Annotated in this window: 44 protein-coding genes, 5 pseudogenes and 1 riboswitch (2 of these 50 only partly in view); of the genes and pseudogenes, 21 read left to right on the top strand and 28 right to left on the bottom strand. The window is 58.2% G+C overall.

Annotation, left to right across the window (positions count from 1 at the left end):
* The 5 genes from BRAD3257_RS31990 to nodD1 form a co-directional block, all read right to left on the bottom strand.
* A protein-coding gene (locus BRAD3257_RS31990) for a branched-chain amino acid ABC transporter substrate-binding protein (protein ID WP_122405194.1) crosses the window boundary here: on the bottom strand, window positions 1-730 show its 5' portion. 383 nt of this gene lie to the left of the window's left edge; 730 of the gene's 1,113 nt are visible here — the first part of the coding sequence; it begins with the start codon at window positions 728-730; its stop codon lies beyond the left edge, outside the window.
* A 334-nt stretch (window positions 731-1,064) separates the two neighbouring features.
* On the bottom strand, window positions 1,065-1,778 hold the full coding sequence (locus BRAD3257_RS31985; protein WP_174221601.1) for a MerR family transcriptional regulator: 714 nt from the start codon (window positions 1,776-1,778) through the stop codon (window positions 1,065-1,067).
* Window positions 1,779-1,899: 121 nt separating this feature from the next.
* Window positions 1,900-2,109 carry a lipocalin/fatty acid-binding family protein gene (locus tag BRAD3257_RS31980; RefSeq protein ID WP_162500426.1) on the bottom strand — a complete coding sequence of 70 codons (210 nt, stop codon included), beginning with the start codon at window positions 2,107-2,109 and terminating at the stop codon, window positions 1,900-1,902.
* A 586-nt stretch (window positions 2,110-2,695) separates the two neighbouring features.
* Window positions 2,696-3,667, bottom strand: a complete 972-nt coding sequence (gene nodD2 / locus BRAD3257_RS31975) for a transcriptional regulator NodD2 (protein WP_122405192.1) — start codon at window positions 3,665-3,667, stop codon at window positions 2,696-2,698.
* Between the two features lie 633 nt (window positions 3,668-4,300).
* Complete coding sequence (gene nodD1 / locus BRAD3257_RS31970) at window positions 4,301-5,245, bottom strand: transcriptional regulator NodD1 (protein WP_122405191.1); 945 nt, start codon at window positions 5,243-5,245, stop codon at window positions 4,301-4,303.
* 836 nt (window positions 5,246-6,081) lie between these two features.
* Here nodD1 and BRAD3257_RS31965 point away from each other — a divergent pair.
* The 15 genes from BRAD3257_RS31965 to BRAD3257_RS31900 all read left to right on the top strand — a co-directional run bounded on the left by BRAD3257_RS31965 (window position 6,082) and on the right by BRAD3257_RS31900 (window position 21,860).
* Window positions 6,082-6,711, top strand: coding sequence for a NodA family N-acyltransferase (locus tag BRAD3257_RS31965; protein WP_122405190.1), 630 nt, complete (start codon window positions 6,082-6,084; stop codon window positions 6,709-6,711).
* Window positions 6,708-7,367 (top strand): chitooligosaccharide deacetylase NodB, encoded by a 660-nt coding sequence (gene nodB, locus BRAD3257_RS31960; RefSeq protein WP_122405189.1) that lies wholly within the window; start codon window positions 6,708-6,710, stop codon window positions 7,365-7,367. The genes BRAD3257_RS31965 and nodB overlap by 4 nt, the downstream gene beginning before the upstream one ends.
* A gap of 16 nt (window positions 7,368-7,383) precedes the next feature.
* The gene (nodC, locus tag BRAD3257_RS31955; protein WP_122405188.1) at window positions 7,384-8,760 is read left to right on the top strand and encodes a chitooligosaccharide synthase NodC; all 1,377 of its coding nucleotides are present in this window, start codon (window positions 7,384-7,386) and stop codon (window positions 8,758-8,760) included.
* A gap of 11 nt (window positions 8,761-8,771) precedes the next feature.
* The gene (gene nodS / locus BRAD3257_RS31950; protein ID WP_122405187.1) at window positions 8,772-9,401 is read left to right on the top strand and encodes a nodulation methyltransferase NodS; all 630 of its coding nucleotides are present in this window, start codon (window positions 8,772-8,774) and stop codon (window positions 9,399-9,401) included.
* Between the two features lie 13 nt (window positions 9,402-9,414).
* Window positions 9,415-11,124, top strand: a complete 1,710-nt coding sequence (gene nodU, locus BRAD3257_RS31945; protein WP_122405186.1) for a nodulation protein NodU — start codon at window positions 9,415-9,417, stop codon at window positions 11,122-11,124.
* A gap of 1 nt (window position 11,125) precedes the next feature.
* Window positions 11,126-12,046, top strand: coding sequence for a nodulation factor ABC transporter ATP-binding protein NodI (nodI, locus tag BRAD3257_RS31940; protein WP_122405185.1), 921 nt, complete (start codon window positions 11,126-11,128; stop codon window positions 12,044-12,046).
* Window positions 12,047-12,049: 3 nt separating this feature from the next.
* Window positions 12,050-12,838, top strand: coding sequence for an ABC transporter permease (locus tag BRAD3257_RS31935; RefSeq protein WP_122405184.1), 789 nt, complete (start codon window positions 12,050-12,052; stop codon window positions 12,836-12,838).
* Window positions 12,839-13,107: 269 nt separating this feature from the next.
* The gene (locus BRAD3257_RS31930; RefSeq protein ID WP_122405183.1) at window positions 13,108-14,217 is read left to right on the top strand and encodes a nodulation protein NodZ; all 1,110 of its coding nucleotides are present in this window, start codon (window positions 13,108-13,110) and stop codon (window positions 14,215-14,217) included.
* The gene (locus BRAD3257_RS31925; protein ID WP_122405182.1) at window positions 14,214-14,414 is read left to right on the top strand and encodes a hypothetical protein; all 201 of its coding nucleotides are present in this window, start codon (window positions 14,214-14,216) and stop codon (window positions 14,412-14,414) included. The genes BRAD3257_RS31930 and BRAD3257_RS31925 overlap by 4 nt, the downstream gene beginning before the upstream one ends.
* Before the next feature lie 621 nt (window positions 14,415-15,035).
* Window positions 15,036-15,872: an SDR family NAD(P)-dependent oxidoreductase gene (locus BRAD3257_RS31920; protein ID WP_122406867.1), complete on the top strand. Its 837-nt coding sequence runs from the start codon at window positions 15,036-15,038 to the stop codon at window positions 15,870-15,872.
* A 185-nt stretch (window positions 15,873-16,057) separates the two neighbouring features.
* Entirely contained in the window at window positions 16,058-17,890 is a 1,833-nt protein-coding gene (nifA, locus tag BRAD3257_RS31915; protein WP_122405181.1) for a nif-specific transcriptional activator NifA, read from the top strand.
* Between the two features lie 574 nt (window positions 17,891-18,464).
* A complete protein-coding gene (locus BRAD3257_RS31910; RefSeq protein WP_122405180.1) occupies window positions 18,465-19,307 on the top strand; it encodes an electron transfer flavoprotein subunit beta/FixA family protein in 843 nt (280 codons plus the stop codon).
* 322 nt (window positions 19,308-19,629) lie between these two features.
* A complete protein-coding gene (locus tag BRAD3257_RS39450) occupies window positions 19,630-19,974 on the top strand; it encodes a hypothetical protein (protein WP_145987061.1) in 345 nt (114 codons plus the stop codon).
* A 56-nt stretch (window positions 19,975-20,030) separates the two neighbouring features.
* Window positions 20,031-21,176 (top strand): GFA family protein, encoded by a 1,146-nt coding sequence (locus BRAD3257_RS40635; RefSeq protein WP_244607776.1) that lies wholly within the window; start codon window positions 20,031-20,033, stop codon window positions 21,174-21,176.
* Between the two features lie 6 nt (window positions 21,177-21,182).
* Window positions 21,183-21,860, top strand: coding sequence for a 2OG-Fe(II) oxygenase (locus tag BRAD3257_RS31900; RefSeq protein ID WP_122405178.1), 678 nt, complete (start codon window positions 21,183-21,185; stop codon window positions 21,858-21,860).
* 728 nt (window positions 21,861-22,588) lie between these two features.
* Here the strand turns inward: BRAD3257_RS31900 and BRAD3257_RS31895 are convergent.
* The 5 genes and pseudogenes from BRAD3257_RS31895 to trpD form a co-directional block, all read right to left on the bottom strand.
* A complete protein-coding gene (locus tag BRAD3257_RS31895) occupies window positions 22,589-23,905 on the bottom strand; it encodes a preATP grasp domain-containing protein (protein ID WP_122405177.1) in 1,317 nt (438 codons plus the stop codon).
* 486 nt (window positions 23,906-24,391) lie between these two features.
* The gene (locus BRAD3257_RS39445) at window positions 24,392-24,655 is read right to left on the bottom strand and encodes a hypothetical protein (protein ID WP_145987060.1); all 264 of its coding nucleotides are present in this window, start codon (window positions 24,653-24,655) and stop codon (window positions 24,392-24,394) included.
* A gap of 224 nt (window positions 24,656-24,879) precedes the next feature.
* Window positions 24,880-25,162, bottom strand: a pseudogene (locus BRAD3257_RS41410) (M20 family peptidase); the annotation flags it as partial.
* 563 nt (window positions 25,163-25,725) lie between these two features.
* Entirely contained in the window at window positions 25,726-25,911 is a 186-nt protein-coding gene (locus BRAD3257_RS31885; RefSeq protein ID WP_122405176.1) for a hypothetical protein, read from the bottom strand.
* Window positions 25,912-26,163: 252 nt separating this feature from the next.
* The gene (gene trpD, locus BRAD3257_RS31880; protein ID WP_122405175.1) at window positions 26,164-27,177 is read right to left on the bottom strand and encodes an anthranilate phosphoribosyltransferase; all 1,014 of its coding nucleotides are present in this window, start codon (window positions 27,175-27,177) and stop codon (window positions 26,164-26,166) included.
* 1,560 nt (window positions 27,178-28,737) lie between these two features.
* Here trpD and BRAD3257_RS31870 point away from each other — a divergent pair.
* Window positions 28,738-28,944: a hypothetical protein gene (locus BRAD3257_RS31870; protein ID WP_174221600.1), complete on the top strand. Its 207-nt coding sequence runs from the start codon at window positions 28,738-28,740 to the stop codon at window positions 28,942-28,944.
* Between the two features lie 565 nt (window positions 28,945-29,509).
* Here BRAD3257_RS31870 and BRAD3257_RS31865 read toward each other — a convergent pair.
* Window positions 29,510-29,758 (bottom strand): hypothetical protein, encoded by a 249-nt coding sequence (locus BRAD3257_RS31865; protein WP_122405173.1) that lies wholly within the window; start codon window positions 29,756-29,758, stop codon window positions 29,510-29,512.
* 1,204 nt (window positions 29,759-30,962) lie between these two features.
* On the opposite strand from BRAD3257_RS31865, the gene BRAD3257_RS42360 reads away from it, so the two are divergent.
* Together BRAD3257_RS42360 and BRAD3257_RS41405 are read left to right on the top strand one after the other, a co-directional pair.
* Entirely contained in the window at window positions 30,963-31,370 is a 408-nt protein-coding gene (locus tag BRAD3257_RS42360) for a DUF7694 domain-containing protein (protein ID WP_430648804.1), read from the top strand.
* A gap of 671 nt (window positions 31,371-32,041) precedes the next feature.
* The gene (locus tag BRAD3257_RS41405; protein ID WP_122405170.1) at window positions 32,042-32,875 is read left to right on the top strand and encodes a YopT-type cysteine protease domain-containing protein; all 834 of its coding nucleotides are present in this window, start codon (window positions 32,042-32,044) and stop codon (window positions 32,873-32,875) included.
* Window positions 32,876-33,944: 1,069 nt separating this feature from the next.
* On the opposite strand, the pseudogene BRAD3257_RS31845 reads toward BRAD3257_RS41405, so the two are convergent.
* The 6 genes and pseudogenes from BRAD3257_RS31845 to BRAD3257_RS41395 all read right to left on the bottom strand — a co-directional run.
* Window positions 33,945-34,326 (bottom strand): annotated as a pseudogene (locus BRAD3257_RS31845) (IS66 family transposase); the annotation flags it as partial.
* Window positions 34,325-34,447: pseudogene (locus BRAD3257_RS41400) on the bottom strand (IS256 family transposase); the annotation flags it as partial. The pseudogenes BRAD3257_RS41400 and BRAD3257_RS31845, both read right to left, overlap by 2 nt.
* Before the next feature lie 271 nt (window positions 34,448-34,718).
* The gene (locus BRAD3257_RS31840; RefSeq protein ID WP_160118888.1) at window positions 34,719-36,263 is read right to left on the bottom strand and encodes an acyl-CoA dehydrogenase family protein; all 1,545 of its coding nucleotides are present in this window, start codon (window positions 36,261-36,263) and stop codon (window positions 34,719-34,721) included.
* A 604-nt stretch (window positions 36,264-36,867) separates the two neighbouring features.
* The gene (groL, locus tag BRAD3257_RS31835; RefSeq protein WP_122405168.1) at window positions 36,868-38,508 is read right to left on the bottom strand and encodes a chaperonin GroEL; all 1,641 of its coding nucleotides are present in this window, start codon (window positions 38,506-38,508) and stop codon (window positions 36,868-36,870) included.
* An 83-nt stretch (window positions 38,509-38,591) separates the two neighbouring features.
* The gene (locus BRAD3257_RS31830; RefSeq protein ID WP_122405167.1) at window positions 38,592-38,906 is read right to left on the bottom strand and encodes a co-chaperone GroES; all 315 of its coding nucleotides are present in this window, start codon (window positions 38,904-38,906) and stop codon (window positions 38,592-38,594) included.
* A gap of 98 nt (window positions 38,907-39,004) precedes the next feature.
* Window positions 39,005-39,109: pseudogene (locus tag BRAD3257_RS41395) on the bottom strand (co-chaperone GroES); the annotation flags it as partial.
* Between the two features lie 879 nt (window positions 39,110-39,988).
* Here BRAD3257_RS41395 and BRAD3257_RS31820 point away from each other — a divergent pair.
* Complete coding sequence (locus BRAD3257_RS31820; protein ID WP_122406865.1) at window positions 39,989-40,636, top strand: FkbM family methyltransferase; 648 nt, start codon at window positions 39,989-39,991, stop codon at window positions 40,634-40,636.
* 737 nt (window positions 40,637-41,373) lie between these two features.
* Here BRAD3257_RS31820 and BRAD3257_RS31815 read toward each other — a convergent pair.
* The 5 genes and pseudogenes from BRAD3257_RS31815 to BRAD3257_RS31795 form a co-directional block, all read right to left on the bottom strand.
* Window positions 41,374-41,767 (bottom strand): annotated as a pseudogene (locus BRAD3257_RS31815) (hypothetical protein).
* A gap of 609 nt (window positions 41,768-42,376) precedes the next feature.
* On the bottom strand, window positions 42,377-42,664 hold the full coding sequence (locus BRAD3257_RS39440) for a hypothetical protein (protein ID WP_145987059.1): 288 nt from the start codon (window positions 42,662-42,664) through the stop codon (window positions 42,377-42,379).
* A 1,398-nt stretch (window positions 42,665-44,062) separates the two neighbouring features.
* Entirely contained in the window at window positions 44,063-45,229 is a 1,167-nt protein-coding gene (locus tag BRAD3257_RS31810) for an acyl-CoA dehydrogenase family protein (protein ID WP_122405165.1), read from the bottom strand.
* A gap of 1,847 nt (window positions 45,230-47,076) precedes the next feature.
* The gene (locus tag BRAD3257_RS31800) at window positions 47,077-47,820 is read right to left on the bottom strand and encodes a carbonic anhydrase (RefSeq protein ID WP_122406864.1); all 744 of its coding nucleotides are present in this window, start codon (window positions 47,818-47,820) and stop codon (window positions 47,077-47,079) included.
* A 10-nt stretch (window positions 47,821-47,830) separates the two neighbouring features.
* Window positions 47,831-48,571 (bottom strand): thermonuclease family protein, encoded by a 741-nt coding sequence (locus tag BRAD3257_RS31795; RefSeq protein ID WP_244608042.1) that lies wholly within the window; start codon window positions 48,569-48,571, stop codon window positions 47,831-47,833.
* Window positions 48,572-49,225: 654 nt separating this feature from the next.
* On the opposite strand from BRAD3257_RS31795, the gene BRAD3257_RS31790 reads away from it, so the two are divergent.
* Entirely contained in the window at window positions 49,226-49,408 is a 183-nt protein-coding gene (locus tag BRAD3257_RS31790; protein ID WP_122405163.1) for a hypothetical protein, read from the top strand.
* A 568-nt stretch (window positions 49,409-49,976) separates the two neighbouring features.
* Here BRAD3257_RS31790 and BRAD3257_RS31785 read toward each other — a convergent pair.
* The gene (locus BRAD3257_RS31785) at window positions 49,977-50,699 is read right to left on the bottom strand and encodes a nodulate formation efficiency C protein (protein WP_244607773.1); all 723 of its coding nucleotides are present in this window, start codon (window positions 50,697-50,699) and stop codon (window positions 49,977-49,979) included.
* A gap of 200 nt (window positions 50,700-50,899) precedes the next feature.
* Entirely contained in the window at window positions 50,900-51,463 is a 564-nt protein-coding gene (locus BRAD3257_RS39435) for a hypothetical protein (protein WP_145987058.1), read from the bottom strand.
* 297 nt (window positions 51,464-51,760) lie between these two features.
* A riboswitch (cobalamin riboswitch) is annotated at window positions 51,761-51,962 on the top strand.
* Between the two features lie 103 nt (window positions 51,963-52,065).
* Here BRAD3257_RS39435 and metE point away from each other — a divergent pair.
* Window positions 52,066-54,411: a 5-methyltetrahydropteroyltriglutamate--homocysteine S-methyltransferase gene (gene metE / locus BRAD3257_RS31775; RefSeq protein WP_122405160.1), complete on the top strand. Its 2,346-nt coding sequence runs from the start codon at window positions 52,066-52,068 to the stop codon at window positions 54,409-54,411.
* A gap of 630 nt (window positions 54,412-55,041) precedes the next feature.
* Here metE and BRAD3257_RS31770 read toward each other — a convergent pair.
* The 4 genes from BRAD3257_RS31770 to BRAD3257_RS41385 all read right to left on the bottom strand — a co-directional run.
* Window positions 55,042-55,641 carry a hemerythrin domain-containing protein gene (locus BRAD3257_RS31770; protein WP_122405159.1) on the bottom strand — a complete coding sequence of 200 codons (600 nt, stop codon included), beginning with the start codon at window positions 55,639-55,641 and terminating at the stop codon, window positions 55,042-55,044.
* A gap of 884 nt (window positions 55,642-56,525) precedes the next feature.
* A complete protein-coding gene (fixJ, locus tag BRAD3257_RS31760) occupies window positions 56,526-57,131 on the bottom strand; it encodes a response regulator FixJ (RefSeq protein WP_122405158.1) in 606 nt (201 codons plus the stop codon).
* Window positions 57,132-57,205: 74 nt separating this feature from the next.
* Window positions 57,206-57,472, bottom strand: a complete 267-nt coding sequence (locus BRAD3257_RS41390) for a hypothetical protein (RefSeq protein WP_244607772.1) — start codon at window positions 57,470-57,472, stop codon at window positions 57,206-57,208.
* A 48-nt stretch (window positions 57,473-57,520) separates the two neighbouring features.
* Window positions 57,521-57,671, bottom strand: partial view of a PAS domain S-box protein gene (locus BRAD3257_RS41385; RefSeq protein ID WP_244608041.1) — the 3' end only. It continues 497 nt past the right edge of the window; only the last 151 of its 648 coding nucleotides appear in the window; the start codon falls outside the window, past its right edge — the gene reads right to left on this strand; the stop codon is at window positions 57,521-57,523.

Here is a 57,671-nt window from a genome sequence, read left to right as displayed (position 1 = left end):
GCGCCGCTCTTGCTTCTGACGCCTGGCGTACAAACAATCCGATTTCGGTATGATAGCCGCCGATATAGGCGACGCGCACCCGATCCTTCTTCATTCTTGAGACCAGCGCCCTGTAATCTTTTTCACCGGCTACATAGCTCTGCCGAATGACCTGTTCGCCGAATTTTCGAAGCTGTGCTTCGACCACGTCGGCGATACCTTTACCTGCGGTGCTTTTGTCGTCGAGCACTGCTATCTTGTCGTTAGGGTAGTTCCGGTGAATGTACTCGGCGGCAATGATGCCCTGTTGGTCGTCGCGGCCGCAGATCCGAAAGACACTTGCAAGGCCGCGTTCTGTCAGCTGAGGATTTGTCGAGCCGGGTGACACCTGGATGATGCCTGATTCGGCGTAAATCTCGGAGGCCGGGATCGACGAAGAAGAACAAAAATGACCAACGACCAACCTGACCCGCTCTGTTGCGAGTTTATTCGCGACTGCGACAGCTTGCTTCGGGTCGCAAGCGTCGTCGGCAACACTCAATATCACCTTGGTATCGAGAAGTAGGCCCGAAGCGTTCAACGCCTCCACCGCCGCAGCTGCACCATCGCGCATTTGCGCGCCGATCGCAGCGCTGCTTCCGCTCATTGGGCCAGCCACGGCAATGTTGACCTCTGCGCCGAGCGCAACCGAGGCGAGAGCGCAGAAGAGAAGCGCTGCACTCGCAGCAGAAGCACAACGTCTATTCAACATTGCAGAGTTCCCAGTGCTTACCTGAAGTGAACTGCCGGCAGCTGCGATCAGGCTTGCCTGCACGTTAAGGCTGTTTGCCAAAGCGAAGCTTGCGTTCGGTCGGCCAGATGCGGCCACGATAGAACCTACAATTTGACGTTACGTGCGGTTCAAGGCCGTTTTTGAAGGGAGCCTCGATCAGTGCGTCAGGGAGCACCGATCGAAGAGGTCATGACGATTGTCCGCTTGAGCCCATAAAATTGTCGGCCCGCATCAGAGCCGCCGACCTACCAAGTGTCATCGCGTTTTCAGATTGCCAGGGCCGATCGCCAAGGCCGTGCGGAGCCGGCCATTATTAGTACGGCTGATCCTCCAACCCGCCAAGGGCGAGATCGAGATATTGCATGAGGCAGGGATCCCAACCAGCCAGGCTACGGGGGGCGCTTAATCGTGCAAGTACCTTCAGGATCATCGAAACGCGTGAATCGGCGCCAGCGATTTCGCCGATCAGCAAGCGTGCTGCAACTGCCACGGCCTTCGCCCGCTCCCCGCAAGGATGCTCGCCCCGATCCATACAGTCACGCAGGTCGTCGCGGATCCGCCGCCACCGCTCCTCGCGATCTGCAGCTAACTTGCAGGTGCATCGGGACGTCTGACTGGGCGTCTCGACCCGCGACATGGCATTGAGGGTGGCAGGCAGCTCATCCACACTTACCTGGATTTCACTGTCGATGGTCATGTTGCGCAAGCGATCTCGCAACATAGTTGCTCGAGCGACTTGGAGTTCTATCCGCTGTAGATGCTTGCGCAGAAGGTCGGGGAGTGAGGTCGTGCCCTCCATAGCTTTACGGATCTCAATAAGCGAGAAGCCAAGCTCACGTAACGCCCGAATCTGGTGAACCCGTTGCATGCTTTCGCGGTCGTACATCCGGTGGCCGCCGTCAGTACGCTCTGAAGCTGCTAGGAGCCCAGTGTGTTCATAATGATGCAGCGTGCGTACCGTTACTCCGGTCGCCTGTGCAAGTTCGCCAATGCGCCATCGACGCCTTCGTGGTGTAGCTTTGCTCATGTTGCTCAATTTCAAAGCCTACAACCTGACGTCACGTGTGATTCAAGTAATTTCAAAGCTCTAGCTGGATCGTCTTTCATTCCAGCGCGAGAGTGGTGACTATCCTCAGAATGGCGAGGGATCAACCCTGGGGGGAAATGGTGATCAACAAGTTCGTCAGGCATGCCAGTTGAGCCTGGCCAGCCGCTGTACGCTCCAGGATGAGCTTGGCGATTGCTGTGCGATTTTCCGGACTTTGCATGGATGGGGGTAGCGCGGTGACCGCACTATCATAAAGGCTTCCCAGGATGGAAAGCTCTTCCGGATCGAACACGCCGCTGCATTGCTCCAATGTTCAGCTCCTTTGCTTGTCATTGTCGTGGCAGCGCACGTCGTCAAGACGTTTGGCTGCGATAGGGCCAAAAGAAGTCAGACCCGCGGCGCGGAGCGACGAAGATGCGATGTGCTCACAGGTGATGCGACAGGGCAACACGCGAGCGCGATTCCTGCTTCGACAGCACGAGAGATCGCGGCCATGTGCATGATCGATGATCGGCACGCTCACAGTGCGTGATGGTACGACTGCGAGGAAGCCGAAGCGTCTCCGCTCATCGGAGCCCCTACCGATTCGGAGAGTTGACGAGAACAGCCCATCGCCCTTTCTGCTGTATCGAGGCGGGTGCGGCGGGCGGCCCGGTGCCACGTACGTCCTCGTCTCTAAGCAAGCCAACAGTCTGAACCGCCGCTCGTGCCTCGGGCCGATTGCCAACGTGCGAAAGACCTACACAACTCATCATGCTAGCCGTCCGCTGTGACGATCTTTATGGAGCGATCATGAATTCGAGCGAGGCGAGCCTAAATTGTCTGCTCTGAGACATTCGTTGGGATATGAAGTTCGCAGACCTTGCGAACGTCCTTACGAAAAACGGCGAGGCAGATCATGCGAAATCTCCGGCAGCATCTGCCCGTTCCGAAGCGCAGATGATGGAGGGCTCGTCTCCAGTCGCCATGCGGGTAGCCTCCTGCAACAATATCTCTCGCATCCACAGGCTTTCGGGGTCGCTATTGTGAAGCACGGGCCATTGGACCGCCTCAGCGAAGGCGGGGAATGGCTGCGGGAGCTCCGCAATGCAAAGGGGCATCGTTCTTTGGAAATGCTTTACGAGCCCTAACGGCATCGTCCCTATGCGGTTTGTGCCTACCAGCAGGGGCGGGATCATGCTGAAGCTCTGCACAAGAATGTCGATGCGCCGATTGAGGCCGAGATCGAGTAAAAAGGATTCGTCGACCGGCGTCTTGCGCGCACCTTCGATCTTAACCGCCACGTGGCGCATGGACATATACCGGTCGAATGTAAGAGGCCGCAGCAGTTTACTATTCGTGCTGCAACCTACGCAGACGAGCCTCTCCTCGAATAGGGCCGCCCTGGGGTGCGCGCTGGACATGAATAATTCCGGCAAGATAACAAAATCGACTTCGCCACGGCGGAGAAGCTCATCGCGCTCATCGGTGAGCGCCACCAGTTCGAAGCTGACGGCGGGTGCTTCTCGCGCGACGCGCTCCACGACATTTCGAAAGAATACGACTGTTATAAAGTCAGAAAGGCCGATCCTGAACCGCCGGTTCAGCCGAGCTGGGTCGAACACGTCCCGCGCGATAATTGAGAGTTCAATGTGCGTTAGAGCTTCGCGCACAGGGGCTGCGAGTCCTTCCGCGCGTGACGTCGGGACAAGTTCACGGCCCCTCATTCCGAACAGGTCATCACGGAAGTAGGAACGCAGCCGGGCAACGGCTGCGCTCATGGCAGGCTGACTAAGGTTAATCTTGCGTGCCGCTGCGCTGAGGTTGCGCTCGGTCATTAGAGCATCCAGCGCGACGAGCAGATTTAGATCCAGACCTTTGAAGCGCATGTCTTGTTATCCGGCGTGAACGTAATTGCGACGCCACCGCGAGCAATGACGGCCGCGTCTGGAGAGGTCCTATTGGCTCGCCCGAATGGACATCGTTCCAACTCACGATCGCAAAAAGACGCTCGTGAAATGACCGCAACGATGGAGAGCTCGGCAGTAGGCGAACCAGCGGCCGCCGCAAACCGTCAGGAGTCCCGAAGTTGGTCGGTCTCGCCGCTTCCGGCGAGCCACACAATAGGACCCGGTCAGTTGGTTAATGGCAGATCAACCTAGTGTCCGGCCAGTGCGGTGAGTTCGCCAAAGTGCCCAGTCGACGGCCGCGTAGCGCAGCGTTAGCCACGGCAGCGAACCTACAACCTGACGCAGTGTGCGATTCAAGCCATTTTATCGGCCAAGCTAAACATTAGTGTACTGGAGGAGGGCGTGTTCTGCCGATAGTGCCGGCGTCGCCTGTTTGCAGTGCAAGCGCATCAAACCTCGGCTGCGAGGCCAGGAGCTCACCACGGGCCAAGTCTTCGCAGCAGATCGCCGTCTCTGGCAGCTTCGCGCCAGAGACGTTGAAGTGACGAAATCGTCCGAGCACGATCGAAGGATCGTTAGCGTATTTGGAAGGTGGAGCGGCCTATGTCGAGCCTAGCAGCGCCTGCGAGTTGGAGGCTCCTGATGCATAGATGCCATGTTGGATGCTTCCTCCAGCAATATCCGCCGCATCCAAATGCTCGCCGGGTCGGTATTGTGGAACGCAGGCCACTGCACAGCCTCGGTGAATGCGGGCAGGGGGAGCGGTGGTTCGACGATCCGCAGTGGCATCCGCTTTTCGAAGTGTTTGGCCAGTCGTAAGGGCATTGTGCCGATACGGCCCGTGTCCAACAATATGGGCGGAATCAGGCTAAACCCCTGCACAACGATCTCAATGCGTCTCTTGACGCCGTGCTCAAGCAAAAACCATTCTTCGAGGTTTGGTCTGAGCGCGCGTCCGAACTTCGCCGCAACGTGCCCCATCGAAATGTATTTCTCGAACGTAAGCTGCCGGGAGAGCTGCTTGTTCGCGCGGCATCCCACGCATACGAGGGTCTCGTCGAACAGCGTCGCCTTAGGATGCGCGCTCGACATGAACAGTTCCGGCAGAATCAGAAAGTCGACCTCGCCCCGGCGGAGCAGCTCATCGGGTTCATCGGAAAATGGCAGCAATTCGAAGCGCACCGCGGGAGCTTCCTGTGCAATGCGGTCCACAATTTTGCGGAAAAAGACGATGGTCATGAAATCGGAGAGAATGAACCTGAAGCGTCGGCTCGACTGAGTAGGGTCGAACGCGTCCCGCGATATGATCGAGAGTTGGATGTGCAGCAGGGCCTCGCGAACCGGACCTGCAAGCGCCTCCGCGCCAGGCGTGGGGACGAGCTCGCGACCTCTCATGGTAAATAGTTCATCGCGGAAATAGCTGCGCAGCCGCGCGATCGCAGCGCTCATAGCGGGCTGGCTCAGGTGAATTTTGCGCGCCGCCGCTGTGAGGTTTCGCTCCGTCATCAGAGCATCGAGCGCAACGAGAAGGTTTAGATCAAGTCCCTTGAACCGCATGTTCTGAGTCTATCCATCGTGTGGATGTGTTCCATCGGAACAATCGATTTTACCAAACTGGGGGATGTTGAATAGCAAACATCAGTTTGGAAAAGTAATCGGTCGTACCACGATGGCTGCTGCTCATTCACGCCGGCTCGGAGAAAAAGTACTCGACGTGCGAGCAGCGGGCGCATTCGTCTCGAGGATGGCGATGGTCGGTCCGTGCGAGCCGCGTCGCTTCTTCTCCGTGCGAAGCGCGCTCGCTGGAGATGCCAGGCCGATCTCCGTAAACCTTGGTATGCGCGTTCCATCCGTTTCCATATTGGAGGTTTACCCGCGTACACTTGAGAGCGCGTTTAGCCGCATTCTAGTGTCCCGAAAGAGCGGCAGACGCAGATTGCGGATGCCAAGTAATTCAGGCGGCTCCCAAATAGCTCGCCTGTCCACCGCATTTCAGGGCGTGTCGAAGATGCATGAGAACCAGCTTGATTTGATGCCACTCGGATGCGCCCTCGATGAGGCTCCGCGGATCGAAGGCCTGCCCTTAGACGTCAAAACGTCGACAGCGATGCGAGCCGAGGCGGAAAAGCTCCGTGGGGCGAACAGAGTGTGGCTAGTCCAATCGCCTCGTCGGCATCTTCCGGGATATCTCGCGCGGGGCATTGGCCGAATGACGAGTCCGAACGATGAGATCGCTTCGTCGCGAGCGAAGCCGCACGGCGCGGTGGAGTCGAGAAGTGCCGCGCTCTGGGCGGGTCGTGGCAGCGCATTTGAGTGTTGATCAGTGGTTCGGCGATTAGGGAGTTCACGTGACCATCTCCGCTCATAATTCCACTGGCGCAAGGAAACCCGGCATGAACATTGCCGTATCACGGACGGAAGCTCCTTCTGCACGCTCTCAAGTGCAGTGGAGCCGTCGGTGGGAAAGCGAATTGCAACTCACCGATCATGCCGAACTCGCCGAGTTCTTCCGCAACAGTTACGGGCCGACCGGTGCGTTCAATGCGCAGCCATTTGAAGGCAACCGCAGTTGGGCCGGGGCGAGGCCTGAGGTCCGCATCATCGGTTATGACGCGCGCGGGGTAGCTGCTCATGTCGGGCTACTACGCCGTTTCATCAAGATTGGTGGGGTCGATCTACTCGTTGCCGAGCTCGGCTTGTATGCGGTGCGCCCGGACCTCGAAGGACTGGGAATCAGCCACGCAATGCGCGTGACGTATCCGATACTGCATGAGCTTGGGGTTCCATTCGGTTTTGGTACGGTTCGGCCTGCGCTTGCGAAACATATGACCCGACTGGTCGCAAGGCAGGGGCTCGCCACCCTGATGTCTGGCATTCGCGTCCGCTCCACGCATCCGGACGTCTACCCCAATCTGTCGCCGATCCGCATCGAAGACGTGATCGTGGTGGTTTTCCCGGTTGGACGCGCGATAAGCGAGTGGCCCGCCGGGACGATAATCGATCGGAACGGGCCTGAGTTGTGAAAGAGTGTTTCCCCCTATCCGCTGTCCGTTGCGACTATGCTGACGTGACCGGAAGTCGCCCCGTCTATTTAACCTTTGATGATGGGCCCAATCCATTTTGCACGCCAGAGGTGCTCGATGTCCTGGCGAAACATCAAGCTCCGGCGACGTTCTTCGTGATTGGCACATATGCGGCCGAACAACCTGAACTCATTCGGCGAATGATCGCGGAAGGGCACGAGGTTGCGAACCACACGATGACGCATCCGGATCTATCCAGATGCGGACCAGCGGAGGTGCGCGACGAAGTGCTGACGGCGAGCGAGGCGATCCGTTCGGCGTGCCCGCAGGCTTCGCCCAGACACATGCGGGCACCTTACGGCATGTGGACACAAGAGGTGCTCTCTGCGTCAGCGAGCGCTGGTCTCACAGCTGTGCACTGGTCGGTCGATCCCAGAGATTGGTCACGCCCCGGGGTTGATCGAATTGTGAATTCAGTACTGGCGACCGTTCGCCCGGGAGCAATTGTGCTCCTGCACGATGGATATCCGCCTGATGAGGAGCGACTTTGCACTGCTGCCACGCTGCGTGATCAGACCACGATGGCGCTGTCACATCTGATCCCAGCACTACAACGGCGCGGGTTTGTAATCCGTCCACTCCCTCAACTTCACTGAACAGAACCAACATCCTATGGACCTGCTCGCTACAACCAGTGCTGCCGCTGTTTCGTCTTATGCGCTGCTCTCGACGATATACAAGAGCGCGCAAGCGCTATATGCCCAACCGGCGACGAACCCATCGCTGCAGGACAACCTGGGACGATCGGAGGCGGTCCTTCCCAGTGTAGACGTCATCGTACCATGCTTCAACGAGGATCCAGTCACGCTCGCCCAATGTCTGGAGTCGCTTGCGAGTCAAGACTACACGGGAAAGCTACAGGTCTATGTGGTCGACGACGGATCTGCAAATCGCGACCTTGTCGCGCCTATACACAAAATCTATGCGAACGATTCGAGGTTCAGCATCATCTTGTTGGCAAAGAACGTCGGAAAGCGCAAGGCCCAGATCGCCGCAATACGCAGCTCATCCGGTGACCTGGTCCTCAACGTCGACTCGGATACGATACTTGCCGCTGACGTCGTTACCAAGCTCGTATTGAAGATGCATGACCCGCAAATCGGTGCGGCCATGGGTCAGTTGATAGCGAGCAATCGCAGCCAAACCTGGCTGACCAGGCTGATCGATATGGAATATTGGCTGGCATGCAACGAAGAGCGCGCGGCGCAGGCGCGTTTCGGTGCCGTCATGTGCTGCTGCGGCCCATGTGCCATGTATCGTCGCTCCGCGCTCGCCTTGCTTCTTGATCAATACGAGGCGCAATTCTTTCGCGGCAAGCCGAGCGATTTCGGCGAGGATCGCCATCTAACGATCCTCATGCTCAAGGCGGGATTTCGAACCGAATACGTCTCGGACGCGATCGCAGCAACAGTCGTCCCGGACCGCCTAGGGCCATATCTACGTCAGCAACTCCGCTGGGCGCGCAGTACCTTCCGGGATACGTTCCTTGCACTGCGCCTGCTGCCGGAGCTCGATGGCTATCTGACGCTAGACGTTATCGGCCAAAATCTCGGCCCGTTGCTTCTCGCCCTGTCATCACTGGCAGCGCTTGCACAGCTCCTGATCGTCGGTTCTGTGCCCTGGTGGACGGGATTGACGATTGCAGCAATGACAATGGTCCGGTGCAGTGTGGCGGCCCTTCGTGCGCGCGAATTGCGCTTTCTCGGCTTCTCGCTCCACACACCGATCAATATCTTTCTCTTACTTCCATTGAAGGCCTATGCGCTTTGTACATTGAGCAACAGCGATTGGCTATCGCGCAAGGTCACCAATGTGCCGGCCGAAGGGGAAAAGCAGTCTGTCATCCTGCACCCGACCGCTGGACGAAGTGCTGCGAGCAAATGGGGAATGTCTGGAACAATTCGCAAGGCGGGGTTGTCGTCCAGTGAATCGACCCTGACGGCAACGAAGAGTGCTTGCGCTCACGATCGTTCGACGGCCTGCAAGTAGGTGATTGGCTCATGATTCCGGACGCAAGTCACCAGCTATTAGAGCGAGAGTTGGCTGTCGACGACCCATGGCGCCTCGACAGTAGTTCTTTCGAGCAGGAGCGATACGCACAAATGCTTCGGATGTCGCGTTGCAATGTAAATGTTGCGCGTGCCCTCGAAGTTGGATGTGCAGCCGGCGCATTCACCGACATGCTGGCGCCGCTATGCGAGCGACTCACCGTGGTCGACGTCATGCCGCAGGCCATCGAGCGAGCGCGACGACGGACGTCGAAGCGGTCAAATATCACGTGGGTGGTCTGCGACATTCAGCGGTTCTCAACCACTGAGCAGTTCGATTTGATCGTCGTGGCCGAGGTTCTTTACTACCTCAAGGACGTTGTCGAGATGCATGCGGCTATCCGCAACCTGGTGAGTATGCTCGCTCCAAATGGAGCTCTGATTTTCGGGTCCGCACGTGATGCCACATGTCAACGGTGGGGTCATGCGGCTGGTGCCGAAACGGTGATCGCGCTCTTCACCGAGAGCCTATCGGAGGTCGAGCGACTGCACTGCCGCACCGAATCGGTCAACGAAGACTGCTTGATCGTTCGGTTCCGAAAGCCGGGTCACTCGTCAGAACAATCAAACGTCGGTCACTAGACCAGGGGATCGTATGCGCATCTGCGGTATCAAGTTAACACATGACGGGGCAATTGCCGTCGTCGAGGACGGGCGGCTTGTCTTTTGCATCGAGCAAGAAAAGTGCGGCAACGGTCCACGCTACCAATCCGTCGAGAATCTCGATGCAGTCGTGCTCGCCTTGGCGGAGCATGGACTGGATCCGCGGGATATCGATCAGTTCGTCATCGACGGCTGGGATGGCGAGATTGAGTCGCAGTTCCAGGTCCTAAGTGGCGCTGTGCCGATCGCGCTGAAAGGGGCGCCATATGTCGAGCGCCATGCTGAGGGCCTTCTTGAGTCCGTCGACGGCTTTGGCCTGATCCTTGGAGGCAAGGTCTTTTCATATAAGAGCTACCCGCACGTCACGGGCCACGTCGCGTCAGCGTATAGCACCAGTCCCTTTGCCAGCGCGGGAAAACCCGCACTCTGTCTGGTATGGGATGGCTGCATCTTTCCACGTCTTTACTATGTCGAACCTCGGGGGGCGCGGCTCATTGCATCCCTATTTCCGATGATCGGCCATGCCTACGCCGCCGCGGGCCTTCACTTCGGCCCTTACAGGCAACCGAATCGCTCGAGTTGGGATTTGGGCATAGCCGGCAAGCTGATGGCTTACATCGCGCTTGGCTCTGTCGACGAAAGCATCGTGGCGGTGTTTGAGGAGCTCTATGAAAAGCGCTTCGCCGCTGACACCGAGCAGGCCCGTCGCTACCGCGCTGACATCAACAATGCGGAATCCTCTCTCGCGGCACTGCACGACTTCTTCGAGGCAAGCGCGCTGCGCCTGACGGACAAGCGAGCGGAGGACGTCCTTGCGTCCTTTCATGTGTTCGTGGAGCGTCTTCTTGTCAAGGAAATGGCGATGGTTCTGCTGCGACACTCGTCGCTTCCGGGAGCGCGAAATCTATGTATCGCCGGGGGTTGCGGCCTCAATATCAAGTGGAACAGCGCGCTTCGTGCGACGGGATTGTTCGATGATGTTTGGGTGCCGCCGTTCCCGAATGACAGCGGATCGGCGATCGGCGCCGCTTGCGGGGCGATGGCGGCGCAAAATGGCTTCGGGCCATTGGAATGGTCAGTCTACAGTGGCCCGGACCTGCAGGACAGCGAGCTTCCGCCGGATTGGGAGGCGGCGCCATGCAGTCTGCGTGAACTTGCGGCGATTCTCGCCGACAACAAGCCGGTCGTCTTCCTTTCCGGGCGCGCCGAGCTTGGGCCGCGGGCGTTGGGCGGCAGAAGCATTCTTGCAGCGCCGACGTCGCCGGCGATGAAGGATCATCTCAACGACATCAAGCGTCGAGAGCACTTCCGGCCGGTGGCGCCCATCTGTCTGGAGGACCGAGCGCCAGAAATGTTCAGCCCAGGTACGCCAGATCCTTACATGCTGTTCGATCACCAGACCCGGGCGGAGTGGCGCGACAAGGTCCCCGCTGTGGTCCATCTTGACGGCTCGGCGCGGCTGCAGACAATCTCCCGAAACTCTCCGCACAAGGTCGCCGCGCTTCTCGTCGAATTTGAGCAACTCACGGGACTTCCGCTACTCTGCAACACGAGCGCCAACCTCCACGGACGAGGATTCTTCCCGGATGCTGCCGCCGCCTGCCAATGGGGGCGTGTTGAGCATGTGTGGTGCGACGGCCAGCTCTGGACCAAAACGGTTGTTGAGAAACCGTCGCCTGCTGAACGACTTCTTTCGGCCTAGCATGAGCATGTCCACGGTAGCGATCGACCTTGCCGATGTGAAAAAGTCATTTGGCGACAAGGTCATCGTTAATGAACTGTCGTTTTCGGTTGCGCGCGGGGAATGCTTCGGCCTGCTTGGGCCAAATGGAGCTGGTAAGAGCACGATTGCGCGTATGCTCCTCGGCATGATTGCGCCCGACGCAGGCAAGATTACGGTCCTCAATGAGCCTGTGCCGTCCCGCGCTCGTGTGGCGCGGGTGCGCATCGGCGTGGTGCCGCAGTTCGATAACCTTGAACTCGAGTTCACCGTGCGGGAGAATCTGCTTGTGTTTGGTCGCTACTTCGGCATGAGCGCTCAGGAGATCGAGGCGGTCGCGCCCTCGCTGCTCGAGTTTGCGCGCCTTGAAAACAAGGCGGACGTGCGCGTCTCCGACTTGTCCGGTGGCATGAAGCGGCGGCTGACCCTGGCTCGTGCCCTGATTAATGATCCACATCTACTCGTCATGGACGAGCCGACGACTGGTCTGGATCCGCATGCACGTCACCTGATTTGGGAACGCCTGCGAGTTCTGCTTGCGCGTGGCAAGACGATCCTCTTGACCACTCACTTCATGGAAGAGGCCGAGCGCCTGTGCGATCGGCTGTGCGTGCTTGAAAGTGGATCTAAGATCGCCGAAGGCAAGCCGGACGCGTTGATCCATGAGCATATCGGCTGCAACGTGATCGAAATCTATGGCGGTGATCCACGTCAGCTTCGTGAGATGATCAGACCCTATGCGCGGCACATCGAAGTGAGCGGAGAAACCCTTTTTTGTTATGCCCCATATCCGGAGCGGATACGCGTGCACCTGCGCGGGCGAGCGGACCTTCGCGTTCTGCAGCGACCGCCCAATCTCGAGGACGTGTTTTTGCGGTTGACCGGGCGCGAGATGGAGAAATAAGCGATGGGTGAAGGTTATGCCGCGGTAATGCCAGCTAACGCGTACAATTGGATCGCGGTATGGCGTCGAAATTTCCTGGCCTGGAGGAAAGTCGCGCTTGCATCGCTTCTCGGTAACCTGGCTGATCCCATAACCAATCTGTTTGGCCTTGGCTTTGGCCTCGGGCTCATCGTAGGCCGGGTTGAGGGGACTTCGTACATCGCTTTTCTGGCAGCCGGTATGGTCGCGATCAGCGCCATGACATCTGCGACCTTTGAAACCCTATATGCGGCCTTTGCTCGCATGGACGCCAAACGCACCTGGGAGGCAATCCTGTTCACGCAGCTCACGCTTGGCGATATCGTCCTAGGTGAATTGGTGTGGGCGGCCAGTAAGTCCGTTCTGGCCGGGACAGCAATTGGGATTGTGGCTGCCATGCTGGGTTATGCATCCTGGACGTCCATTTTCTGTGCGATACCAACAGTCGCCCTTACTGGCCTTGTCTTTGCTAGCCTCGCAATGGTCGTCATAGCTCTTGCGCCAACTTACGACTACTTCGTGTTTTACCAGTCGCTCATTCTTACGCCCATGGTGTTTCTTTGTGGCGCGGTCTTCCCGATAAGCCAACTGCCCAGCTCATTTCAGCACTTCGCCGGCTTGTTGCCGCTCGCGCATTCGGTCGACCTCATTCGTCCGGTGATGCTTGAGCGCGGCGTCGGCGACGCTGCGCTGCATGTCGGTGCGCTTTGCCTGTACGCGGTATTGCCCTTCTTCGTGTCGACAGTACTTTTTCGGCGGCGCCTGCTGCGTTGACATGAAATTCCGCAAAAACGCCGAAAAGTGAATTGATGCCATCTCGCGATGCTCTTTTGCGATAGCTCGAGGCTATTCAACCTGCCAGAGCAGCTGCTGCATGGCTTGAGGGTTGTCGTACGTTCGCTGCTATCGCCCGCATGTGAGGGCGGCCAGGCCATCCGACGCACAGGGCGGCATCTGCATCCGACTGAGATCGGTACGTCGACGCTACGCCGCTGAAGAAACGCAAACTTGAAAGAACGCGGCGCACCAGGGATATCGCTGATATGAAGTTCTACCGACGTAGTTCGCCGGCACCGCGATTTCAGGCCATGGCGTCGGACGAGATGCGTGAGACGTCTGCAGTGACGTCTTCTGTCCAAACAGGAGGCCTGGAACAGGCAATGCAGATGCTTAGCGGTTTGAGGAATGAACGATTCGTAGTTTCCCGGCGGCGTACGGGGTTTGGCGATTGCCTGTGGTCACTGGCGGCAGCCTGGCGTTTTGCAAAGCAGACAGGACGGACGCTAGCCATTGATTGGCGGGGATCTTGTTACCTCGATGAGCCATTCACGAATGCCTTTCCAGTCTTCTTCGAACCCGTTCAAGGCATTGCTGGCGTGCGGGTGATTTGCGACGACGAGATCAATAAGTGTTCATTTCCGGGACCATTCTTCCCGGCTTGGTGGAATAAACCATCCATCGATTGCGTCTATCGCCCGGACGAGCAGATTTTCCGGGAACGCGACGAACTCGATCAACTATTCCAAAGTCAGAAAGATAGTGACGCTAACACGGTTGTATGTGACGCCTGCCTGATGTGGCGCTGCGATCAGGAGGCCGAACGAGAAATCTTTCGGAGTATCAAGCCACGACCTGAAATTCAGGCTCGGATCGATGCAATCTACCGCGAGCACTTTGAATCGTACAGCGTAATCGGCATCCATATCCGCCATGGCAATGGCGAGGATATTATGGGGCATGCTCCCTACTGGGCTGATTCGGAGCGCGCCTTGCGACAGGTCTGTAATGCCATTGATAAGGCGAGGGGGTTATCCCACGCAAAACCCGTGAAGGCTTTCCTGTGCACGGACAGCGCAATCGTCCTCGAGAAGGTTTCGACTATATTTCCCGATGTTTGGACGATCCCAAAACGGTTCCAGGCACCTCAGGCCGGCCCATTGCACAAGGCCGGGCTCGGAGCCGAGGGCGGCTTTTCCGCCCTCATTGATATGTATCTCCTAGCGCGCTGCGACACCGTGATCCGTTTTCCCCCGACAAGCGCCTTCACGCGCTATGCGCGTCTCTTTGCCCCACGCGTTATAGAATTCGATTTGAACGATCCGAGTCGATTGATCCTGATTGAAGAAACCTCGCAAGAGTTCGTGGCTTCATGAAAGTCGTAGCCAGGCTGATCGATCTGATTGTCGCTTTTTGCATCCAGCAATATTGGCAGATCTTTTCGGGGCGGCAATTGTCTGCCCAAAGTGATGCTCTGTCGCCAACTTCCACCGCAGACCAGAACGAGGCGGGGTGCGAGTGTCTTCCGCTGAAGCTCGAGAACAATGACCTTAGCGTGACGCCGCCGCGTTAAACAGGGGGAACACGTCTTTGTCGTCGCCTCGGAAGCTCGCAAGTCGAAGCTAATCGGTGGTCGATCGCGGATGAAAATGCGAAAGGTCTCCGTTCAGCCGGCGAGTTCCCTCTTGGCGGTCGGCGCTCGCTGGCGCGGACGGGCGCTCTCGAGCTCCACTAGTCTTGAGGAGAAATTCAGTACGCCGGGTGGTGGTCCGCAACGAATCGGCGGGGCGATGTGCCAGCGCTGGACACAGAACAGGAGCCATGAAGTCGCATCAGTTGCCGACGAACCTAACGTAGAAGCTGGTGACGTCAGCTTTTTGAGTTGAGGCGGCTACTCACCGCAGTCGCTATCCTGATCTCTCGTTGCCTCGACGAGAGGCGTTGGCCATCTGCTGGTCTTCCGGTTGTGCGATCAGCAAGAGAGTGCGGCTCGTTGCCTTCTCGAAGGCGAATGTGCTTGCGATATTGCGTAGCTGATGCACCATCGCTGTCACAAGGCACACGCAACGTGTCTTGAACCCGACAAGCATTGGCTGTGCGCGACATTAGGACGCAAAACGGAAGCCGATTTACATGCATCGCAGTGGCCCAAATCCTGCTACGCGTGCGTCGCGCAGCAGGAGAGGAGGCGAGCGTGGGTCTGGATCTGCCAAATGACGATCTGATCAAAGGCCCGGTGCCCGAAGCAAATTTGGGTTGCCCCCTTCAAGCCCATAAAGCCCGTGTTCGGGGCGGAGAACAGAAGGTGATGTTACTCACCGGCGCATCGCGCGGAATTGGTCATGCCACCGCCAAGCTGTTCTCGGAGGCGGGCTGGCGCATCATTTCTTGCGCGCGTCAACCGTTCGACCACGAGCGATGCCCCTGGGAGGCAGGGAACGAAGATCATCTCCAGATCGACCTCAGCAATCATCGAATGCTGCCGCGCGCGATCACTGAGGTCAAGAAACGCTTGGCCGGTGCACCTTTGCACGCGCTAGTGAACAATGCCGGTGTCTCGCCGAAAACGCCCGCTGGCGATCGGATGACGTCGTTGACGACGTCAATCGAGATCTGGATGAAGGTGTTCCATCTCAATCTGGTGGCCCCGATCCTGTTGGCGCAGGGTTTGTTTGACGAGCTAAGAGCCGCGTCAGGATCGATCGTGAATGTGACTTCGATTGCGGGCTCGCGGGTGCACCCGTTTGCCGGCAGTGCCTATGCGACGTCGAAAGCTGCGCTTGCGAGCCTCACACGCGAAATGGCCCACGATTATGCGCCGCATGGTATTCGCGTGAATGCGATCGCGCCCGGCGAAATCAGGACGGACATGTTGTCGCCCGACACAGAAGGGCGTCTCGTGTCAAGTATCCCGCTTCGCAGAGTGGGAACCCCGGATGAAGTGGCCAGGGTCATCTTCTTCCTGTGCTCGGATGCGGCGAGCTATGTCACGGGGGCCGAGGTACCGATCAATGGTGGGCAACATCTGTGAATCGGCCGGCCTTGGCGACGCAGCTGACGTGAGCTGCAGCAGCGGTGCTTATGTTCTCCGCTGACGACGCGCACGCAATCCGCAAAAATGAAATGAATGCACACCGTAAGTTTACCGTCGTGCCATGAAAAGGTGTCATGGTTCTATGTCATCTCGTCAACACTTGGCGTTAGATCGAGAGTGACATGCAAAACGAAGCTCGCCAACCGGGACAAGGTACCAGGGAGGATGATCAAGAGAACGGAGCCCGCCTCATGCTGGATATACCTTCCTCACGTGAAAGACCTGCCTCGCAACCTGAGCCGGAAGGTAAGCTCTCGGGGGAGCCGTTGCGTGAGAGCGCGCTCACCGGTATCTTCGAAATATCGAAAATACTCACCGCTCCTTGTCGGCTCGAACTCACGTTGGCCAACGTTGTTGGTCTTCTGCAGTCTTTTGTGCAGATACGACACGGCATTGTCTCACTGTTCGATGACGACGGCATGCCGGACATTACAGTGGGCGCGGGCTGGAGCGAAGGCAGCGACGAACGTTACCGGATGCGACTGCCGCGGAAGGCAATCGACCGGATCATCGCGACGGACAGGCCTCTTGTCGTCGAGAACGTGGCCGCCGAGCCGGTATTCAGCGCTGCCGACCGGGAAGTGCTCGGCGCCTCTGATGATATCCCGGTGTCGTTCATCGGGGTTCCGATTCGCATTGATCTGAAGGTCGTGGGTACGTTGACGGTTGACCGGATCCGCGACGATAGGTCGAGCCTCGGGCTCGAGTACGATGCGCGACTGCTCGCCATGATCGCCAACCTGGTGGGACAAACAGTGAAGTTACATCGTTTGTTCGCCTGCGATCGCGAACGGCTGATGGCGGAGAAAGACCGGCTACAAAAGCAAGTACTAGAGCTCAGGCAACCGGCTCGGGAGCGCAAGAAGCTACACGCCCATGGGATCATTGGCGACAGTCCGGCCCTGCGCGGGCTGCTCGAGAAGATTGCGGTTGTAGCCAGATCTAACAGCACGGTTCTGCTGCGTGGCGAATCCGGTACCGGAAAGGAACTCGTAGCCAAGGCCATTCACGAATCATCGTCCCGCGCCAGGCGCCCGTTCGTTAAGCTGAATTGCGCGGCGCTTCCTGAGACTGTCCTGGAATCCGAATTATTCGGACATGAGAAAGGCGCCTTTACCGGTGCATTCAGCTCGCGCAAGGGGCGCTTCGAACTTGCTGACAAAGGAACGCTGTTTCTTGACGAGATCGGCGAGATCTCAGCTTCGTTCCAGGCAAAGTTGCTGCGCGTTCTGCAAGAGCAGGAGTTCGAGCGCGTCGGCAGTAACCAGACTGTTAAGGTCGATGTTCGAGTAATAGCTGCGACCAACAAGAACCTTGAAGAGGCTGTCGCAAGGAGCGAGTTTCGCGCGGACCTTTACTATCGCATCAGTGTAGTTCCCTTACTGTTGCCACCGCTGCGCGAAAGACGCAGTGATATTCCGCTGCTTGCCAGGGAGTTCCTCAGAAATTTTAATAACGAGAACGGCCGTACGCTGACTTTGGAGGCGAGTGCGATCGATGTACTGATGAACTGCGGCTTTCCGGGAAATGTCCGCGAACTCGAGAACTGCATCGAGCGTACAGCGACTCTGTGCGCCGGATCATCGATCGTGAGAAGTGACTTTGCATGCTGCCACGGCCAGTGCCTATCTGCGATGCTGTGGAAAGGCACGTCGGACGAGAGACCAGACCAACCCGCACCCATGCCATCGGTGCCCGCAAAGTCCACCATTCCGCTAGCTCAGCCGAGCCAGCCGACCCAGCCGATCCAGTCTGTTGGCGGCGAACTGGCCTCACTGGGGCCTCCTGGCACAGTTCTCGTTAGTGGCGCGAGGATAGCCGATCGCGAACGGGTCATTGCGGCCATGGAAAGATCTGGCTGGGTGCAGGCAAAAGCAGCGCGCCTGCTCGGACTAACGCCGCGCCAGATTGGCTACGCGCTGAGGAAATATGGAATCGAGATAAAGCGGTTCTGAACGACGACATCGGTGGGAACTGCTACTGCCAAATAGCTATAAGAGGACTATCTCCGATAGGCAATCTCATCGCAGTCTGAAGGAAATGGGTCAGCCCACGGGGCGAGTTGGCCCCGAGCGTCACCGCGCACGCTTGCGGGTCTGCTGTCGAAAGGCGGGCTCACCTGGTTCGATGACGGAGGACTTGCTCGCAATGACATACTTAGCGTCACCTGCGGGCCATGCAATCGCGAACAGTCGGTTGCTGAACATCTAACAAGCGTCATGCTTATTCGTCGATCAAGCTCGGACTAGTGAGCGGCAATGCTCATTGGACGTCAAACCGGTCGGCCGGCCGCTGGTGATTGGCGGCGATAATCTGTCGCAAGCCATCCTGGCCTCGCTCAGCTCGCGCGCCCTGCGGAAAGCGCTGTCGCAGTCCTGACTATGTTAGCATTCGTTCGTCGGGAAGCGGGCTAGAGGGGCGCATCACCCGGTCTAAGCCTCTGTGATGGCAAGTCGATCCCAAAAGGGCGGGCGATGGTACAACACTTGCTGTGCTCTCCGCAGCTGTCGCAGCTTTTGGAGCAACACCGTGCACAATGTCGTCTGCATCAAACAGGTTCCGGACTCGGCGCAGATCCGCGTGCACCCCGTGACCAATACAATCATGCGTCAGGGAGTGCCGACCATCATTAACCCATATGACCTCTTCGCCCTCGAGGCCGCGCTGGAGCTGCGCGATCGGTTCGGCGGCGAAATTACGGTGCTTACAATGGGACCGCCATCGGCGGAAGATTCTTTGCGAAAGGCGCTGACTTACGGCGCCGATCGCGCCGTCCTACTCACCGATCGCTGCTTTGCCGGCTCCGACACCCTGGCCACAACGTATGCACTTGCAACAGCCATCCGAAAAATCGGCAACGAATATGGCCCGACAAACCTCATCTTCACGGGAAAGCAGACCATCGACGGCGATACGGCGCAGGTTGGGCCCGGCATCGCAAAGCGACTGGGCGTATTGCAGCTAACCTATGTTGCGAAGGTCAGATCCTTAGATCTCGCCGCCCATACAATTGAAGCGGAACGACGCTCCGAAGGTGGTGTTCAGGTGCTGCACACGAGGCTGCCGTGTCTGATCACAATGCTGGAGGCAACGAATCAGATTCGGCGCGGCGCGATGCCGGATGCCTTGCGTGCCGCGCGTGCCCAAATCGTGAAATGGAGCGCAAACGATGCCGGTATCGAAGACGTCTCCAAATGCGGCCTCAAGGGATCGCCGACCGTCGTCAAGCGAGTGTTCGCTCCCTCTGCGCGGGCTGAGAAGGCAGCGCTGGTCGAGGCCGGCGAGCAGCCGGCGCAGGCGTTGATAGACGCAATCTTCAAGCGTCAGCCGAAGCTCGAAACCGATCTTGCTGCACTTGTCCGTGACGCTTGATCTGGAGAGCCCATTCTGGGTGGCGGCTGGCTTTTCGCGGTCTGCTGTCTGGCGGCCGTGTCAGGTTCAATACATTTGCAATGAGGAGTCGGTCGCGAGAGTTTGTCAAAGCATTCAGACTGGGAGTGAGTGCACGAGTTGGCACGGTGATTGCTCTAAGCGTGCAAGAAGGCAGCGTAGTGGCGCTAGGGCGGTCCCTTTTTGAGAAGCGTGTGCCGGCCGGCAGCCGGCATTTCGCACAGCTTGCCCCCGAAGGCCCCACGGCCAGGTAGATGCGGATAGTCCTTGCAATGCTGTACGAAGCTCTTAGCAGTTCGATCAAATGGCAGGAGCAGCAACCGCGAGGGCCTGCGCGGCGCAATATTTCACCATGACTCTGCAAGCGAATGCTGACCGTGCCGGGAATTCGCGGCACCGGGATTTTCGTAAACCGGAATCCGTGTTGATCGCCCGTCAGTTGACCTACGCGTTCCCTTCGATGCGCGTGAGCAGGACTGAGCATGGCACTGTCTGCTACCGCGAAGGTGGCCACCAAGAAGTGCGCCTGGATGGTGAACGCGATCACAAGCCCATCGAAACTGACGAACTCGCGGTCGCCAATGGTCGGCCCGGATCCAAAGTGGCGCCGTTAACGATCGTTCTCTCCTCATCGCCAGGGGTCAAATGACATCTCGAGCATCTCGATTTACACCCGATCAGCCTCCGCAGATATGCTGCGAGTACTTGTCTGAGCAGGCGCGAGCCCTGTTCGGCCCGCACCCGTTCGCTGCGGAGATGTCCGAGGACCAGGTCGCTAACCTGCTGCCTGAATATCTGGCGATGTCACAGGCGTTCCCGTACCTGCAGGCGGGGTCGCAACGGGATCTCATTTTCGATGCAATGAAGCACAATCGGGATATTGCGAGGGACGTTGAACTGACCAGCGTGGTCGCAAATTTCATCTGCTGGGATGAGACGGGCGGTTATGGCCAAATTCTCCAGGGCGGCAAGGCGGCGCTACCCGATATTCTCGTGACTGAGAACTTCCACTCAAACCTGTTTAGAAAAGATGCGTCGCAACTCCTCCGCAGAGCAATACGACCCAACTACAGCGCCGCGACCAATCGGTATCTGCATTCTCTCTATGCCGGATTGTCGTCGAAAGATCCCTTAGTGCGTTGCGCCCACATGGTCGCTTTTGAGCTACATGCTGCGGACATGATCCAGTCGCTATGGACGACTCTCGTCAAAACCTTTAAGGCGCGGCCTGACGACCTGGAGTACTTCCGTAGCCATGTCGGCGGAGAAGATCCCGCGGAGAAGTATCACGGAGAAATGACAAGCCGGCTCATTGGCGAACTTGTCCCTCCTGACTGTAGCGCTCGCTTTTGGGATGAATTCCATCGAGCCTATCGGCTTAGCTTTCAGTGGTGCTGCGATCTGCTCCAAATTGCCTCACTCGAAGGAGATGATCACTCGGAGATCGAACACCGTGGCCGTTGTCATTGTGGTTCTGTCAAGTTCTACGTCCAAGCACCGCGAGAGCTCTCTGCAGTTCGATGCAATTGCTCAATCTGCCAAATGTCAGGATTTCTGCACTTGCTCGTACCTGACAATAAGGTCGGAATAGAGTGCGGCGAAGAATTTCTGACGGAGTATCAGTTCAACAAGAACATCGCTCGGCACACGTTTTGCCGGGTTTGTGGTGTAAAGCCATTCTATAGGCCGCGGTCGAACCCCGCCGGGTTCAGCGTGAATATTCGATGCCTGGATGACAGGACCATCGAACGCATAACAATAAGCGAGTTCGATGGCGAGCATTGGGAGCAAGCATTTGGCTCGATGCACCGGGGCCTGGAGTCCTGCATCGAACATGAAACCCTGGAGTGAATTCGAATGGCGCGCGCAATGAATGATAAGTCTCGTCTGCTTTCAGAAGAAGCGTTGACAAAATACCGCATTGAGCTGTTGGTGAAGGGGACGGTGGTGATCGGCCCCCAGATGTTATTCACCCAAGATGAGTTGGCCAAGATCGATCAGCTGCAGACTGAGATTCCCGAAGAAGAAGTGAGGGAGGGAGATGCCGGCGACTCGCACAATGTTTTCGTCAAACGCGTGAGGGTCGACCCGCCCGGCCGCGCTCCTAGCGATGTGAGCGGTGCAGCTCCAGGGCAGATCATGGAACTGCTGGAAAGGAAAGACCGCAGCTTCGCGCTAAGAAAGATCTTGGGAGCAACGTCGGATTACGTGATTCGCCGGTGCCAAACGCATCGGATGCCTCCTGGTTCGTTTGTTGGCATTCATCTGGATGCTGCGAGCGATCCGGATTTCGAGTACGCGGTCATTGTGCAGCTGGCGAGGGACTTCGAGGGAGGTGAGTTCGTGGTATATCCTAGCGGGTACGAACACCAGGTATTCCGACCGCCATTTGGCGCCGTGCTTGTCACCACATGTAAGCTGCGGCACGAGGTGAAGCCTGTGCTGTCCGGCGAACGCCGATCGCTGGTCTACTTCTGTTCAAAACGCAGCGGCGCGAACCGCCGGATCATCGAAAACTCTACCGCTGGCGTGTGAGGTGGGGTGGCTGAGATTGCTTTTGAATGAAGTTGGTAAGGGGTGAGCTCTCAGGAGAGGGGGTAGCTTGGCCTTCTTGTGCTCAGACGATCCCTCGCAAAGGCTGCCAAAATGCCGGTCGGAAGTCATCGCAATCGTTGATGCCTGTAAAGGCCACCACGCGTAATCCTAGCCGAGGTTGCTCAGAGTAACTGCGGCAAGCCATCGTCGCTGCGTCAAACCGGGAGGTGTGTCGGCGCGCGCTATCGTGTACTCGCGCTTCGCGTAGGAAGCCCTGTATTGTCGTAAGGTTCTCCACAGCAATCAGACCTAGCAAACAGCCGAATGCTCGGCCCGTTTGGGACGGTACCTGCGCGCACTGGGTCTTTGGAACGGCCATCAGAAGAGAAGACTCTTCTGAAGCTCCCTGATCCCGCTCGGCCTTTTGCTCGACCGTCCTGCGTCAGCCGAGTCCTAAGTATTTATTTCGACAGAGAGAATGGATGGACTTTACCTGAACTCGGGGGGCTCCAGCAGTCGGGCAGCGGGAGCCCGCAAGAAAACTTGTCGGTTTCCTCGTCGGCAGATGCCGCGGCTTTCGAACAGCAGTTGCGGGAGATCGCCAATGCAGGTGGCGGCCTGCCGATGCAAGTCTCTATTCATCAAGTCGGCGCATCCTTGCCACGCGGTCGAGCAGGGACAAGTTCGGATTAATTGAGCGGTTGAAGATATATTCGCTGGGATCTCAATCAAACCATTCGCAGTAGCCGCTGCTCCAGGTCGCGGGCCGCCGGCCTATTGCGCGCAATCACAAGGCACTCCACCGTGCCAACCTCTGCGTCGGAGGCAAGCGGGATCACGCCCTCCTTGCGTGTGGGGTCGAACAGAAATCCGTCCTGGCTGAAACGCTCACACGCTGTTTGGAGGGATCGTGATCGAACATTTCTTACGGATAAAATAACATTGCGACCGGAATAGTCGAAGCCCAGCAGCCGGACCGCAATGCTGTGTAATACCGAGCCGCCACCCCAGCGGCCGTTCGCTTCATTAAACAGCAGCCGTCCGTCATCCGCGAAAATGGCGTCAATGTTGATCATTCCGCGATATCCCAGGTTTCGCGCAAGCGCCACGAATCGGTAGGCATGCGCCTGTGCAATCAGCCATTGCTCGTTCCCCAGGTCGCTTGGAATCTCAAGTCCTGTCCAGATCAGAGCTCTTTCGGACCGATCGGCGCTTTTACGCAGACGTATGTTTCCACTGTTCGTGAAGACGATTGAACCATCATTCTCAATTTCATACTCGAGATAGAACAATGACTTGGCCCGGTGGTACGACTCCACGACCAGCGTCTTACAAGATGCGTTTGTCATCTCAGACCAAAGCGCATCAGGATCAAACGAGGGCCACGGAATTCGCCGGGTATCTCTTGCCCCCGGTAGTGGATCGCTTTCGTTGCCGGTCAGGATGACGTTTCCGACTCCACCAGCTCCATTGTCCAGCTTTACAATGACGCTGCCAGTCTCGGCTCTGAGGGAAGTAACAGCTCTAGATAGTTCGTTTGGGTCTGCCGTGACGGAACCATTGGGCAGCGGAAGTGCGACGCTTGTCGCTAATTGACGGAAGTGGCTCTTGCGGTTCAACAGATCAGGCCCTCGCTGCAGAGCGAAGTCGCCGCCGGTCTGCGGTATGCCCAACATGGCCGCCAGGCGTGCGACACCTTCGGTAGAGTAACAGGGATATAATCGCCAGGTTGATTTCTGACGAATATGTCTGTTGATGCGCTCAACAACAGTCTTAGACAGAAGTGTGCCATCATCAAGGACCGGTGATTGGCGGCCACCTTCAGGTACAAGGAGACAGAGACTCGATGCGTCGAAATCGAGCGTCGCGCCAATGAAGGAGAGCAGATCCGCCGGGATGTCTACCGGGGACACTATCAGGTCACCTTCATGAGCAAACCACGCCGAACGGTATGCCGAATTGGCGGCGAGCGAGAGTTGAGCTCGCGTCAGATCGACGCCGGACATTTGAGCTGTACCGGCATTCATGATCAGGATCCGCGGCATGCGCGACCTCCGGGCATTTGGGCGCGATCAGACAGGGATCGTGATGCCAATAATGGTGAACTTGGTACGTCTTGGTGAGCACTAAGCGAAGTTTGATTTGGCGCCGTCCCGCTCCGAGAGAGGATAGGTCGATGCTTTCTCATCGACCATTGCAGCTCTGGATAATTCCGCCTGCTGATGCTGAGGATCGCGATCCGGTCTCCCTTCTGAACGCCGCGCTGATTGAAGGAGCGAGCGATCCGCTCAGTCTTTCCGTTGAGGCTGACGAAGCTGAGAGTGCCCTTCGAAATGGATCGCAGGTTTGTCGGAGCATGCACACCGGTTCGGTCGATCAGGCGGCAGAGATCAAGCTCGTTATGCATGCGACTCAGGCCCGCATAGTATTCTTGCCGCGAGTTGCTTTCGCCTCAGCCCAGAATTGCTTGGCGAGGCCCCGATCACATGCTTTGCCCTTGTGCCTTGGGATGACGCGGCATTTGATGGTTCTCATGGGTTGCGAACAATGGATACTGCTTGAGGGCTCGCGGCCGATTGATCACTCTCTCTGTTCTGCTGGGCGGCGGCCGTGTGCATCTGTCCGTAGTGGTAGGCACACCATGAAGAGAGTTTCTTGCCGCGTCTTTGATATACAGGCTCGCCGCACATATAGGCCTCTCTGGCGTCTCCATCTTTGAAGCCGATGATGCAACGGCATTGGCCTTCAATATGATCGATTAACAGGACCTTCTTGACCCCGTCGGGCTCTTTCAACTTGCTGCTCCATAATCCCAAGCGATATCTTCCGATGAACCGAGATAGGTGCCCTCCTCAAGAACGTACAACTTAACGTTACGTCCGATTCAAGCCCTTTTATGCAACGTCATGAACGGGACTGGGGCTCCAAACCGGGGCGCCGACCGGTCTGGTGTCCCACGCATTCAGCGCTGCGATTTGCGTCAAGAAAGTTCGTCTGCTTTTGAGATCAGGGTCGCTGATGGTAGCCGTTCGATGGATCGCATCGGATGAACCGTCTCGAGATGGCTCAACACCAAAATGCCCGGGACGGGCCTGCCCCCAAGAGGAGCGGGTGATCAAATGATTGCCGCAGCCGTCACGCCCCGCAACGCGCTCGACGTTGGCCGGTAGGTCGCGATACCCTGCTGCGACGACCCTGGCCAATTTGTTGATCTGATCTGGCCGCTCCGTCGGAGATTCGATCACGACCCAGGTGCGAATGCTCTCAAGGATCGGGGCGATCTCGAACGCGCTGCTGAACATAGTTGTCTGACGCCTTGGCATTCGATTGTCATCGCTTCCGCAAGATCATGACATGACCATTTACTCACATCGGAATCGAGCCAGAAGGTCTAGAGAGGCTCTAACGGTTGTGACTCAAGGCGTGCCGTTGATTCCGTCCTGCTGCCGGAACGATGCTACTCGCCTGTCGATCACAACTGATCTACCAAAGCTGGTAGTTTTCGACAGGCCGCACATCGGCGCTAGCATAGACAAACAAAGCGCCGAAATCGCTGGAGCTCATGAGACCGTTCAATACGAGCTCTAATCCTTGAAACCAGTCGCAGCCCAGGCAATTGTTTGAGTCGGATCGGCAATCGCGGCGGTAGCACTGAGAACTGCCGCCGCCACTGTTTTCACGGGGCTCTCATCAAACAGGAAGCGCCCTGAGCAACCCGGCGACGCGCCAGTGCACATGCAGCCGCGGTCGCGATCCGACTAGGCGACGCTGGAGTCTCGCTGGACCCGTGCGGCTGGGATGATGCCGATCGCGGTACGGCGCGCGCCTGCCAGATTGTCTCGGGATGTAGACGGCATCGGTGCACCTAATGCACTTTTAGGAGAATACGTCTTTTTGCATCGAGAAGATGCTCATCGAGTGTGGCGTGCAGCGCACCGCGCAGCTCCGGCGGGATCGAGCTATCTGTGTCGATCAACTCCCGAAACTTCCGAATGATGTGTTCCATCACTGCGATAGACCCGAGTGTTTCAATCCTCTGCGAGGACATCATCGATTCTCTCCTTTGGCGCGCGGCGCGCTTGATGGCGGGTCCTCACCTCGGCGGCCCGGGGTGAACAGGATTTCGTCGACAAAAAAGTGGGCTCTCGGGCCGCGTGCTCAGCGCAAATTGCTTTCGTGCGGGCGAGCATAGGCGGCGCACGCTCCTTGAAATCCGCAGAGGTGGTGCGCATTCGAGGCCGCAATATTTTCGCACTCGTGATCCGCAGACTTGATCGCAATGGAACATCGGCCCGCTCGGCTGTCAGGCGTTCGAAACCGCGATCAGGCGCTTCAGTCGACTGGCTGCGGCGCCGCGATCAAGTGATTCTTGCCCAAGTGCTACGCCTTCCTGCAGTGTCGAGGCCCGCCCGGCCACGACCAACGCCGCCGCAGCGTTCAAAAGAGCGGCGTCGCGAAATCGACCTGGTATGCCATCAAGCACATTTTGCAGCGCGACGGCACTAGCCTCCGCATCCCTGCTCTCCAGCGCGTCGTTGCGGCAGCGGGCGAGCCCGGCTTCTTCGGGCGTCACTTCGAAGGTGCGGACTATACCCGCCTCGAGCGCAGCTACAGACGTTGGGCCGGTGAGGGTTATTTCCTCGAGCCCGTCCGAGCCATGAACAACCCATACCGACTCGGCACCAAGGTTCTTCAAGACGTACGCCAGAGGCTGCACCCATTCAGGAGAGAATACCCCAACGATCTGCCGCTTGAGCCCCGCCGGGTTGCACAGAGCCTCGGCCAGATTAAAGATCGTATGGGTTCCAACCGCGCTTCGGATCTGCCCGATGCGCTGCATCGCCGGATAATGCACGGAGGCAAACATGAAGCCGATGCCGGCTTCCTTCAAGCAACGTGCGATGGCCTGAGGCTTGAGATCGACCTTCACACCGAGGCGCGCCAGCAGGTCTGCGGCGCTTGAACCCGAAAACGCAGCGCGGTTGGCATGCTTGGTCACAGGAATGCCGGCCCCAGCGACGATGAAGGAAGCACATGTCGACACGTTGGCCGAATGCATAAGGGTCTCGCTCGTGCCAGCCAGACCGACGGGGTCGCATACCGCCTCGACCCGCGGCACTCTATTCCGCATCGCCCAGGCGGCGCCGGTGACTTCTTCGACCGTCTCGCCCCGGACGCGCATCCCCATCAACAGAGCACCGATTTGCGAGGGAGTTGCGTCACCCGACATTATGCTGTCCAAGGCTGACGCGCTTTCCTCACGCGTCAGAGTGGCGCCCGTGGCAACTTTGCCGATGATCGATCTAAGCACTTCCATCGAACTTTACACGCTTCCTTGTCCAAACCTCGAGCTCTTCCGTACAGCGAGACATTGTTCAAGAGACCCAGGCACCGATTGCCTTGATGCAGTCGCCTGCCCCACGCGGCACGGCCCAATCGACGCTTGAGGCGGCAGTCGGTTGAGTGTGGGCACAGCTTGGCGAGGCTACAACCTGACGCTACGTGAGGGTCAAGCTCTCCATTTCTGGCCGCCACATCTTCACCTCGAGTTGCTGCTTTTATGGCCAGTGTCTCGCGCGGAGATCACGTAGCGACATTGCTGACTGAGGCTCGCTTGCTTGGATCTCAGGCAGGCAGTGATGGCGGAGCGATCTGGTATGTGGCTGCTACAAAGGCGGAACACGTCATCCATGCAAGCCTCTTTTTCTTCTGCGGTCGGTGTTTGATCGCCCGCGTTGACCGGCTTTGGGATTGCCACTGTCATTGCCACGACAAGGGCAATGGCGCAGTGGAGTGTGAGGCGCGAAGTGAACTGAGTTGTTTGATCTTGAGTCATGATTTACCTTCAAGGCCCGTGTGGCTGCGTTATTGTTCTTCCTGCGCGAAGCGCAACATGACCTGTCAATCGGGAAACAGGCCGGAACTGCTTAAGGACATGCCGGCAAGCTCGTTCTTCCGCCTTTCTGGTCCGTACGGTGCAGGTCATTTGTGCGGAACGACAGAAACGATATCTGCCGTAGTGGCAGAGCACCATTAAGAGTGGAGGCACTAGCGGCTGAGCTGGTCCTGCAAGTGATCATCCTGGATCTTCCGTTGATGCAGTGCATACGCTAATGGCGCGAGGCATTGCTTGAGCGTGACTTGTGCTTAGGTGTTCTGGCGCAACCTACTCGCCAGCCAACTAATGACGCCGTAGCAGGAGGGACGCCGGGTTGAAGGGCCTGCGCCAGCTATCGCGCGGAGAGAGCAGGCAGAAGCGCAGGTGCACTCAAGCGACTGTTGATGATGCACTCGTCGTTTGGAGGGAACCATGATGGCGCGCGCCAGGACGATGGTTGGTGTAATTGCGCCGGTGTTCCGCGTTAAGTGAGGACGTTCGGTGGGCGATCTGGGATCGAGCCTCCGTCTCGCGTCCGTTCCGGTGAGGCAACGGTCAGGGGACCGCCTGCCGTGCAGATCTCGAAACGCGCGACTTCGTCCAGCCGCGACAGGAATAGCTCCGACGCAGCGCGGGCAAGGATGCTCCTGTAGGATCTTATCGTCCTGAGTGAGGCGCGCCAGGTGAGGCTCGATGTTTGAAGCATTCGTAGTACTCATGACGTGTTCGGGACGGTCTGGATTGTCGGACGTGTCCAGGATCGTACAATCTAACGCTACGTGCGATTCAAGTCCCTTCGTGCGTCCGATCGTCTGAGGATGTCGGGATGTGCATTCTTCGTTCGAGCTTCGGCTCAAACGCGCGCTGAGGCCCTCGAGAATAGCGGCTGTGCGCGGCGAACGTCTGCTTCGGAAACCGAGGCCGCGAGCGTCGCTGCTACGTGATTATACGGAGCGACGGTGTCGCACTTCTTTGATCTGTGAATTGCATGCTCTCGGCATGAATCCGAAAAGTAAACTCTACCAGCCCGACCACTGGCGAGGCCGTGCGGAAGCAACGCGAAAGAAGGCGGAAGCGCTCGATGACGGAAGAGCCAAAGACAGGCTGCTTAAAATTGCCGAGGAATACGACAAGCTAGCTCGGCGTGCCCAGATGTGGAAGATGCACAAAAACGAGGACGATATGTGGCCCGAGGAAGAGCTGTAAGCGTCGCTGACGCCCCGGCCTGTTGATCGCTACTCGACCAATGGCGCCCCAATGTCGCTTAGCGAGCAAGTCAGCGGCTGAGGGGTACCGCAGTGCGTCACCCTACGGTCCTGTGCCGCGCTCCTGATCGCGACACGTAAGGGAAGGCGGAGCAGGTCTGCTCAACGCCCGTCAGGTCGAGCTATTCAGTCAGCTTTCTCGAAAGCTAGTTCTCATATCACGAAAATGCGAAACCCTAGATATGTTCCGGTCAATGCTTGGCGCTTAGCGCGGAATCGCGGATGACGTCCGCGCGGGGACGTGTTGAGCTGTTAGAGGTCAGTGTTTGGCACTTCGTCCCGGCTGCAATGGCAATCAGTTTCGCCTACACCCGAGATATCTGCGTCACGCCTCAATTGTTCCTTTGCGCCGTGGATGCGCATTTCCAGGTAGTCGCGCGAAGTATTCGCTGGAACCGGAGTCTATGAAAGAGCTCGCCACGTCCGATCGATTCTGCGCATAAGGTGCGGCTGCGGCATGCGGGAGACGTCCGAAAGCCCCCGGGGGCTTCGTCCGACAGATTGCTTCACAAGAACGCTGCGACGATCCAGTAGATAGCTGCCCAAAGCAGCGCATTTAAAAGGAGTGCGGCCAGCGGCCAAAGATTCCACCTCGTTTGCGCCCGCCCGGAGCGATAATCGCCGCCGTAATGCTTGATCGTTCTGTGCTTTGGTGTGCGCCAATGCGTCATTTCATCAACTGTCGCGCTGGTCCACGGAAAAATGCCGGGCTTTGCATCCCTCGTACCACTCATAAGTTCGCAGGCCTCTTTCATAAGGAGAGTATCAGAATCGTTGTCTGTTGCGCGGCGAGCATCCGGCCGATGGGATGCTCGTGTATCGTCGGTACACTTAAGGCCGCTTTCCGTCTCCGCAGCAATCTACATGCCAAGACGGAGAAGTATCAGGACCGCTGTGATGCAAGCAAAGGCGCGTCGGTCGTGCGTTGGCGACACAGAGCCGCTGCCCGAGGTCGGGTTCGCGACGTCCATGTCTGAAAGACGACACCCGCGTTAGCAGCAAACGCGTGAGCGCGTTCGCGAGCGCCATACCGTGAACAATGAGTGAGGAACTTCCATCGTGGTGAAACAGGGAGAGCGGACGACCGTCGCACTAAATGAGATCGACTAATCATTGTTTCTGACCGTTAGCTTACGAGAGACGTCGATATGGCAGGCAATGCGCTGCATGTTTTCAACTCAAGAACGGTTCATGTCAGGCGCTCGCGGCTCTGTTACAGGCCTGTTCGACTTTACCTCGTACAATTCAAGCCGCGTTCATATAGATGGCGCAGTGGCAGTATTCGGACTCGAGGAGAAAGCGCGGATAGTCAAATGCTACAGTCTTAGCGAGCATTGACACGGCCTCGAAGCACCAACTGATGCCAGCACTGGTTTTGCGAATCGTCATCGAATGTGGATGTCGAGCGCAACTACAGGGGCGCGCCATGATTAGGACCAATTCATTGAAGAGGGGGTGGCGGCCAAGAGCCGCCAAGTTCTCGTGTTCAGGCAGGTCGCCGTCGAACATGAACGGGCGCTAACGCTTGCATGAAGCGCGAGAGAGCGGTGGCGGACATTATTGTTGCTGATGCGCGCTCTGTTCGGCCATGTGCGGCCAATACTGGCTGGCATCGATGAGCAAGATGCTTCGCATGAGAGAAGCTTGAGGACAGAGTTGCGTTGTGAGCGGGAAGGTGCAATCGGCGGACTGAGTTGCCATCGCGCGCATCGTGCTGCCGCTCATACTCAAGCAATCAGTGGCCCTTGAGAGCGTTCGTCGCCCGCAGTGAAAGCGTTAAAAGAGCATAACAGGAGAACGAGTGATGATGGACATCTGCGGCTTTCTCAGATGGTGCACTGAAGAGTGGTCTAGGAGCGCTGGGCCGAGGATCGAGCTGATTGACGAGTTGCGAGACAACGTCGTCCGCGTCGAGCTCAAGGCCATCCGAGAGGCAAAGGAGCGGGCGTGCGCGCGCAAATGATAGAGAAGCTGGAGGCCGGCCGCGTGCAACACGGCCGATTCGGTACCGCTCCGGGATCGGGACCTTGCGGCGTATTCCTTGTGCAGGGGCCTTGCGGGTGTGAACTAAAGATAAGTGGATTCGTCCGTCCCGGCTGGGAGCATGTTGCCGTCTCGACGCCGCGACGCTGTCCGAACTGGGAAGAGATGTGCTTTGTCAAAGACCTGTTCTGGGATGAGGAGGAGTGCGTCATGCAACTGCATCCGCCACAATCTCAGTACGTGAATAACAGCCGATATTGTCTTCACCTTTGGAGACCCACTCATCGGGAGATCCCGACGCCGCCGTCAAGCTTTGTAGGCATTGTTGGACTAGGGCCCTCAGACGCGGCAATGCTGTTCGCGCGGATGAGCGCGACAGCATGATGAGGTGAGTTGGTAATATCCGAGCGGAAGGTGACGCCGAGCGGCTGCAGAAGCACCGAGTCGGCGCGCCGATCTGAGGTGTCATAAGCCGGTATAGGTCAAGATCAATCGCGTGTTTGCCGTGTGGGGCGGGCTGAGCCTGAAATTTTCTGCTGTCACATTGGGCAGCTAACAGTGCACTGATCCGGGTAAGGATTGCGGAGCCGTGCTGAAAGGTCCGGCAGCAACATTCCATCGAGCCGGCGACCGGACACAACGCAGTCACTGGCCGTTCCGACGACGCCAATTGCGCAACTCTTTGGAGCGAAAAAGTATGTGCCGATCGGCGGCATAACGCGGTAATGTGAGATCGAGGCCAACGGGACGGTCGAATTCAGTTTGACGAACGCGCTTTCCAGGGGCGCCACGACCCTGTACTGCGTCCGGAATTGCAAAGGGTCGGCCTGCCGTCGCTGAGCGACAGACATGAGCTCGTCGGCCACCACCCCGCACCCGGAGCGAGGATCGTGAGCAGTGGCGGTGGAGACACCAAGTGGGCGCGGGTGGCGGTAGCTTCGGCACTTATCTGGTTGTCAGCTCGTCGTCAGCTTGCCGCGAATATCATCCGCAGGCGGGGCGTAAGCAGCCCGCGCTCGCTCTGAAGAAACGTACGCTGAAGCAGGCGAACCGGCATGTATAATCGAGTTAGTGGGCAACCCACACGCCCTAATCAAGCTGACGAACAGAGTCCGTCGGCGGACAGTTGCGGATTTGCGCAAACGATGACGGATCTGGCTCAACGGCAGAGTGCGCCATCTGGGGATTTGTCCGACAAAATGGGGCTCTGCTGCAGCAAGCCACATGCCTCGGAGGCAATCATTTATAGTCCGAGCACCTCGGATCCCAGCATATCCTCTCTGTCCTCCAGCTCAAGTCCATCCTCTCCAGTGAGGTCTACGCACCCTCTGTTCGAATACAGGACGGCCGAATTGCCCGAGGCCAATGTCGATGGAATCTGCGTTGGATTGGCAGCGGAGTGGCTCCTCAATCTTCCAAGCAGCCCTTCATCCCGGATGAGGGCGCTACGCCCGGGGACTCAAAATCACAGCTCAGCGGCAATGCGTCAGCAGCGATATGAAGAGCTCAAGACTCTGTTGCAAAGCGATAGAGCGGAAGAGTCTCACAACCTTGAGGCAAAAAGCGTGATGTTACGCGAAGCCGGCCTAGAGCCGTCCGCCGAACAGACGCGACATAGGTTTGGTACATCTTCGCGCATTGACCAGATCGTGAATGAAATCACCGACGATCCATCGGTCTATTTGGTCAGCTTGCGTTTCCGCGCAGGTGGTGCCCACACAATCGCAACGTCGACATCGAATGGAATGACGACGCTCTTTGATCCAAACTATGGAGAATTTACAGTTCAGTCAGGTCAGATGGGTGAGTTGCTCAAAATTCTCGCCGAGCGTTACAGGAGCCCGAACGGACATGATATATCGATTGTCGTCACACAAAGAATGACGTGAGTGTTTGGGAGGTTGCAACAGACGTGTCGAGCCCCACGGATCGGATCCTTTCGCGATCGATGCCGGACAGCCGCATCGGGTCCGAAAGTGCAATCGCGGCAGGCAACACGGATTGTGGCCCCCTGAACGTGCACCCGACGTGCTTGCTAGCGGAGCTCAACGCAGCCTTCGTTGCAGGAGTACGCTCGACAGAAGCTCTCTGAGAGTAGTGCAGCGAGACGAGAATAATCAAGAGAGGTGGGCCGGTTCACTCAGGTTGATGAGCGCATGCCCTCGCGCGTCAGAGCCTGAAGGGGCTGCGCGTGCATTCAAGCAGGTCCGTTGGCGGGTTAGACCTTGTCTGAAAGCTGGCTCAGCTCCTGGTGTGCGTTTCGAGGCCTTGCTCGCTCAAGGCGAAGGGCGAGCATCACGCATCCACTACAGCCGGCACAAGCTGTATTTTCGTCTGCTTCGGAATCGTCGCCGACCACTTCTCTAGTGACCTCGCCGCCAAACAGCTGCTGTCGAGGATGATGCGTGTCGCCGCACCAGCTCACGACCGAGTCAACGCTCGTCACGAGCTCCGCAACGGTACGGCCGTTGTCCTCGCCGCAGCGCTTCCGCTGCCGTCTGGCTCTGGTGACGTCGAAAACGGAACCGACCCAGTGATCAGGCTATGTGGGTTAGATCTGATCTCAGTCTCACACCGGAAGCAGCGCGGGCGCGACTCGGCGCTGGTCAGGTTGGACAGACGCTATTTCTGCCACGCCCGCACTGGTTGAAGTTAGCGGAAACGTGACTCGGCGCTCAAGGCCCCACGCATACACGGGGCAAGCGCTGTCCCTACCACGGGCCGCTAACTTCAACGTCACTGTACACGGGTTAGCTTTCCGAAAGCTGACGAACCCGATGCGTTCACAAAACGAAAGCGGTTGGTGTGGGTCGATACATTATCTGGAACCCCACCCATCGGTCCTATGGTCAAGCATAGATATAAGCCGATCTCTTGAAAGAGGTCGTGAACTTGTACCGATCCCCTCATAGCCCAAATGTTGCGATCCCCCTCTAAGGAGGTCGCCGACCGCTGCGATCGGACGGTCGTGATCATCGTCAGCATAATGGCGGCACGGTCGGCGCCACGCCGGCTAGCAGCGAAGGTCAAGCTGCGCCTTCCTAAGGCAATGCCTCTCAAGGCGCGCTGAGCGCAGTTGTCGGTCAAGCAGATCCTGCCATCCTCGAGGAAGCGGGCGAACTCGTCCCAGCGCCTGAGCATTCAATTCAGGCTTTGGGACCTCGGAGGAGCGGGAGAGGGTTTCGCGTTGGCGCAACAACCAGGCGTGCATGTCCTCGAGAAGCGGCTTGCTTTTCCTGGCGCACGGCGCGCCGCTCGTCAGCGTCCCAGCCATTGATGGTGCGTTCGATCTCGAACAACGCATGGAGGTGTCTGACCGCTCCAGCGCAATCGGAGAGACCGTTTGCTCTGCACCAAGTGTCGACCGAGCGGATCGAGACGGCAGCGGTGAGCGCCTTCTCGGCCATGCGCAGGCGCTCCAGGAAACCCGGAAAATAGGTGGGTTTGCGGATGCTCTGGATCGGCTCTGCGAGAGAGCGTGCGCTGCCCTTTCGCTGGGCCACCTGCAAGTGTCGCAAGTTCAAGCGCGGTTATCGAGTGGCTCGATGGTCTTGGTCCTAAGCCAGACCGTCATACGGCTGACTATGGCTGATGGGTTCAGTAGGTTAGGCCCTCATAGCAGAGCCTGCCGGCTTTAGACGTGGCAGTGCGCAGGAATGCTTCAGCCTTGTGCGATTGCATCGTCGCGCGCGGGACCACTAGCTAGAAAGAACGTCCGGCATCCGGTAGATCTCAGACGTACTGCACCAGTCTAAGATAATCGTCTGTGAGGACAGGTGAGCGAATAGAACAAGCCGCGTCTTCAAGGAAGGTGGTCAGAGTCCGACTAGCCCGAGTCCGGACTTCGACAGATTGCCGTGCCGGCGCGCGAGCACGGAGAGTTGCTAGCTCGGAACTGACCAGGTCAGCCGCTGCTGGGGCGCAATCTGTGGCAGAGAAGCAACCAGCAGACATGACAGCTTGTGCCAGTCCCAATGTGGTGAGCCAACCCGCATAGATCAGCACGGCACCGTCTGTCTCATTGAGCCCAGAGAGCTCCTCAATTGCTGCAGCATGAACTGATGCCGCTCCAACAGACCGAAAGAGATCGGCTATTTCGTCACGGGTGGCTTTAGAGAGTAGGCACCGGCCGAGATGTGATAGGAGCGCCTCAGTCGGACCTTCGAAGATGCGAAGGATGCGAGCGTCTCGATAGATTTTGGCTAAAGGCGCTCCCTCATCGTAACCACGGCCACCTAACAGCTGGACGCATTGATCAGCGACAAGGCCGCACCACTCCGAGGATAAAACCTTCGTTGCCGACGCAAGGTGGACGTTTGGCGCGCCCTGCGCCGACACAAGTCGGCAGGATGCGGCCAGCATCGCCTTCACGACTTCCCGCCGCAGCACCATCTGCCCAAATAACTGCTCGATGTAGCTGTTCTCGATCATACGCAATTTACCGAGCCGACGATGGCTTGCATAAGAGGCTGCGACCTGGATAGCGCGCTCAAGGGCTCCAAGACCCATAGCAGCCACACCGACACGGCCTCGGTTCATACTAGATGCCGCCGCGCCCCAGCCGTCTTGATCGCGAGAGAGCACGTAAGAACGCGGCACCTCGACATCTTGGAACTCCAGGGTATTCTGAATGATGCCACGTAGACCGAGTGTGCGATGCTCGTGCGTGACCTTGAGGCCTGGAGCTTGCCTGTCAACGAGTACACCAACGAGCCGACCTTTCGCATCGGCTCCAGACGCGCGCGCAAAGCAAACGATCCAGCGAGCCCAGTCAGCGAGACCGATCCAGATCTTGCGACCAGAGATACGAACTCTATCTTCGCGCATGAGAGCCGAAGCCTCTATATGCCTCGGGGCCGAACCGGCTCCAGGCTCGGTCAAAGCAAAAGCGCAGAGATCGCCGCGTGTTGCACCCCAAATGATTTGCTTTTGTTCGGGAATGTGCGGTGCCGCTTGGATGCAGGGCAAGGCGAGGAAGTTATGGATGACGAGGGTAGAGGCAGCGGAGACATCAAACGATGCAGTAGCGGAGATCAGGTTGATAGCCTCCTGCAAGGGAAGAGCTAATCCGCCGTGCTCTCCTGGCGTGGTGAGCCCGAACAGTCCATGCCTTGCCAATATGCTATGTAGGGTCGGAGGGAATGCTCGACGGTCATCCGCGTCTGCGAAATTCAGCTGACTGAGGTCAGCGATCAAACTGGAGTGTAGTGCAGCTGCACGGCCTTCGGCTGTGCGTTCCTGCGCCTCCGTGAATTGGGCGTAAACCTGAGTATACATGGCCATAAGGCCCACAATGAACCCGGTCGCGCTTCGTGCCAATTCATCCCCGTGGCTAGCTCGGTTACACATTGGTATAGTGTGGATGCCAGATCAGTATGAGCACGTTCTCCGGGACTTGGATTTATTGCGGCCGCTGCGCGGGCGAATGTTCTTGCGCTCACATCTGCAAGCGGATCGATCGCATTGTGTTGACGGCCGACATTGATCTCTCGCGACGGGCACCCGGGGGGAGTTCGACCGGTGATGTTGGGCACGGAAGAAACGCTCTCGAATTTGAACTGAAACCTTGTCCGATCGCTGGGCTGGCTCCCACCGATCGGTGCGCCGGAGCCTTTCGGTCGCCGCCGGAGACGGCAGACGAAGCGTTCAAGCGCTTGGTAGAGGCAGCTTCGTGACAGACAAACGCGACAGGCCCACTTCCATCGCAGTGCTGGACCGTCTTACCTTGGTCGTCTAGGCCCTACCGCCGTTCATGCGGATAGGCCGAGGGCTGGACCTTTGGCGCGGCTTGCAAGGGCTACGTTGCAAGCTCGCGCAAAACAAAGCCCTGGCATTCCTGCCAGGGTTTTGCATGTCATCATTGACACGTTGGCAGAGTGGATCAGAAGTCCATACCGCCCATGCCGGCGCCTGGAGGCAATGCCGGACCAGCCGCGGCCTTCTTCGGCAGCTCGGCAACCATGGCTTCCGTGGTGATCAGCAGCGCCGCCACCGAGGAGGCGTTCTGAACCGCGATCCGCACCACCTTGGTCGGGTCAATGATGCCCTTGGAGACAAGGTTGGTATACTCGCCTGTCTGCGCATCGAAGCCATAAGAGTACTGCTCGTTGTCCAGGACTTTGCCGACCACGATCGAACCGTCTTCACCGGCGTTGATCGCGATCTGGCGAGCCGGCCAGGACAGCGCCTTGCGCACGATCTCGACGCCGGTCTTCTGGTCGTCGTTCTTGGTGCGTAGGCCCTTGAGCTGCTCGGAGGCACGCAGCAGGGCGACGCCGCCGCCCGGGACGATGCCTTCCTCGACCGCCGCGCGGGTCGCATGCATCGCGTCATCAACGCGATCCTTGCGCTCCTTCACCTCGACCTCGGTCGCGCCGCCGACGCGGATCACCGCGACGCCGCCAGCGAGCTTGGCGAGACGCTCCTGGAGCTTCTCACGGTCGTAGTCCGAGGTGGTCTCCTCGATCTGCGCCTTGATCTGGGCCACGCGCGCCTCGATGTCGGCCTTCTTGCCGGCGCCGTTGACGATCGTGGTGTTCTCCTTGTCGATCATCACCTTCTTGGCGCGACCGAGCATGTTGAGCGTGACGTTCTCGAGCTTGATGCCGAGGTCTTCCGAGATCGCCTGGCCGCCGGTCAGGATCGCGATGTCCTGCAGCATGGCCTTGCGGCGATCGCCGAAGCCCGGAGCCTTGACGGCCGCGACCTTCAGGCCGCCACGCAGGCGGTTCACGACGAGGGTGGCGAGGGCCTCGCCTTCCACGTCCTCGGCGACGATGACCAGCGGCTTGCCACTCTGCACCACGGCCTCGAGCAGCGGCAGCAGCTCGTTCAGCGAGGAGAGCTTCTTCTCGTTGATGAGGATGTAGGCGTCGTCCATCTCGACGCGCATCTTGTCGGCGTTGGTGACGAAGTAGGGCGAGATGTAGCCACGGTCGAACTGCATGCCCTCGACGACGTCGAGCTCGGTCTCGAGCGACTTTGCTTCCTCGACGGTGATGACACCCTCGTTGCCGACCTTCTTCACGGCGTCTGCGAGGAACTTGCCGATCTCGACATCGCCGTTGGCCGAGATGGTGCCGACCTGGGCGATCTCGTCGTTCGATGTGACCTTCTTCGAGTTCTTCTCGAGGTCGGCCACGACGGCCTCGACCGCGAGGTCGATACCGCGTTTGAGGTCCATCGGATTCATACCGGCGGCAACCGACTTAGCGCCTTCGCGGACAATCGCGGCGGCCAGGACCGTCGCGGTGGTGGTGCCGTCGCCGGCAGCATCCGCCGCCTTCGATGCTACTTCGCGCACCATCTGGGCGCCCATGTTCTCGAACTTGTCCTCGAGTTCGATGTCCTTGGCGACGGCAACGCCGTCCTTGGTGATGCGAGGCGCGCCGAACGACTTGTCGAGCACGACGTTCCGACCCTTGGGACCGAGCGTGACCTGCACGGCATTGGCGAGGATGTCGACGCCGCGCAGCATGCGGTCCCGTGCGTCTACTCCGAACTTGACTTCCTTGGCTGTCATAAACAATTCCCTCAGTTCTTATTCTCTCATCCTTCGGCGCGCCCAAGCGGGCGCTCGTCAGGGGGAGCTGTGCGAGCGCTGGATTAGGCGGCTTTCTTCTTGGAAAACACGTCGGTGAGAACCCCCATGATGTCGCTCTCCTTCATGATCAACAGCTCATGGCCGTCGATCTTGACTTCGGTGCCCGACCATTTGCCGAACAGCACGCGGTCGCCGACCTCGACGTCGATCGGGATCAGCTTGCCGGCTTCGTCGCGGCCGCCGGGGCCGACAGCGACGACTTCGCCCTGGGAGGGCTTTTCCCTGGCTGTGTCGGGAATGATAATGCCACCAGCGGTTTTCTCATCGGCGTCGATGCGCTTGACTACGACGCGGTCGTGAAGCGGACGGAAATTCATGCAAGGCTCCTGAGCGTTTGACGAATTAGAGATAGTCACATTGTGACAAGCCAAGTTGTAGCAAGGGTCAAGCCAAAAATGAGCTGAACGATCCATGCCTGCAGCTTTTGCTTGGCTGTGTCGGGAATGATAACGCCGCAAGCGGTCTTCTCGTTGGCGTCGATGCGCTTGCCGACGCGGTCGTGAAGCGGACGGAATTTCATGCAGAACTCCTGAGCTCAAGTTTGAGATAGTCACATTGTGACAAGCCTAATCATAGCAAGAGTCAGGCCAAAAACGAGCTCACCGAGAGACGCCCAGTTCTGCTGAATCGTAGCTGGGTCTCGCGTGTCTTTGTCCGGAAGCAAACGTCCTCAGGTACGCAGCCCGCCAAGCTGCGCTAAAAATGACATTGCGCCTCGTCGAAGCACCCGGATTGAGCCCAGCGTCCTCGACATTGCACGGGGGCCGTTGCATCGATAAGCGCTGCGATTTCAACTACGACGGCAGGGTGCAGCATATGATTGCGTCGTCTGACGCCAGCATCTAGCGGCTGACGCCGGCGAACCGTGCGGTGCACAAAGCCCATCGATGAGCAGTGCTCAATCGGTCTGACGTAGTCACAAAAATATGCCAACTATCTCGAAAACCGCAAATTGCGTCAGCGAATCTTAGATGGCGACCGTTGGTCGGCAGAACACATTTCGCCCAGCTGTGATCGAGCTGATTGGCTATTGCTGCGGACGAGAGATCACTCTGCCCGGGGACGCTCCGCTGAGAATAGCTGTAAGACGAGATTCGAGTGAAGCCGATCGTTCGCCCGTCCCGAAAAAAAAGAGCCGCCGGCGAACGATTTGGCTGACAGAGGCGCCTCTGCCGACGCTGGGTTGGAATTTGTATTGCGGGGCAGTCGCTGCACCTGTCTGTCCGAGCGGTGTCCCTTTTTATATTGACGGCATCCAAATAGCCGCCATGGATCAAGGGGACTCAGCGGCATATGAACGATATACGTTGATATACGTTGTGCCAGTGCGTCTGGCGTGTGATTTCGGCTTCGAAGTTCGAAACTCACGCGATCTCCGGGCCAAATGGAAAAAGCACCTGTGTCTCCTGTAGAAGTACACCAGCACATCGTCTCACTTCTTCAGAAGCCGAATCCGGTCATCCTAGATATCGGCTGCAATGACGGGACCGATACGCAACAATTTCTCAATCTCTGCCCGCATGCTCAGCTCTACTGCTTTGAGCCGGACCCCAGAGCGATTGCGCGCTTCAAGAAGAAGCTGGGCTCATCTCTCAATAAGGTGAAGCTGTTTGAAATTGCCATCAGTGATCGAAACGGGATGATCGACTTTCATCCAAGCAATGCAGATGGTGATGCGAAGGAATGGGACCTCTCCGGCTCAATACGCCGTCCGAAGAATCATCTTACCGAGTATGAGTGGGTTCGGTTCGATCGCCCCGTCTCGGTTGAAACGCGGCGGCTGGATGACTGGTGCAGCGAAGCGGAGCTGAACACGGTCGATTTCATCTGGATGGATGTTCAGGGAGCCGAAGCCGATGTTATTGCCGGCGGCAGGCAGACCTTAAGTAACACGCGCTTCGTCTACACGGAATATAGCGACCGCGAGCTCTACGAAGGGCAGTTGTCCCTGCAAGCCATTCTTGACCTGTTGCCATCATTCGAAGTGGCGGCCCACTATCCACGCACAGTGGAGGGTGATGTATTGCTCAAAAATACGCGCTTCTAGTGGCTGCGCGGATCGAGCGCCTCATTCATCGCTGCAAGACATGACCTGCGCGGTCTGTGTCATCCAAAAGCTGCAAAACTGGTGATGATTAGGTGAGGGGATATGAGTAGCCGAACGGGCACCCCGGTTTCCGACCGCCATTGCTGACCCGCGCATCACGTCGGCGTTCGGGTGGTGAGTCTCTGACGTCACTTATTCAGAGCGAGCCGGCACGACCGACGACGTCGCGGTCAGCAAGCCGTGCCGTTTCAGACCCTTGAATCAACACCGCCAGCCGGTGCTCAAAGCGCTGAATTGTCTGAGCGGCTGCTGCATGCTCTGGACTTCTAGGAAGTAGGTGCACTGCTTCGAGCAAATTGCAAAGCAATTGCATCAGTTGTAGACGTTCTTCTCAACGAGAAAGCGAGCTGAAGCATCTGTTCATTCTAAATGAAGATGGCCGTGACGCGTCCAGCATAACCGCAGCAGCCGATTGTGCCACAAGCCGTCCCGGCGCGACGCTGGAGAAGGCGGCCGCATCATCAGCGGCCGATGTCGTGCCGGATCGCATCAAGATCGTCATCGCAACCCGAGTTACTTGCCTGCTGATGTGGCTCAGGTCGAGCTGATCACCGATCTGCGCGCTCACTTCGCCAGTGCAGCTGCGGCGCGATGACGAAGATAGGCGAGGACGTCAGTAAATGCCTCAACGTAATCCCGGCGCAATGCCCGAGATGTCTCCTAGGCGCGCCGCCCGATCACCCGCAATTCCAGATCGGTCCGATCGGCGTCCGCGTCCAACATGGCCCGAAACTGCCGCCATTGTAGCGTCCGCCGCGGAAGCCGGGGGGCCGAAATAGTGCCACTCGCCACCCCAGTGTAGTACTGAGGAACGGGGTCAATATATCAGTGGCGCTGGTCGCCGCGCGAGAGCCGGGGCCTTGCGTGTTTCTGCTTGTAGAGCTGAATGCTGTTACTCAGCGGCTGGCGATAGCCGGGCAGGAAGCCGTAACCTTGCCAGACCGGCTTGGGCCGCTTTTGAATTGGCGCAGCGTTCGTGACGACCGGCAGCGGCGACAGGATCACAGTAGCAGTTAGGCACACTAGGCGAGATATGGATCGACAATAGTCGGTCGCGTGCGCGGAGGCCATTCAAATGTCGGTGCAGAGTTCTGCGCATCTCGCGCAGAATGTTTCTGTTAGCTGATCACGTCCTTCCTGATGAGAAAGCATGCATATGCCCGGCTGTCATCCACCTGCAGGACCCAAAGCCCCACAGCGTAGCAGCAAGGGAGAACCCGAGCGCGAGAGCTTGCCGGGACTGATGACGCGGCCGACCGAGCGCTCGATCTCGGCCAGGATGTGCGCTGCGTCTGGGCACGCGTTCTCGATCCTGGACAGACATCATCACGAGCACGGATCCACAAAGTCGTCGAGCAGATAGAGAGCGTTAGGATGGCGCGTACGGTTCTCTCTATGACTCATGCCGTGCATCAGGTGCTCCGAGCAGAGTTGCGGCGATGCGGGTGGCCCGGTGATAGGGATCGATGCCGCCATAGCCCATGAGGCGAGCAGCCAGGGCAGGTCGGGCGCTAGGACGGGATCGATCGATTTCAGCGAGTGACTGTCAATCGATCGCTTCCGTTTGCCTCTGGCTCCCGCCCCCTTCGCAAATCATGAGGCACGGCGGGCCAGAACACTTGAAGCTGCCAGTCATTGCTCGAAAAAAAGCCCGGCCTCTTCTCGATGGCCGGGCCAAAGTCAGCCACCGACAGAGGGAGAACTGCCGGCGGTTATTTGCGGAAAGACGTTCACCGCAAATGCCCAAATTGCGAATTGATCAATGATCGAAGAAATCTGGCGTCGTTTTTTTGGATGAGACGACATTGATGAAATGCAGCTCGCGACTGCCTCGCACAAACCTTTAAGGTCGTATTCTCCGTTGTCCTGAGGATCGTCAAAGTCATGCAGATTAACTGAGCGGAGTCGAACAGACACAATTCGCAGCCCTTCGAACGGCGTCAACGTTCCGGCCGCAGAGTCCAGCAAGCCAGCATTCCCCGAGGCTGGGACGGAGTATGTTGTTGTTCGTATGCGAGCACCCCGAGATGTTCGTGCGGGCCCGCAGACGGCGATTGGGGCACCTGCTCCGCCATCTGCTGTACACACCATCGACTGCATTGGTATCATCGCCTCATCGACGGTAGCAGACAGCGGCCGGTCTGAGTTGCCGGGCATCCCCGTCAGCTATTTCGAAATGCTACAATCTGACGCCACGTGCGAGTCAACGTCTTTGAGCTGATCAGCTCAAAATTCAACCCGCCGACCCTCTCACAGGCAGCTGCAGGGGATCTGCCAGCGATCGACATGCGCGTCGCATTCTGTTTTTGAAAGGGCGTCGTCTTGTCCAGAAGATCAGGATTGAGTCCAGTCTCGCGCCGATGAAGGCAATTCGCCTACAGCGAAGCACTCGGCGAAGGTTTGGCGCCCGCACAGGATAGCGTTGCGGCAGAAGCGGTGAGCGATTACCAGAAACTGTACATGCGACCCGAGGCGGAAGATCGATCGGTGCCATCAATAGGGGGGGATGAACGCGGCGGAAAGCTGTTGCGACGAAGGACACAGACGAGACTTCCGGATGCTCGGACCACAACAACAGCCTTGCTGCGTGGGGCGGCGAGGGCGTCTTGAGGTCCACCGCTTTCCGCAAAGAGCAGCTCCTGGTTCTTGACGCCCCGAAGGGCATGTCGTGGCTTTCCGCCCATCAAGTGACAGACCTCAAACGAGTCTCCGCGCGTAAGTATTTTGATACAATGTCGAGGCGATGCGACTATCGGTGTTGATGGGAAGGATGCGCTGGCCGAAACCCACCTGTCTTGTCGCGAATACGACAGTGCGATCTAAAATAGCAGGGAATGCGCCTTACGGCCGCTGGCATAAGCCTCCACCTCCGCGCACACCTCACCGAGAACGAGAACAGTGCGAATCTGCTGAGCGGGTGCCTACCAACCTCGAGTATTCGAGACTGCCAATGCGCACAAAGGAGACGCTATCAGATAGTGTTAGTCTTCCAGAGGCGGGGTTGCTATGTGTTTGGCTGGATCCTATTTACCGCGTAAATGTTGCACGGCTGCTGCGTTTTGCAACGGCCGCGAGCCCCGCGCGCTCAGGTTCATCGAAGTGATTTCTGGGCATTGCGACGCTCTGTGTCGCGGCCAGAAGCGCTTGTGAAAGCACAGAAAAGGCAAAATCTCGCGATGATCGTGAGTTGTACCGGAGAGCACATGACGACAGTCATCACAAATCTGTTCACCCGAAAGCAGATGCTCATTTCTCCTGTCGTTTAAACAAGGCCGGCACGCCACTAGGTCCTGTAGCTGAAGAGAACATCATATCGCAGGTCCGGCAATCCGTTGCTGAGGGGCGTGCGGAGCGTGGACAACCACTTCATGGAAATCCCGGCTGTGCTTCACTTCCGAGCAGGAGTCGGCCGGCGCTTTGAAGCGTTCCCTCGTTTAAAGCTGCGTGCTGGGCGACCACAAAGCTGTCGCACATGGCGCGCGCCAGATTGCTGGTGGTATTGAGCGACGCACTTCCGGCAAGACCGCTCGCAATCCTACAGACCTCAGCGCTCTGCCGCGCAGCGTTCGTCGCGGCGAGTCGCATCAGCGCCGCCGTGCTCGGGTTTACCGCACCTTTCAGCGCTTCCTTCCACAGCTCCTCGGTGGCCTCATAGAAGAAGGAACGGGCCGAACGCAGCAAGGCTTCGGTTTTGGCCATTTCCAGTTGGACATAGCCGCGCTCTGCCATCACAGGCGCTCCAGTGATTGAGGCGCGGCTTCCGGCCATGGCGATTACCTCGTCTAGCGCGGAGCGCGCAATACCGATGCCGACAATCGCATGCACCTGTGCAGCGAAAGCCACGGACGGATAACGATAGAGCGGACCGTCGAGTGTCGGCGGCCCGCCGCGGATCAAGGTCCATTCCTCCGGCACAATGACCTCGTTGACAACGACGTCGTGGCTGCCGGTGCCTTGCAGGCCAATGACGTCCCAATTGGGGCGGATTGTCACCTTTTCAGCCGGCATTACGGCTACCCGCGGAAGGCCACCGGTCTCATCGTCTTCCACAGTGATGCCAACGCCTATCAGATCCGCGCCCGGTGAGCCGCTGGCGAATGGCCACACGCCGCTCACGACAAACCCGTCGGTGCTTCGCCTGGCGAGCTGGAGCGGGAAAAGCGCACCTGCCAACACCACGTCAGGTCCATTCGCGTATACCTTGCGAAGCGTTTCGTCCGGAAGGGCAGCGAGGTAGCGAGCCCCATCGCCGAAGCTGGCGACCCAACCGGCCGAGCCGTCGGCTTCGGAAATGCGCTCGATCAGGCGACAAAAATCGGCCGGCGTTCGCTCGTCGCCGCCGAACCGCCTGGCGGCCAAGGCCCGATAGACGCCAACGCGCTTGAAACCCTCGATAATCTCATCGGGAATCTTCTGCGCGGGGGCGAACTCGTTTCGACGCGCGCGGATATCGACCAGTAGCGGCGACAGATTATCCCAGGTCGCAGCCGTAGTGTCGGTTTCTGCAGTGATCTTCTCTGGTGGAGCGTTCATAAGCTGTCCTCGGTGTCTTGAGCCGACCCACGCCGCGCCTCATTGATTTGGATTGCGCGCGCATGGCGAAGCCGGCCGGATTGATAACTAGTCGGAAGGGATCGTCGAAACTGCCGCAGTTGTATTGTACTGTGACGCGATTGCAGGCGGTTAGCGCCCCAACGTATTGGCTGCAAGAAAACGTCTTGAGGGCCGGAAAGGCTGACAGAGTATGGCTGTCAATGCTGTCTTTGAGGCTCAAGCGGCAAAGCAGCCGATATGCGGCGGCGAGATCGATCCGCCTCTGCTGCACTATGTCTCCGACGGTTGACGGCACCGCTCGTTTTGTCATGTCGTCTCCAACGGACGATTTGTCACCAATGGAGCCCGCCCGGCTCGAGCCACGTTGCGAATTCCCGACTTGGCGAACGCGAGGCGCTCCAAGCCTGCGGCTCTTTTCCGTCTGCCCAGCAATCGACGTGCCATCAAACATGGTTTGCCATCTGGGTCTTTAATCGAGCGAGATCACGTTCAAAGTGCGCACGCCAGCAGGATGCTCGCGCCTGCCGTGTCTGGTTCCTGGCACAAGACGTCACCAACCGGACAGGGCGGAGGAGAACACTGAATCGGAGCTCGACCGCGGACCAGTCGGGCTCGGCTTGCCAGTGGAGGTTCAGCCCGCTCCGATCTCCCGACATTACCAACAGCGCAATGTACCGTTGTTCACGACTGTGGGTGTGTTGGTTGGAAGCGGACGTCAGAGGGAAGGTGTTCAACAAACGTGACGGCCGCGTCAGGCGCTGCCGTTTCGCGATCAAGTCGCTTTTCTAGATGCTGCAAGAGTGCCGCCGTTCATGCAAGCGAAGGCAAAAATCTTCCAGGAGACTTTGAGATTTTCGAGGTTCGCAGCAACTGATCCGCCTGTACCAAAGGCCAAGCGATTCGCGCAGAGTCTCGCGTGATTCACCCTTTGCGGCCGCTGATGCCTCTATCTTCAGCGACCTTAGATGCTTCGGATCCTAGCTTAGCTTGTCCAGCTCGCACAGCAATAGCGGCACATGTCGTCCGGTCCTTGCTGCTGAGACCAGTGCCGTACAGGACGCCGGTACCCGATCTACGTTGCGCGCGACGTACTCGTCCATGTCGCCGCTCCTCTTCTCCGGCATGATCCCGTCAGACCTGAGGTTGCCGTCGCCTACCAGCAAGCGCTAGCAAGGTTTTCGGTTTGGGCCGACAGCAATCCCGTAGAGCGACTGAACTCTCGCGCATCCCCAGGCTGCTAAGCGCAGTACGACCTGGTGGGCTCCATCGCCGGGTGTGTCAGTATCGTCCTCAACAGGGGCTGATGCAGGACGGACCGTGCGCTGCCGACGCAAGTAGTAGTTTTCTATACATCCGTCGGGTGGGCAGCCGTGGTGCTCGTCATCCTGCTCTATGTGATCTTCGGCCCTGGATGAGCGTGGTGATCATGGCAGGAGCATAGGTGGTTTGCCGGATCGCGGCTGAGAGACTGCCGGAACGTCGCGTGTTCCGTTAGGCCGAGAGCTCAGACCCTGCATGCCGCGCACCGCGATTTGCTGCTTGCACCACCTCTGTTGGCCTAGCCATCAACGTGCAGGCGTGAATAGTGTCGCCCCCGGTATCAGTTTTTCTTGGTGCTGGCCTCGCGTTGCGAACATGAGCACGTAGAATACGAGGAGAATTAAGAGGCCGCGCATACCAAAGGTATTCCCGAAGCTATTACAATTGTGGAGCGAATTGTACTCCGTGCATTTGATGCAGGTGATGCACGAGCGAATTGCGCGGAACTCGACCGAAGCCCTGTATCAGGCGGCAAACGAGTAGCTGGCCGCGTGAAGGGGCCAGCGTCAGCTCAGCAAATCGACCCTGCCGGTGTCGAGCCGATAAAGGCCCCCGACGACCTTCAGTCTGTTCTGCTCAACTGCCGCGTTCAAAATCGGCCCCGTCGATTTGAGTTTGTTGACATTATCGATTACATTTTGTCGGGTTGCTTCAGCGAACGTGTCACCGCGTTGCTGGCGGGTTACTTTTACCGCAGGCGCAAGCGCAGCGACGAGGGATGAAATGTGTCCCGGCGGCGGCTTATCGTCCTGGAGCGACTTAATCGTGGCGCCTATCGCACCGCAATGATCGTGACCAAGTACCAGGATCAGCGGCGTGTTCAGCACGGCTACCGCATATTCCATGCTGGCGAGCGTGTCATCGTTGGCGAAGTTGCCGGCGAGGCGGCAGACAAACAGATCACCAAGTCCGCTACCGAAGACAAGTTCAGGCGCCACGCGAGAATCGGCGCAGCTCAGGATCGCGGCATATGGATTTTGGCCATCCACTAAGACTCGGCGCTCGCGCTGGAAATCGTCGCGTCGTGATGCGCCCTGGACATAGCGATCGTTGCCTTCCATCAGCCTCTTCAGGGCAGCATCCGGGGAGAGTAGGTTATCTGGCTTGGGGGGCGCTTCTGCTTCCTTAGCATCGACAATGTTGTTGCCAAGCCGCAGGCAAGCCGCCGAAACAGCGAACAGCAACAGCGAGCGGCGCGAAGACGCGAACTTGGTCAGATAGGGCATATTCGGAGAATGGCCTGCTTGCATGTATCTCACCTCATCGCGCGGCTTTACGCCACCCGTTGGCTTCGGCTTCCGCTTCGCTGCAGAGCCAGCGTTCACCGGGCTTCGTCATGTCGAGTTTTTCGTAACTGAGTTGCCCGGGCAGGTGATAAATCCGCTCGCCATTGCGGCCCACGGTGCCTTTTATCACACACTCGGACGAGGGCGGGTCCGATAGCAGGGCGGATCCGAGCAGGAGCTCCTGAGCGTCGACCGGAACCGAGCTCGCGCCGATGATGATCGTCCCCTTATTGCGGCGACGCCAGTCCCAGGGCGCGACGAACGCCCCCGACCATAGCCCTGCACAGGTTTTGCTCGCCACAACCTCATAGATGACGTAAGGACCCGACGAGAGTGCCCAGCCCGAGCGTACCATCCAGGCGTTCACGTCCTCGCCGTCGATGAAGCAACTGCCGCGTGACCGCCAGTACTCATCGACTCCCTTGGTATGACAATCCCACGTTCGTCCGTTCGAATGCTTGATAAGCTCGTCGCGAGCAGCTACCCCGCAAGTCCATTTCCGGCCGTGGGCGTCGAGGCAAATCTGATCAGTCTCAGGAGCTTCGATGCCTGAGAGCCGAATCTTGGTCTGCTCAATCTCGATGGTATTGCCGTCGAGGATGCGCGCAGGGCCCCTGAGCTTCGCCGCGCACACCGGAGATGCGATGACAGCGAGCAATGCGACCACCATTATGCGCTGTTTCATCCCGACAATAACCTTTCGCTCTTGATCCATGTTCACGCACGACCCGGCGCCGCCATTCGACTGCTTAAACGCACTATGCCCGTTATTCGATCGGCATCTTTCGACGTTTACTCTATGAAGGCGTGGCCGTAGTTTCCAAGCTACGACCTGACGCTGCGTGAGGTTCAAGAGATTTCTTCCGGCGTACGTGTCGCGGTATCCGTCGAGCCTCGCCGGTCTCTCTCTCTCTCTCTCTCTCTCTCTCTCTCTGTCTGGGCGCGCACTGCACCCTCTCGACCTGAGGAGAGAAGATCCCCATCGCGCAGCCGCGGGCTCGGTATGCGGGAGAAAGCCGAACCTCGAACGCTGTTTCTCACGCACTTGAAGAACAAAAGTCGCCTGCGAATCTTGAGCGTCGAGTGGAAGCCACGCGTCGAGGAGCAACCTGGCTATCCTTTGTGCCAACTGGGTCTACCCAGCAAGCCCAGGGTGAGGGCGTGCGTTTGCGTCAGGGGAACGGCAGCCTCAGTGGGTTCGTCGTATACGCACCGGGCGGGGATAAGCCGCCCGCATGCCATTCGGTGCGACGCGTCAATCCACAACATGGTTGCCCCATCGCGGCACTCGGGTAGGTCGCTCTGGTGCAGTTTGGCCGACTCAAGCTACAAATTATTCTCAACGATCTCACTACATAATGGGAATGAAATGGTTGCTGCCCCCCGGGAATTGCCGGTCTCTTCTTACGCGCTTGAAGTGGATGGCCGACTCAGAGCCGAATTCGCGACCAGAGACGGCGCCAGGGCAGGCGGAGCAGAACTGAAGAAGCGTTTTCCCATGGTTCAAATCCGGATCTATGACGCGCAGACGAATGCGCGCGAGGAAATTTAGCGCCGACTCAGCCGGCGCTCGATGCCTCGCGAACGGCTCCGGGGCTCCTCGCCGGGGCACTCGGAAAAAGGCCGGTGTCCAGGGGGTGTGCCGGCCCGCTAACAATGCCCCATTTCACTCTTGTTAGGTTTCGTCGCGGCACACGATCGTGCCGCCCGCGCAGCCTCTGCGGCGGCACGCTCACCAGTCAGTCGCGCGATGCCCGGCGTGCACGCCGGATCGGGTTTGGGCCCGAGGCATCTCCAGGTCCAGTCTCTTGAAGAGTAGCATGAAAGAGCTGGTTCGCCCGCAGATTGGTGTCCTCTCACTGGGTCGGAGGGCAAATCGCCAGCTGGCACGCGCCGCTGCGGCCGACCCTACTCCTCGCAGAAAGACTCGAGTCATCGTGCCGTCCGAGTGTTTCCTGACGAGCTGAAGGCTGCGGGAAAGGCTCGCGACTGTTGCGAATGCGTAAGCACCGACGCTTTAGCGTTGATATGTCTTGCAGTTGTTCTGAAGCGTTCGGCGGCAGAAGGAGCAGCGGCGCGATCTTGCTCTGTGACCATTTTACAGGGCTTTTGCTCCTCTCTTACTCTTCCCGTTCCTTTGGCTCAATGCGAGCGAACCAGGAGCCAGGAGGAAAGGCCGCGATACGCTTGGCAAAGGAGGATTGCGGCTCCCAATCTTGACCTTCGCTCTTCTCGAAAGTGATGACCCCGTTGTGTGTAAAAGCAAGGGGTCCTGGAATATTACAGTTCACCAAAAGCAAAACGCGCCACAGATCGCCTTTCTCGTTCGGCTTGTCCTTCTGCTTCGGCAAGTAGTCCACTCCAACAGGCTCAACAATAGTGCAGCGGCCCTGCCGCAGAAGATCGCCGAGCCGGCCTTGCGTGGTCGTCACGAAGTTGAAGTTGCTCGGATCATGCAGAAAGCGAAGATTTGCGTTCCTTTCATCCTCCTTGACTTCAGTAGCGATCAACGAGAGCGCCAGGGCGTGCCAACCCAACTCCATCGGCTTTGCATAGGTCGACGCAAGTTGAAACGTGCCGTCGAGCGCGATTCTCCAGGCGATAACGTTCTGTTCGTCTAATGTATCATCCGGGTGCCTGGTCCACATAACGAAAACATAGTCGTTTTGGTCAAGTTCAATGACGCCCCACATTCGAGGGACAAAAAGTGCCACCTTCGAAACGTTGGAGATAAGTTGTTCTATTGTCTCACCGTCTTGCGCTCGCCACGTTGACTTGAATCTTTCGATATGGGGGCTCTCGATGGCGCGAACACTGTTGCTTGTCGCAGCCAGCGCGGCCATACAGATCAACGATCGGCCGAGACAAAACAATAGCGCGCGTCTTCCAGACACTTTCCTCATAACCGCCGGCCTATTTGGTTTCATCCACACGTCATTCCAAGCGGGCAAGCTTCAACCTGCTATTCGCGAGCGCAAGAAGTTAGCGGCGACGCAACGAGGAGACCGATGGTGTCCCGTGCGAGCGGGCGCTCCCCTCTATGTCACGCGCCGCTAACTTCGCTCCCGGCGACAGCTTCAAGTTGCTGTGCTGGATATGCCCAGCAGGAGGACTGGGCATATCCGAAGACTTGCATTCCTCGTGCCAGGTAATAGACGGCAATTTGCACCGCTTTTTTGTCCTCTTTGTCGGCTTTCCGACTTGCGCACGTCTCGATGTTTACCTTCAACGCTACGCAACGCGGCTTATGCGTCCTTGCACGCACCGAATATTCGACGGCGCAGCTGAACGCCTCGACCAAGTTCCTGATGACAATTGGGAGCACGCTTGCCGCCATAGAACCGTTTCGTTCGTTGCCGGAATGTGGCTTTCGATCTCTGCCATCCTCTGGGCGCTCGCGGCCAAGAGGCCAGAGCGGCGTTTGCCGCTTCTTTCGCGACGTGCGGCTCGAGAGCAGCCTCCCGTTCGGTCCGCTTTGCGGTAGAAGGCCAACGACGACGAAGCCGATCTTGATCGCCGAGCATTTGGCGTTTGGCTGGTACTGCAAATCAACGTGCTGGTCAGGTATGTTGCTGGCTTTGCCAGGTGTCTTAGGCTTATTCAGCACGGATCGAGCTGGTCGATAGGGCGGCTGGATGGCGGACGCGCTCGAAGACCGGCGGGAAGCCGGGGCATCAAATGCGTTCTGCTCCAGGCAGCGGTGCCTGCCGGCGCAAGCCGCATTTGTCCCTTCCACCATCTGGCGTGCGGGCCCGGGGCAGCTGTGACGGTTATTACAATATGGCTGACTGGAGAGCCTTTCTCCATCGAGGCAACGATAAGGATGCGCGGCCCTTCGCGTAGCGGATGTCGCAGCACCAGCTTGAGACATAATCTGAGAGGTTGACGGAAGACTTGTCTTGCCGATATCCCAAGTCGTCGAGGTTCTCCGGTCCCACTTGATCCGGAGCTAAGAGGGAAGCCGGTGAAGATGCCGGCGCTGCCCCCGCAACTGTGAGCGGCGAGCCGCTGTCCAACGATGTCACTGAAGCCTGCGCGGCTTCGGGAAGGCCGGACAGCAGCAATGACCCGTGAGCCAGGAGACCTGCCCCGACAATATATTCGTCCACGGGCGGGGTGTCCCGGTGGTGCGCCAAGCAGCCGTCGCACCGTGCGACTTCCCCTGCCTGCGTCCGCCATGGCCTTTGCCCCCAACATGGGGTTAACGCTATGTCTCTTCTCTCCCTTCCGGTTGCCACGCTCGGAACGCCACGCATCGGTCCAAGGCGCGAGCTCAAACTCGCTCTAGAAAGCTACTGGGCCGGAAAAAGCAGCGAACAGCAGTTGCTCGAGGACGCAGCTGGCCTGCGTGCCGCGAACTGGGCTCGTCAGAAATCTATCGGCGTCACGGTCATTCCATCGAACGATTTCTCCCTCTATGACCAGGTGCTCGACACAAGTGTCATGGTTGGCGCCATCCCGGAGATCTACGCTTCGAAATCCGAACTCGTTTCGCTCAAGACGTACTTCGCCATGGCCCGTGGTTCACAAGTCGACGACCAGGATGCGACTTGCGGTGATCAACCGTGCGGAGTTGGCGCACCCGCGCAGGAGATGACCAAGTGGTTCGACACCAACTACCACTACATGGTTCCCGAGTTTCACACGAGACAGACTTTCAGGCTATGCTCTCGCAAGCCGATCGAGGAGTATGAGGAAGCCAAGGCTCTCGGCTTTCAGACCCGCCCTGTCCTGATCGGGCCGGTTACATTCCTAAAGCTCGGCAAGAGTCCCGATCCTGCGTTCCAGCCACTCTCGCTATTAGATAAGCTGATACCAGTCTATATCGAGGTTCTGCAGGAATTGGCCCAACGTGGGGCTAATTGGGTTCAGTTCGACGAGCCCTGCCTGGTTCTTGATCTGGATGAGGGGACGCGAAAATCTTTGCGGCATGCCTATGACCGGCTCGCAAAGGAGGGGCCGGCCATCAAGATCATGGTTGCCAGCTATTTCGGCGACCTCGGCGACAATCTGCACACCGCCTTGAGCTTGCCAGTTGCCGGACTGCATCTCGATCTGGTTCGAGCGCCACAGTTGTTGGACCAGATCATCGCTGGCGGCCGAAGTGATCTCGTCATGTCGCTCGGTGTCGTCGACGGCCGGAATGTATGGCGGTCGAATTTGTCCTCGCTGCGCCAACGGCTCGAACCCGTGATTGCGAAGCTCGGCAAAGATCGTGTACAGATCGCCCCATCCTGCTCTCTGCTTCATGTTCCGGTCGATGTTGGCCTCGAGACGGGGCTCGCTTCTGACGTCAAGAGCTGGCTTGCTTTCGCGGTCCAGAAGATGCGAGAGCTTGCGATCCTGGCGCGGGCACTCGCAGGCGACCAGAATGTCGCGCCAGCTCTTGCCGAGTCGGAATGTGCCGCGACTGTCCGCCAGACTTCGCCCAAAATCCGTGATGCCAATGTCGCTGTGCGGATGAAAGCGATCGATCAGACCATGCGTCGCCGCGCGAGCCCATTTGCCCGTCGTGCCGAGATCCAAAGCAATCGTTTCGGACTACCGCCTTTTCCTACCACGACGATCGGATCGTTTCCGCAAACCACAGAGGTCCGGAATGCCCGTGCGGCGCATGCGCGAGGCGCGATGAGCGACGAGCAATACGACAGGTTCCTCAAGGAGGAGACTGCGCGCGCTGTACATTGGCAGGAGGACATCGGTCTTGACGTCCTGGTGCACGGCGAGTTCGAGCGCAATGACATGGTGCAGTACTTCGGCGAGCACCTCGCCGGCTTCGCATTTACCAGGAACGGATGGGTGCAGTCCTACGGATCGCGCTGCGTCAGGCCACCGATCCTGTTTGGCGACGTAGTGCGGTCGAAGCCTATCACCGTAGGCTGGTGGTGCTACGCGCAATCGCTCACGAGGAAGCCGATGAAGGCGATGTTGACCGGACCCGTGACGATCTTGAACTGGTCTTTTGTTCGCGATGATATTCCCAGAAGCGAGGTCTGCCGCCAGATCGCGCTCGCGATTCGCGACGAAGTCCGCGATCTCGAGAATGCTGGAGCGACCATGATCCAGATCGACGAAGCGGCGCTTCGCGAAGGATTGCCGTTGCGCCGATCGGAGTGGACGGCTTATCTCGACTGGGCCGTGGATTGCTTCCGCATCTGCTCATCGGGAGTCGCTGATCAGACGCAAATTCATACCCATATGTGCTACTCGGAGTTCAACGACATTATCGGTGCGATCGCTGCAATGGACGCGGATGTCATCTCGATCGAGACGTCGCGCTCGAAAATGGAACTACTCGACGCGTTTAGGAACTACGAATATCCAAAGCAGATCGGGCCGGGCGTGTACGACATCCACTCTCCACGCGTTCCCGAGATGGGCGAAATGAAGGAGCTGATGGCGTTGGCTCGGACGCGACTGCACGACTCGCAGCTCTGGATCAATCCGGACTGCGGCCTGAAGACACGCAAATGGGAGGAGGTTCGGCCGGCGCTAGCGAACATGGTCGCTGCGGCCCGCGAACTGCGCGCATCATTCGATCCGCCAGGCCGTTGATCCAGGCTTGGGTCTCTTCTCGACGAGGCGAATCCGCTTGTGGTCATTTGCGCGCTCGGTAATCGAGGTAGCCTTGGGAACAGAAAAAATGCCCGGTCCCGCTTAGGCGGGCCGGGCGAAAGTCTGGAGAAGGAGCGACGCTGACGCATCGGAGCCGAGTTGAAACAGAAGCTCAGCCTAGCTCGATTATGCCGTGGTATGCCACGATATAGTCCGAGGTTTATGAATCTACACCAACGTTTGTCGCTCATGAGCACGTCGGGAACGACTACGACATCAGCGAGCGACGGTGATCCCCGGCGGCCACCGCAGGGCACCACCCGCAAACTCGGCGCGCTTTCCTGCCTGGAAACCTTATGTTCGATCGCGCGATGATAGGAGAAGCCCGGCTTTAAGGATCTCGCAAGCGTAGCCAATGCATGAACCGTCACGAGAGCTCAGGAAGGCTCGGATGCGCCGTTTGCACCGGTGGTCGAGCAAGCGATTATATTGCGCAGAAGCCATTTTGGCGGTAGGGCAGCCTACGCGCGCGCGAGCCCCCCATTTTCATTTCGACGGGGTGAACATGAGGCCCCCTGTCCGGCTGTGAAACGGCAGCGATCAATACAGCCCGTTCGTCTCGGCGCCGTGTCACGGGGGGGCGGCCTTGTCGGATGCAAACGCGACCGAGCTCCGTTCGGCCTCGGCTTCTTGCTCCAATTGCAGAACATGCGCTCTTAGCGCATCGGAAGTCGCTGCCGCTGTCTCGCTGAACAGCGGATCTCCATGATCGGTGAGGCCGGAAGCGATTTCGGTCCAATCCTGAGCTGAGAGCGCCTTCAGAGCTGTCGGAAAGAAATCTCGTTCTTCCCACATCATGTGGTGCCGCTCGCGTACTATAAAGTCCCGTATGATATTGCCGACGTCCTGCCGAAAAAGTTCCCGATCCGCGAGGATGGCGTCAATAGCCCGCGCGAAGTGGTGCAAACGGTCGATGACTTCCTGGTGTTCGAGCGCGAGATCGCCGATGATTGCAGCTGCATCCGGATCGCGAGCCTTTAGTTTGGAATAAATCAAATCTTCCTGTGGATGATGGTACACCTCAGGATAAACCTCGAAATAGCCGATAATCGCGCGAATGACTTCATAATCAGGACGGATCCCTTTCTCAAAAATCTCCACTTCGCGTTCAAGAGCGACCAGAAGCAGATCAATGTTGCGATGCTCTCGAAGCAAAAGATCGATGATCATTGCGGTGCTCCTGGAGGCACAATGTTGGCTGGCGGCGTTTTTGCGGCTCGGAAGATCGCTTAAGCACCGAATCGGGGCCCTTCGCTGCGCCGCGTTTGTCGCGCCGTTCGACGCGAAAAAGTAGCGCGCTCAAATTTGAGCTGGCGTAAAGCAGCTTAGCCGAAGTGTTGAGGTTGCCCACACAAGACGCTGGTCGATGGCGGCTGCTCTCGGGAAAACTGGCGGCCTAGGCGTGCATGGCGGACCCTATCTTGCGAACGTCGATGGGACGCAGATTGTCTGTTCCTGACGAACTGGGAAATTTGGATGTTTTCCCTAGGTAGAAGCCCTTAAGTATTTACACGTAAGTCCGATGAGGAGGGGGCATTGAAATGCGGCCGGCGGGGTCCCTTGGTTGCTCAAACTCGGATCGATATACGGCGGCCGACGTCGTCGCCGCGCTTGATGATTATGCGCCTCCAACGCACGCGATCGTTTGATTTCGAAGACCGAGGTGACTGTCGCCCAGCCAAGCGCAATGACGGAAGGATGGTCCTCTCGTGACCGATTGCCACAGCGTCAACATGCTCACCCGTTTCCAATGCGAAGGAAATCGAACCGTTCACGGCAGCCCGCACTGGGAGCTCCGTTGGAGGATGGACAATATATTGCCGAACTATGCCGTTCTCCGGGCTGACAGACCTTCTGTTATCGGAGCACAAATTTCGGTGACGCAATTGATCTGCTTCAGGTGCCGTCGGGATTCCAAGGAACCAGCAGCTTGGGTTGCATCAATAGCCACCACCGAAAACATGATCGGCTCGTTGCCGTGCACCTGAAAACCCTCCTCGTCGTCTGGACTGCGCAGCTTGAATGCATGAATCGTCGCACCATCTGCGCCGCTGTTAGAGTCCCGCGGTAATGGCGATCCGCATCAACTCGGACATGCTGCGAACATTGGCCTTGGCCATGAGGTTTGCACGGTAAACCTCGACTGTCCGGGGGCTGATGCCGAGATCATGGGCGATCACCTTGTTGATCTTGCCGGCTAATAGTCCCTGCAGGACGTCACGTTCGCGGGAGGAGAGGTCCGCGAGGCGGGCCTCCGCCTGCAGTTTCGCTGCGTCATCGGCGAGTTTCGTTGGCCGCGCTTTCAAGGCACTATTGATCGCACGCAATAGCACCTCCTCTTCGAACGGTTTCTCGATGAAGTCGACCGCGCCCGTTTTCATCGCTTCGACTGCAAGCGATACGTCGGCATGACCAGTTATCAAGATGACCGGGCAGTCTACGCGATTGGCCTTCACTTTGCTGACCAGTTCGAGACCGCTCATACCCGGCATACGGATGTCTGACACGATGCAATCGACTGGACCGCCCGCGTGGTCATTAAGAAACGCGGTCGCTGTCTCATAGGTTGCTACGTAGAAACCGTTAACATCAAGAAGAAACGCGAGCGAGTCCCGCATTGCGGCGTCATCGTCGATCACAAGAATGCGCCGCCCAATCATGTCTCTTTCGCTACGCTCCGCAGATGCCGAGTTAAGGATTGCCACTCGGAGTCGCTTCCGCGACGATATGGCTGCTATATGACGCAATGATCGTCCGGCAGATTGATAGCCTCACACCCATGCCATGGCGTTTGTTCGTGACAAAGGGCTGGAACAGTCGGTCGGCGGATATCAGCGCTTGATCCCGGGCCGTTATCGGCAACGGTATACGTGTCGACCTTGGCAACTTCGCGGCGCGGGCAGGAAGCCATGACCTCGATTCCATTGCGTATCAGGTTTAGCGCGACCTGCTGAATCTGGATCTTGTCGACAATGACCCCGCGGTCGCTGGGGGTCATCATGCGGACGCTTTGCTCCTTGGGGCCACTAGGGCCAGAGCCACAGCTTCTTCAAAGAGCGTGAGCGGAGTCTCCGCAGTGTGCTCGTCCCTGGAAATGAAGTCCCGCAGGCGCTGATGATATCTTTGGCGCGTAGAGCGTGTAGTGGCGGCGCGTTCGAGTGCGCCACCATTGCAGTTGGCGTCCGGCTCGTTGCGCGCCA

The sequence above is a fragment of the Bradyrhizobium vignae genome, assembly GCF_900324035.1.
Lineage (GTDB): Bacteria > Pseudomonadota > Alphaproteobacteria > Rhizobiales > Xanthobacteraceae > Bradyrhizobium > Bradyrhizobium vignae.
Note: the sequence above shows the minus strand (reverse complement) of the source record. Positions and strands in the feature narration are given on the sequence as shown.

Bases quoted from the DNA above. Each gene is read 5' to 3' on its own strand.
- BRAD3257_RS31865 (WP_122405173.1), bottom strand. From the start codon at position 29,758: ATGAAAGAGGCCTGCGAACTTATGAGTGGTACGAGGGATGCAAAGCCC.
- nodD2 (WP_122405192.1), bottom strand. From the start codon at position 3,667: ATGCGCTTCAAAGGTCTGGATCTAAATCTGCTCGTCGCGCTGGATGCT.
- BRAD3257_RS31810 (WP_122405165.1), bottom strand. From the start codon at position 45,229: ATGAACGCTCCACCAGAGAAGATCACTGCAGAAACCGACACTACGGCT.
- nodS (WP_122405187.1), top strand. From the start codon at position 8,772: ATGATTCCGGACGCAAGTCACCAGCTATTAGAGCGAGAGTTGGCTGTC.
- trpD (WP_122405175.1), bottom strand. From the start codon at position 27,177: ATGGAAGTGCTTAGATCGATCATCGGCAAAGTTGCCACGGGCGCCACT.
- BRAD3257_RS31840 (WP_160118888.1), bottom strand. From the start codon at position 36,263: ATGTATACTCAGGTTTACGCCCAATTCACGGAGGCGCAGGAACGCACA.
- nodU (WP_122405186.1), top strand. From the start codon at position 9,415: ATGCGCATCTGCGGTATCAAGTTAACACATGACGGGGCAATTGCCGTC.
- BRAD3257_RS41390 (WP_244607772.1), bottom strand. From the start codon at position 57,472: ATGATGACCCCCAGCGACCGCGGGGTCATTGTCGACAAGATCCAGATT.
- BRAD3257_RS41405 (WP_122405170.1), top strand. From the start codon at position 32,042: ATGTATAATCGAGTTAGTGGGCAACCCACACGCCCTAATCAAGCTGAC.
- BRAD3257_RS31790 (WP_122405163.1), top strand. From the start codon at position 49,226: ATGGTTGCTGCCCCCCGGGAATTGCCGGTCTCTTCTTACGCGCTTGAA.
- BRAD3257_RS31870 (WP_174221600.1), top strand. From the start codon at position 28,738: ATGAATCCGAAAAGTAAACTCTACCAGCCCGACCACTGGCGAGGCCGT.
- BRAD3257_RS31785 (WP_244607773.1), bottom strand. From the start codon at position 50,699: ATGGCCGCGCTGGCTGCGACAAGCAACAGTGTTCGCGCCATCGAGAGC.
- BRAD3257_RS31885 (WP_122405176.1), bottom strand. From the start codon at position 25,911: ATGATGTCCTCGCAGAGGATTGAAACACTCGGGTCTATCGCAGTGATG.
- BRAD3257_RS31895 (WP_122405177.1), bottom strand. From the start codon at position 23,905: ATGCCGCGGATCCTGATCATGAATGCCGGTACAGCTCAAATGTCCGGC.
- nodI (WP_122405185.1), top strand. From the start codon at position 11,126: ATGAGCATGTCCACGGTAGCGATCGACCTTGCCGATGTGAAAAAGTCA.
- BRAD3257_RS31935 (WP_122405184.1), top strand. From the start codon at position 12,050: ATGGGTGAAGGTTATGCCGCGGTAATGCCAGCTAACGCGTACAATTGG.
- BRAD3257_RS31985 (WP_174221601.1), bottom strand. From the start codon at position 1,778: ATGAGCAAAGCTACACCACGAAGGCGTCGATGGCGCATTGGCGAACTT.
- BRAD3257_RS31925 (WP_122405182.1), top strand. From the start codon at position 14,214: ATGAAAGTCGTAGCCAGGCTGATCGATCTGATTGTCGCTTTTTGCATC.
- nodC (WP_122405188.1), top strand. From the start codon at position 7,384: ATGGACCTGCTCGCTACAACCAGTGCTGCCGCTGTTTCGTCTTATGCG.
- BRAD3257_RS31900 (WP_122405178.1), top strand. From the start codon at position 21,183: ATGGCGCGCGCAATGAATGATAAGTCTCGTCTGCTTTCAGAAGAAGCG.
- BRAD3257_RS31830 (WP_122405167.1), bottom strand. From the start codon at position 38,906: ATGAATTTCCGTCCGCTTCACGACCGCGTCGTAGTCAAGCGCATCGAC.
- nodD1 (WP_122405191.1), bottom strand. From the start codon at position 5,245: ATGCGGTTCAAGGGACTTGATCTAAACCTTCTCGTTGCGCTCGATGCT.
- BRAD3257_RS31965 (WP_122405190.1), top strand. From the start codon at position 6,082: ATGAACATTGCCGTATCACGGACGGAAGCTCCTTCTGCACGCTCTCAA.
- BRAD3257_RS31930 (WP_122405183.1), top strand. From the start codon at position 13,108: ATGAAGTTCTACCGACGTAGTTCGCCGGCACCGCGATTTCAGGCCATG.
- metE (WP_122405160.1), top strand. From the start codon at position 52,066: ATGTCTCTTCTCTCCCTTCCGGTTGCCACGCTCGGAACGCCACGCATC.
- BRAD3257_RS42360 (WP_430648804.1), top strand. From the start codon at position 30,963: ATGATAGAGAAGCTGGAGGCCGGCCGCGTGCAACACGGCCGATTCGGT.
- BRAD3257_RS39450 (WP_145987061.1), top strand. From the start codon at position 19,630: ATGGCAGGAGCAGCAACCGCGAGGGCCTGCGCGGCGCAATATTTCACC.
- fixJ (WP_122405158.1), bottom strand. From the start codon at position 57,131: ATGATTGGGCGGCGCATTCTTGTGATCGACGATGACGCCGCAATGCGG.
- groL (WP_122405168.1), bottom strand. From the start codon at position 38,508: ATGACAGCCAAGGAAGTCAAGTTCGGAGTAGACGCACGGGACCGCATG.
- BRAD3257_RS31795 (WP_244608042.1), bottom strand. From the start codon at position 48,571: ATGGATCAAGAGCGAAAGGTTATTGTCGGGATGAAACAGCGCATAATG.
- BRAD3257_RS31770 (WP_122405159.1), bottom strand. From the start codon at position 55,641: ATGATCATCGATCTTTTGCTTCGAGAGCATCGCAACATTGATCTGCTT.
- BRAD3257_RS31800 (WP_122406864.1), bottom strand. From the start codon at position 47,820: ATGCAAGCAGGCCATTCTCCGAATATGCCCTATCTGACCAAGTTCGCG.
- nifA (WP_122405181.1), top strand. From the start codon at position 16,058: ATGCAAAACGAAGCTCGCCAACCGGGACAAGGTACCAGGGAGGATGAT.